The organism is Microbacterium proteolyticum (assembly GCF_014192415.1).
Taxonomy (GTDB): domain Bacteria; phylum Actinomycetota; class Actinomycetes; order Actinomycetales; family Microbacteriaceae; genus Microbacterium; species Microbacterium proteolyticum.
In genome coordinates, this window is the sequence record NZ_JACHXY010000003.1 from 520490 (window position 1) to 577306 (window position 56817).

At 68.6% G+C, this 56817-nt stretch carries 53 protein-coding genes and 1 tRNA gene (1 of these 54 running past the window's edge); 23 read left to right on the forward strand and 31 right to left on the reverse strand.

The window, feature by feature from the left end; genetic code table 11:
• Both FHS07_RS14570 and FHS07_RS14575 read left to right on the forward strand, forming a co-directional pair.
• Nucleotides 1–3339: the 3' portion of a DUF4365 domain-containing protein gene (locus tag FHS07_RS14570; RefSeq protein WP_183420610.1), read on the forward strand. The gene continues 321 nt to the left of window position 1, outside the view; the window shows 3339 of its 3660 coding nt (coding positions 322–3660); its start codon lies beyond the left edge, outside the window; its stop codon occupies nt 3337–3339.
• Between the two features lie 331 nt (nt 3340–3670).
• Complete coding sequence (locus FHS07_RS14575) at nt 3671–5875, forward strand: KAP family P-loop NTPase fold protein (RefSeq protein WP_183420611.1); 2205 nt, start codon at nt 3671–3673, stop codon at nt 5873–5875.
• Between the two features lie 306 nt (nt 5876–6181).
• Here the strand turns inward: FHS07_RS14575 and FHS07_RS14580 are convergent, their stop codons facing one another.
• The gene (locus FHS07_RS14580) at nt 6182–7237 is read right to left on the reverse strand and encodes a hypothetical protein (protein WP_183420612.1); all 1056 of its coding nucleotides are present in this window, start codon (nt 7235–7237) and stop codon (nt 6182–6184) included.
• Between the two features lie 93 nt (nt 7238–7330).
• Here FHS07_RS14580 and FHS07_RS16920 point away from each other — a divergent pair, with 93 nt between their 5' ends.
• The 3 genes from FHS07_RS16920 (at nt 7331) to FHS07_RS14595 (ending at nt 9773) form a co-directional block, all read left to right on the forward strand.
• Entirely contained in the window at nt 7331–7681 is a 351-nt protein-coding gene (locus tag FHS07_RS16920; RefSeq protein ID WP_183420613.1) for an Lsr2 family DNA-binding protein, read from the forward strand.
• Nucleotides 7682–7850: 169 nt separating this feature from the next.
• Nucleotides 7851–8210, forward strand: coding sequence for a 4-fold beta flower protein (locus tag FHS07_RS14590; RefSeq protein WP_183420614.1), 360 nt, complete (start codon nt 7851–7853; stop codon nt 8208–8210).
• Between the two features lie 849 nt (nt 8211–9059).
• Nucleotides 9060–9773 carry a hypothetical protein gene (locus FHS07_RS14595; protein WP_183420615.1) on the forward strand — a complete coding sequence of 238 codons (714 nt, stop codon included), beginning with the start codon at nt 9060–9062 and terminating at the stop codon, nt 9771–9773.
• 160 nt (nt 9774–9933) lie between these two features.
• On the opposite strand, the gene FHS07_RS14600 is transcribed toward FHS07_RS14595, so the two are convergent.
• Entirely contained in the window at nt 9934–10125 is a 192-nt protein-coding gene (locus FHS07_RS14600) for a hypothetical protein (RefSeq protein WP_183420616.1), read from the reverse strand.
• A gap of 85 nt (nt 10126–10210) precedes the next feature.
• Between FHS07_RS14600 and FHS07_RS14605 the strand changes: the two genes are divergently transcribed.
• Nucleotides 10211–12013, forward strand: coding sequence for an ATP-binding protein (locus tag FHS07_RS14605; RefSeq protein ID WP_183420617.1), 1803 nt, complete (start codon nt 10211–10213; stop codon nt 12011–12013).
• A gap of 312 nt (nt 12014–12325) precedes the next feature.
• Here FHS07_RS14605 and FHS07_RS14610 read toward each other — a convergent pair.
• Nucleotides 12326–12410 (reverse strand) — tRNA-Tyr (locus FHS07_RS14610).
• 96 nt (nt 12411–12506) lie between these two features.
• Nucleotides 12507–13007 carry an FBP domain-containing protein gene (locus FHS07_RS14615; protein ID WP_183420618.1) on the reverse strand — a complete coding sequence of 167 codons (501 nt, stop codon included), beginning with the start codon at nt 13005–13007 and terminating at the stop codon, nt 12507–12509.
• Nucleotides 13008–13045: 38 nt separating this feature from the next.
• On the opposite strand from FHS07_RS14615, the gene FHS07_RS14620 reads away from it, so the two are divergent.
• The 4 genes from FHS07_RS14620 to FHS07_RS14635 all read left to right on the forward strand — a co-directional run bounded on the left by FHS07_RS14620 (nt 13046) and on the right by FHS07_RS14635 (nt 14558).
• Nucleotides 13046–13606, forward strand: coding sequence for a GNAT family N-acetyltransferase (locus FHS07_RS14620; RefSeq protein WP_183420619.1), 561 nt, complete (start codon nt 13046–13048; stop codon nt 13604–13606).
• A gap of 64 nt (nt 13607–13670) precedes the next feature.
• Nucleotides 13671–14159 (forward strand): YajQ family cyclic di-GMP-binding protein, encoded by a 489-nt coding sequence (locus FHS07_RS14625; protein WP_055955863.1) that lies wholly within the window; start codon nt 13671–13673, stop codon nt 14157–14159.
• Between the two features lie 19 nt (nt 14160–14178).
• The gene (locus FHS07_RS14630) at nt 14179–14424 is read left to right on the forward strand and encodes a hypothetical protein (RefSeq protein ID WP_246383605.1); all 246 of its coding nucleotides are present in this window, start codon (nt 14179–14181) and stop codon (nt 14422–14424) included.
• Complete coding sequence (locus tag FHS07_RS14635) at nt 14421–14558, forward strand: hypothetical protein (RefSeq protein ID WP_183420620.1); 138 nt, start codon at nt 14421–14423, stop codon at nt 14556–14558. Before FHS07_RS14630 ends, FHS07_RS14635 begins: the two co-directional genes overlap by 4 nt.
• Before the next feature lie 57 nt (nt 14559–14615).
• Here the strand turns inward: FHS07_RS14635 and FHS07_RS14640 are convergent, their stop codons facing one another.
• Entirely contained in the window at nt 14616–16313 is a 1698-nt protein-coding gene (locus tag FHS07_RS14640; RefSeq protein WP_183420621.1) for an AMP-binding protein, read from the reverse strand.
• A 105-nt stretch (nt 16314–16418) separates the two neighbouring features.
• Nucleotides 16419–17438, reverse strand: coding sequence for a LacI family DNA-binding transcriptional regulator (locus tag FHS07_RS14645; RefSeq protein WP_183420622.1), 1020 nt, complete (start codon nt 17436–17438; stop codon nt 16419–16421).
• Between the two features lie 158 nt (nt 17439–17596).
• Between FHS07_RS14645 and FHS07_RS14650 the strand changes: the two genes are divergently transcribed.
• Together FHS07_RS14650 and FHS07_RS14655 are read left to right on the forward strand one after the other, a co-directional pair.
• Nucleotides 17597–18532: a dihydrodipicolinate synthase family protein gene (locus tag FHS07_RS14650; RefSeq protein ID WP_183420623.1), complete on the forward strand. Its 936-nt coding sequence runs from the start codon at nt 17597–17599 to the stop codon at nt 18530–18532.
• Between the two features lie 75 nt (nt 18533–18607).
• Nucleotides 18608–19924, forward strand: coding sequence for an Nramp family divalent metal transporter (locus tag FHS07_RS14655; RefSeq protein ID WP_183420624.1), 1317 nt, complete (start codon nt 18608–18610; stop codon nt 19922–19924).
• A 95-nt stretch (nt 19925–20019) separates the two neighbouring features.
• On the opposite strand, the gene FHS07_RS14660 is transcribed toward FHS07_RS14655, so the two are convergent.
• On the reverse strand, nt 20020–20724 hold the full coding sequence (locus FHS07_RS14660; RefSeq protein ID WP_055955798.1) for a FadR/GntR family transcriptional regulator: 705 nt from the start codon (nt 20722–20724) through the stop codon (nt 20020–20022).
• Nucleotides 20725–20874: 150 nt separating this feature from the next.
• On the opposite strand from FHS07_RS14660, the gene FHS07_RS14665 reads away from it, so the two are divergent.
• Nucleotides 20875–22218 (forward strand): dicarboxylate/amino acid:cation symporter, encoded by a 1344-nt coding sequence (locus FHS07_RS14665; protein WP_183420625.1) that lies wholly within the window; start codon nt 20875–20877, stop codon nt 22216–22218.
• 252 nt (nt 22219–22470) lie between these two features.
• On the opposite strand, the gene FHS07_RS14670 is transcribed toward FHS07_RS14665, so the two are convergent.
• From FHS07_RS14670 to FHS07_RS14685, 4 genes are all read right to left on the reverse strand, one after another.
• Nucleotides 22471–23844: an FAD-dependent oxidoreductase gene (locus FHS07_RS14670; protein WP_183420626.1), complete on the reverse strand. Its 1374-nt coding sequence runs from the start codon at nt 23842–23844 to the stop codon at nt 22471–22473.
• A 40-nt stretch (nt 23845–23884) separates the two neighbouring features.
• Nucleotides 23885–24946 (reverse strand): polyprenyl synthetase family protein, encoded by a 1062-nt coding sequence (locus FHS07_RS14675; protein WP_183420627.1) that lies wholly within the window; start codon nt 24944–24946, stop codon nt 23885–23887.
• 94 nt (nt 24947–25040) lie between these two features.
• The gene (locus tag FHS07_RS14680) at nt 25041–25760 is read right to left on the reverse strand and encodes a demethylmenaquinone methyltransferase (protein ID WP_183420628.1); all 720 of its coding nucleotides are present in this window, start codon (nt 25758–25760) and stop codon (nt 25041–25043) included.
• 9 nt (nt 25761–25769) lie between these two features.
• Nucleotides 25770–26333 carry a DUF402 domain-containing protein gene (locus tag FHS07_RS14685; protein ID WP_183420629.1) on the reverse strand — a complete coding sequence of 188 codons (564 nt, stop codon included), beginning with the start codon at nt 26331–26333 and terminating at the stop codon, nt 25770–25772.
• Nucleotides 26334–26953: 620 nt separating this feature from the next.
• On the opposite strand from FHS07_RS14685, the gene FHS07_RS14690 reads away from it, so the two are divergent.
• Nucleotides 26954–28168 (forward strand): isochorismate synthase, encoded by a 1215-nt coding sequence (locus FHS07_RS14690; protein ID WP_183420808.1) that lies wholly within the window; start codon nt 26954–26956, stop codon nt 28166–28168.
• Between the two features lie 24 nt (nt 28169–28192).
• On the opposite strand, the gene FHS07_RS14695 is transcribed toward FHS07_RS14690, so the two are convergent.
• The 3 genes from FHS07_RS14695 to FHS07_RS14705 are packed head-to-tail and all read right to left on the reverse strand — an operon-like array spanning nt 28193 to nt 31307.
• Nucleotides 28193–29047: a PPK2 family polyphosphate kinase gene (locus FHS07_RS14695; RefSeq protein WP_183420630.1), complete on the reverse strand. Its 855-nt coding sequence runs from the start codon at nt 29045–29047 to the stop codon at nt 28193–28195.
• Nucleotides 29048–29099: 52 nt separating this feature from the next.
• A complete protein-coding gene (gene menD, locus FHS07_RS14700; RefSeq protein ID WP_183420631.1) occupies nt 29100–30878 on the reverse strand; it encodes a 2-succinyl-5-enolpyruvyl-6-hydroxy-3-cyclohexene-1-carboxylic-acid synthase in 1779 nt (592 codons plus the stop codon).
• Between the two features lie 6 nt (nt 30879–30884).
• Nucleotides 30885–31307, reverse strand: a complete 423-nt coding sequence (locus FHS07_RS14705; protein ID WP_183420632.1) for a PLD nuclease N-terminal domain-containing protein — start codon at nt 31305–31307, stop codon at nt 30885–30887.
• A gap of 74 nt (nt 31308–31381) precedes the next feature.
• Here FHS07_RS14705 and FHS07_RS14710 point away from each other — a divergent pair, with 74 nt between their 5' ends.
• A complete protein-coding gene (locus FHS07_RS14710) occupies nt 31382–31702 on the forward strand; it encodes a DUF4229 domain-containing protein (protein WP_183420633.1) in 321 nt (106 codons plus the stop codon).
• Nucleotides 31703–31842: 140 nt separating this feature from the next.
• On the opposite strand, the gene FHS07_RS14715 is transcribed toward FHS07_RS14710, so the two are convergent.
• From FHS07_RS14715 to FHS07_RS14730, 4 genes are all read right to left on the reverse strand, one after another.
• A complete protein-coding gene (locus FHS07_RS14715) occupies nt 31843–32814 on the reverse strand; it encodes a 1,4-dihydroxy-2-naphthoate polyprenyltransferase (protein ID WP_183420634.1) in 972 nt (323 codons plus the stop codon).
• 11 nt (nt 32815–32825) lie between these two features.
• Nucleotides 32826–33977 (reverse strand): AMP-binding protein, encoded by a 1152-nt coding sequence (locus FHS07_RS14720; RefSeq protein ID WP_183420635.1) that lies wholly within the window; start codon nt 33975–33977, stop codon nt 32826–32828.
• A 49-nt stretch (nt 33978–34026) separates the two neighbouring features.
• Nucleotides 34027–34929: a 1,4-dihydroxy-2-naphthoyl-CoA synthase gene (locus FHS07_RS14725; RefSeq protein WP_183420636.1), complete on the reverse strand. Its 903-nt coding sequence runs from the start codon at nt 34927–34929 to the stop codon at nt 34027–34029.
• 119 nt (nt 34930–35048) lie between these two features.
• Nucleotides 35049–35846 carry an LLM class F420-dependent oxidoreductase gene (locus tag FHS07_RS14730; protein ID WP_183420637.1) on the reverse strand — a complete coding sequence of 266 codons (798 nt, stop codon included), beginning with the start codon at nt 35844–35846 and terminating at the stop codon, nt 35049–35051.
• A 47-nt stretch (nt 35847–35893) separates the two neighbouring features.
• On the opposite strand from FHS07_RS14730, the gene FHS07_RS14735 reads away from it, so the two are divergent.
• On the forward strand, nt 35894–36895 hold the full coding sequence (locus FHS07_RS14735; RefSeq protein WP_183420638.1) for an o-succinylbenzoate synthase: 1002 nt from the start codon (nt 35894–35896) through the stop codon (nt 36893–36895).
• Here the strand turns inward: FHS07_RS14735 and FHS07_RS14740 are convergent.
• Nucleotides 36882–37508, reverse strand: a complete 627-nt coding sequence (locus tag FHS07_RS14740; RefSeq protein ID WP_246383607.1) for a TetR/AcrR family transcriptional regulator — start codon at nt 37506–37508, stop codon at nt 36882–36884. The genes FHS07_RS14735 and FHS07_RS14740 overlap by 14 nt on opposite strands.
• Nucleotides 37509–37625: 117 nt before the next feature.
• Between FHS07_RS14740 and FHS07_RS14745 the strand changes: the two genes are divergently transcribed.
• The 3 genes from FHS07_RS14745 to FHS07_RS14755 all read left to right on the forward strand — a co-directional run bounded on the left by FHS07_RS14745 (nt 37626) and on the right by FHS07_RS14755 (nt 43999).
• Nucleotides 37626–40526, forward strand: coding sequence for an MMPL family transporter (locus tag FHS07_RS14745; RefSeq protein ID WP_183420640.1), 2901 nt, complete (start codon nt 37626–37628; stop codon nt 40524–40526).
• A complete protein-coding gene (locus tag FHS07_RS14750; protein WP_183420641.1) occupies nt 40523–42865 on the forward strand; it encodes a YhgE/Pip domain-containing protein in 2343 nt (780 codons plus the stop codon). The genes FHS07_RS14745 and FHS07_RS14750 overlap by 4 nt, the downstream gene beginning before the upstream one ends.
• Before the next feature lie 831 nt (nt 42866–43696).
• Nucleotides 43697–43999: an endonuclease domain-containing protein gene (locus FHS07_RS14755; protein ID WP_183420642.1), complete on the forward strand. Its 303-nt coding sequence runs from the start codon at nt 43697–43699 to the stop codon at nt 43997–43999.
• Between the two features lie 240 nt (nt 44000–44239).
• On the opposite strand, the gene ccsB is transcribed toward FHS07_RS14755, so the two are convergent.
• The 6 genes from ccsB to FHS07_RS14785 all read right to left on the reverse strand — a co-directional run bounded on the left by ccsB (nt 44240) and on the right by FHS07_RS14785 (nt 49867).
• Nucleotides 44240–45247, reverse strand: coding sequence for a c-type cytochrome biogenesis protein CcsB (ccsB, locus tag FHS07_RS14760; protein ID WP_183420643.1), 1008 nt, complete (start codon nt 45245–45247; stop codon nt 44240–44242).
• Nucleotides 45248–45251: 4 nt separating this feature from the next.
• Nucleotides 45252–47045, reverse strand: coding sequence for a cytochrome c biogenesis ResB family protein (resB, locus tag FHS07_RS14765; RefSeq protein WP_183420644.1), 1794 nt, complete (start codon nt 47043–47045; stop codon nt 45252–45254).
• Nucleotides 47026–47772, reverse strand: coding sequence for a cytochrome c biogenesis protein CcdA (locus FHS07_RS14770; RefSeq protein ID WP_183420645.1), 747 nt, complete (start codon nt 47770–47772; stop codon nt 47026–47028). The genes resB and FHS07_RS14770 overlap by 20 nt, the downstream gene beginning before the upstream one ends.
• A complete protein-coding gene (locus FHS07_RS14775; RefSeq protein WP_183420646.1) occupies nt 47769–48374 on the reverse strand; it encodes a TlpA family protein disulfide reductase in 606 nt (201 codons plus the stop codon). Before FHS07_RS14775 ends, FHS07_RS14770 begins: the two co-directional genes overlap by 4 nt.
• Nucleotides 48374–49018, reverse strand: a complete 645-nt coding sequence (locus FHS07_RS14780; RefSeq protein WP_183420647.1) for a histidine phosphatase family protein — start codon at nt 49016–49018, stop codon at nt 48374–48376. The genes FHS07_RS14775 and FHS07_RS14780 overlap by 1 nt, the downstream gene beginning before the upstream one ends.
• A gap of 141 nt (nt 49019–49159) precedes the next feature.
• Nucleotides 49160–49867, reverse strand: coding sequence for a DedA family protein (locus FHS07_RS14785; RefSeq protein ID WP_183420648.1), 708 nt, complete (start codon nt 49865–49867; stop codon nt 49160–49162).
• Between the two features lie 164 nt (nt 49868–50031).
• Between FHS07_RS14785 and aspS the strand changes: the two genes are divergently transcribed.
• Nucleotides 50032–51372: an aspartate--tRNA(Asn) ligase gene (gene aspS, locus FHS07_RS14790; protein WP_183420649.1), complete on the forward strand. Its 1341-nt coding sequence runs from the start codon at nt 50032–50034 to the stop codon at nt 51370–51372.
• A gap of 127 nt (nt 51373–51499) precedes the next feature.
• Complete coding sequence (locus FHS07_RS14795; protein WP_183420650.1) at nt 51500–52567, forward strand: ATP-binding cassette domain-containing protein; 1068 nt, start codon at nt 51500–51502, stop codon at nt 52565–52567.
• A 103-nt stretch (nt 52568–52670) separates the two neighbouring features.
• On the opposite strand, the gene FHS07_RS14800 is transcribed toward FHS07_RS14795, so the two are convergent.
• The 6 genes from FHS07_RS14800 to FHS07_RS14825 form a co-directional block, all read right to left on the reverse strand.
• Nucleotides 52671–52973, reverse strand: coding sequence for a Dabb family protein (locus FHS07_RS14800; RefSeq protein ID WP_183420651.1), 303 nt, complete (start codon nt 52971–52973; stop codon nt 52671–52673).
• Nucleotides 52970–53248 carry a glutaredoxin family protein gene (locus FHS07_RS14805; RefSeq protein WP_183420652.1) on the reverse strand — a complete coding sequence of 93 codons (279 nt, stop codon included), beginning with the start codon at nt 53246–53248 and terminating at the stop codon, nt 52970–52972. The genes FHS07_RS14800 and FHS07_RS14805 overlap by 4 nt, the downstream gene beginning before the upstream one ends.
• Nucleotides 53249–53276: 28 nt before the next feature.
• The gene (locus FHS07_RS14810) at nt 53277–53570 is read right to left on the reverse strand and encodes a rhodanese-like domain-containing protein (protein WP_183420653.1); all 294 of its coding nucleotides are present in this window, start codon (nt 53568–53570) and stop codon (nt 53277–53279) included.
• 114 nt (nt 53571–53684) lie between these two features.
• Nucleotides 53685–53783, reverse strand: coding sequence for a 30S ribosomal protein bS22 (locus FHS07_RS14815; RefSeq protein ID WP_003792170.1), 99 nt, complete (start codon nt 53781–53783; stop codon nt 53685–53687).
• Nucleotides 53784–53865: 82 nt separating this feature from the next.
• Entirely contained in the window at nt 53866–54057 is a 192-nt protein-coding gene (locus tag FHS07_RS14820) for a helix-turn-helix domain-containing protein (protein ID WP_183420654.1), read from the reverse strand.
• A gap of 153 nt (nt 54058–54210) precedes the next feature.
• Nucleotides 54211–54606 (reverse strand): ArsR/SmtB family transcription factor, encoded by a 396-nt coding sequence (locus FHS07_RS14825; protein WP_183420655.1) that lies wholly within the window; start codon nt 54604–54606, stop codon nt 54211–54213.
• Between the two features lie 68 nt (nt 54607–54674).
• Between FHS07_RS14825 and FHS07_RS14830 the strand changes: the two genes are divergently transcribed.
• Together FHS07_RS14830 and FHS07_RS14835 are read left to right on the forward strand one after the other, a co-directional pair.
• The gene (locus tag FHS07_RS14830) at nt 54675–56117 is read left to right on the forward strand and encodes a TrkH family potassium uptake protein (protein WP_183420656.1); all 1443 of its coding nucleotides are present in this window, start codon (nt 54675–54677) and stop codon (nt 56115–56117) included.
• Nucleotides 56110–56781, forward strand: coding sequence for a potassium channel family protein (locus FHS07_RS14835; protein ID WP_055955708.1), 672 nt, complete (start codon nt 56110–56112; stop codon nt 56779–56781). Before FHS07_RS14830 ends, FHS07_RS14835 begins: the two co-directional genes overlap by 8 nt.
• The last annotated feature ends 36 nt before the right edge of the window (nt 56782–56817 follow it).

Consider the following 56817-nt stretch of genomic DNA (forward strand, 5'->3'; position numbering starts at 1 on the left):
GGTGAGAAGTGCTACTGGCAGGTGATCTCCTCGTCGACGCTGCGCAAAACCGGCAAGAGTTTCACTGTGAACGTCCCCGCGCGCAACACCGTTCGCTCCGCGGCGCTCGACTGGTCGAAGTTGGCCGCCGCCCGCGCCGCGGACGTCGAGGCGGCGTACACCACGAACCTGGTTGGTGTTCCACCCGCTGCAGCTCAACATCTACGCAAGCTCTACGAAGGGCAACCCGCTGCGGCTTTCACCTTGGCGGCCGAGATGGCCGCGGGCCGCGAAGCGCCCTCAGCCATCGTGAAGGAGCTTTCCTCGACACATCTCGCATGGCTCGATGGGGTGGGCGTAGTCGCGTGGGACGCCATGGCGGCCTTCGCTAAAGAGCATTCCCTGCATGTCGACGCCGCCAACATCCTTGAACACCTGGCAACTATCCGACCGGCGTCACGTGCAGGGAGCCTTGCAGATGCGGCGATCCTACTGAGGGGCGTGGACGACCACCATTCGAAGAAGCTCCTCGAGCAAGCGCAGGTCGCCGACGCTGATGCTTCCGCCGTGTTGCTCGCGGGCGCCCTCATCGACTCTGCCAACGACACGCACGCCCGCACCCTGCTGCAGCGGCTTGACGTGCACGCGAACAGCTTTCGCGCTCATACCGCACTTCAGCGAGGCGACGACACCGCCGCCATCGACACGTACACCCAGATTGTTTCCGACTTCCCGGACGACAGCGCGATCATCATGTTGCTTGCGCGGATACATTTAAAGCGCGCGCTGTCCTCCCACGCACGCGCAACGGACGTCGATGACGGTCTGCGATGGGCGGAGCTCGCTCTACGAGGTCGCCGGAAGTGGACAGCCGACACGGCGGAGCCCCTATCCATCTACGCCCGCGCCCTTGGGATGCAGTCACGCTATAGCGAGGTGCTGCAAGCCACAACCATCCCGCCACTGGGCACCGCCTCATCCCGAGAGGTGCAGTCCATCCACGTCGCCGAATTTGCGGCAGATGCCGCCCGGGCGATGAATCGCCGGGACCAGTTCGAGTCCATCATTCGAGCCGTGCAGCCCGAGGACGATCAGCGTTATCTCGCGGCGAGCCTGCGGCTGGACCAGAATGCACCCGCGGCCGATCACATCGCTCACCATCGAGAGGCATTGACCCGCGCGATACGCCGGAACCTCATCTCTGATGCCTACGACGCCGCAGTCTTCCTCGCCCTACAAGGCGTTGACGAAAGCGACAAGTTGATATCAGCCGCTATCGAACCCCGACACCGCCAACTTGTTAGCGCCGTCGCCGCCGGTATAAACAATCCGCACGCGGCACTGCCGCTTCTACGCTCGTTGGCGTCGTCAGACGTGCTCGCTGCCGAGGTCGTCATTGACCTGCAATTCAGAAACGGTGACACCCCCGCCGCAGTCGAGGCGTGCGAGTACTACTACACGGTCTTCTCGCTCCCTTCTTTCCTTATCAGGAAGGTCGGGCTCTTGCTCCGTACCGAGCAGGCAGATGAGGCCGCGTCGACTTTAGAACGATTGCTGGCCAATCACGCACTTGTCGGTGATCCCTTCGTGAGCGCTCATGTCAGGCTCGGCGAGCACTACGGGTCTCATGGTGAGTGGGAGATCGCCGCAGGACACTTTACTGCAGCGGTCGAAGCATCCATAGAAGTCGACCGTGCGGTGTTCTGGAACCTCATCAACTGTCGGCTCAACCTGGACGACGTTCCCGCCGCGCACCGGCTTCTGAACGCGCACCAGGTAGAACCGCGAACGGAACATGAGATCCGTATGTGGGCACATGTGATGGCAGACGTAGGTTGGACCGACGCGACCGGCAGTGTGGCGGTAGCGCTAGCCCTTCGGCCTGACACGAGCGCAGAATTGGCCGCGGCCATGGTGGGGTCAATTGTTCTGAACACGCGTGGCGTCGACAGCGATGCGAAAGACGAAGGAACAGATCTGAGGCCGACGGTCTCCGGCAACCTGCACCGAGATGCGTTCTCAGCTATCAATGTCCTGATCGACATGCACGGCGATGCGTTCCCGTTACGCTCGCTCGATACCGACGCGGACGACTTTCTGCCCACGCTCCTCGATCTTCTCAGAGAGCACGACCCTCGCCCGCTGATGACCCTGGTGCGTCAAATCGAACTGGGTAACGCCCCGCTTGGCGTGCTGAGTGATGCGAGACACGTCCCCTATGCGCACACCCTCGCCCGTCGCGCGAACGCGGTACGAGCGGTTTCTCATGCGGACGCCGACGCGCATGCCATGGAAACGGACACGGCCCTTGAAGCCAGGAATGAGAGGGTGGTCGTGGACCTTTCCGCAATCGAAGTCGCGCATCACCTCGATGCATGGAACGAGTGCGTCGGTTCATTCAGTGCGGTAGAAATTACCTCATCTCAGCGGGCTGACAGCGTGAGAAGCGTGACCGCTGCGATCAACGCAACGGCCGAGCTGGGCGCAATGGGAGTCGATGGCGACGGAGACCTCGTCCTGAGTGAAAGCAACGCCAGTGAGCAACTCGAGATTCTTCGTCGATGTGAAGCTATAGAACGCGCAGCCCGCGGCTGTCGCGCAACGGACGTGGGGAATGAGTACACGGCGGCGCCAGCCCTCAGCCGTTTCAAAATGCGGACCTGGGCAGCGCCTATCGAATTGGCTGCCCGCACTGGGAGTGCGCTCTGGTCAGACGACGTCGCTCAGCGCAAGCTCGCCGCCGCTGTTGGAGTACGGGCGTTCGGCACAGTGAATCTGCTGGAGGGGCTGCGTTTTGCAGAGTGGGAAAGAGCCGGCCAGCCGAACCCGCTGGCTTTCCAGCAACAACAGCACCGGTTCGTTCTTGACCTACTCGCTAGGCGAGTCGTGGACCAGCCCATCACGGTAGAAGATGTGCTGCAAGACATCGCCGCGCACCCATCCCAACTGGCGCCCTCCACCGTGGCGGTGAGCCGCGCTGCTTGGTGGCGCAACGACTCACCCCTGGACGCTTGGTCGAAGGTCATGACCACCGTCGCGACACACGCACCCCAATTCGCGCGCGTGTGGCAAGCCGCGGGAATGACAGGCGCGGCCGAGGCCACCCCAGACGAGTACTCGCCGCGCGTGCTGGCCGTATTGGCTCTCATGGGCACGACGTCGGACCTGTCATCACCCGACATCGTGGACGGCCTTATGGCTGCCGACCATGTCTGTCGGCAGATCGGGCTAGCCCCTGCGTCCGAGCACATCGCCTGGGCTGTCGCCGTTACCGGCACAGCTGCAGACGGTCAGACGCCCGAGGATATGGCGCGTGATCTGTCCGACACATTGACAACGCAACGCGACCTGAGTGCCTGATACTCCTCCGTGTCCGCCGAATGTCGCGACGCCTCCGGGCCGGCAGCCAGGCTGTTGCCGCGTATCAAGGCATTCTCGAAAATCATTCGTTTTGTCGGCGCGACGTCCAGTCGAGCCTTGCCAACCGACACCCCGCCCTGCAGTCCAGCGGCCAAGCGGTGAGGCGCGTTGACATTCGATGGGCGCTGGGAGTGGGGAGGACGTCAGTCACGAGCGCGTGTGCGCGGGCGTGGCGTGGTTGATGCGGTTCCTTTCACCCACCCGTCGTGCGGTATGACCCAGCCTGACCCACAAGACCGGCGGGAAGGCCCGACGTGCGAGGATCGACGACATGGTGCGAAGTCTCGAGGACTCCTGGCTGAGCGATGACCCCCTGGAGCAGCTCGACGACGAGTTGTTCGGGCGGTCCCACCTTATCGACCGCGCTATAGACATCCTCGCGCGGGTGCGCAAGCAGAGCACCTCCACAACCGTGGGTCTCGTCGGCGCCTGGGGCTCGGGCAAATCCAGCGTGCTTAATGGACTGGCAAGCAGGCTTCGTGACCCTGATGCGACCACCGCGGGTGTCCTGGGCCATAGGTGGGAAGTCGCGGAGTTCAACCCATGGCTGTTTGCGGGGTCGACCGCGCTATACCGCGGGTTCTTCACCGCGATTCGAAATGCTCTCCCCAAAGACGATCAATGGAACGATACCAAACAAACGCTCGTCGATATCGGTTACAAACTCTCCCCGTTAGCGTCGGCGGCCGGCCTCGTCGGAATCGACGGGCAGGGTGCGGCGAATGCGGCGCTAGACTCCATCGCAGATGACGTCGTAAAGACGCGCGATAAGGTCTCGGCCGCGCTCAGCAAACTCAATCAGCCGATACTCGTCGTGCTTGACGATTTGGACCGTCTCACAGCTGAAGAATTACTCCTCGTATTCAAGTTGGTGCGCTTGGCTGGCCGGCTACCCAACGTGTACTACTTGCTGTCGTACGACGAACATACTCTTGTCGACCTGCTCAGCCACACCGACCTGGTCGCCACCGATGACCGTCGACGCGCGCTCGACTATCTCGAAAAAATTGTCCAGGTGCGCATAGACATGCCTCTGCTTCGCCAGTTCGAGGTGGACCGCGCCGTAGACCGCGCTATCCGGTACATGGCAGCAAAGTACGATGTGCGCCTCGCTCCAGGAGCGCTGCAGCAAATTATCGACCGATTCGACGCCGTGCTCTCCAAGCGATTGAAGTCACCCCGAGCCCTAAAAAGAGTCTTCGGACAGGTTGACGCCTTCCTCGGCTCCGTCGGCAACGAGGTCGACTTCGGCGACTATCTCGTGCTCACCTGGCTGCGCACGATGGAGCCCGGCGTCTACCTCCTCCTGCAGCAACGACGTTCGGAACTGCTCGGCGTCGGCGGGGCCACACTCCGCGACATGGATGCACCTTCACGCACCCCCGAGCAACGTCGCGACGACTGGTTGAAGGCCTTACGAAGCAGCCACGTCGCCGAAGACGACGCGGATGACATCCTCTGGCTTCTTGGGTCCCTATTCGACTCAATACATCGCGTTTACCGACTACAGGATCCCGAGAAGAGTTCAGGCGCCCGCCCGGCTCCGGCTAATGGCAGGATCGGGCACCCAGAATACTTCGACCGATTCTTCGCCTTCGGTGTACCCGCCGACGACCTCCCCGACGCCGTAACCGACACGGCGCTTGCGGATGTCGGCGCCGGGGACGCGGACTCAGATGCTGTACTGCGTGTCCTGCAAGTTTTCAACGAGCAACCACAGCTCGCTTTGTCGAAGCTCCACCGCAGCGTCGGCCTCATCGAACCCGCCTCGAAGGAAATGTTCTTTTGGCTTCGGATGCTATGGATGGTTGCGGACCGAAACGTCGCGCGCGGACGGGTGGAGAACCTCGCCGCACTTGTGGCCGCCAAGATGCCCGTGGAGCAGATGCAGGAGTCCGTTCGCGAGTTGATCACCGACGACAGCGGACTGAACTATGTCGCCGCCGTGGAGAATTCACTCTCCTCCGACGGATACGGTTCCCGGGAGGTAATCGAACAGCGCAATCGCCTCGGCGAACGGATTGCGCCCATACTGAACGCCGGCTACACGAAACGCTACGGTGAGCTCGCTCGCACAAACTCCAGCCCGCTTGACCTGAGCCAATACGCTTTCGACACCGTCTGGTATTGGCGGCACCAAGATCCCGATGGACTGCGCCAGTTCCTCGCCTCCGCGGCGAGCGGGTCGTGGCCCCTACTGGACAAGCTGGCGTGGCTGGTCCCGACTGCCTCATCCGATGGTGAGACATACTTCGTCTGGAAGGACAGCTCCTTCGGGCACTACCGCGAACTCTTCGATCTCGGTGTCGTCGCGCAGGGGTTGGACGAACAGATCCGAGAAGCGCAAGCAGTCGAAGACTTTCCCGAAATGGAAGCCACATCGGATGTCCGCCGCGCTTGGGCACTTGCGGCAGTCAAGCAGCTACTCGACCGTGATGCTGCGGCACGGGGCACGGAGGAGCAGACGCAGCCCTGATGGGTCGTCGTCGCTCCTGGCGTACACCGCGCACTTCAGGCACCGCTGCCGAGATGACGATGGCGCTGACGCCGACGCGGCCAGCTCGGAGGTCCGTACCTGCGCCCCGCACACCGGGCCAACCGAGCGCTGTCGTTTCGCGTCGTCGCCAATTAGCGGACGGGGTTGCCCGCGGAAGTGGCCACCACGGCATATGAAACGGCGTCGCGCACCCGTTCCGCACCCGGTCGTGGGACTCATCCAGACGTCCGCGAACGACCGGGCCGGATCTACACTTCACGGCCCGAGCGGTAGTCGCCGCAGGCCTCAATCCACTGGTGGCGTCGCTTGCAGTTCGGCGGCCGACACTTCTGCGAAGACGTCCCCGCCATGATCCTCGACGTAGGCGTCCCACAGTGGGTTGTTCAGGGCGAGGGCACGGAAGACGCGGGCCAGTTCGACCTGCTTTTCGAGCACGAGCCGGTCACGTTGGGTACCTGACCAACCGTCGTCGCTGTTGCGGTCGCTGATGATGAGCGGGATGTAGCGGTAGGCGAGCGCCTGGACAACCTCGAGACGTTTCGCGTCTGCTTCGAGGATCCGTCCTCGGAAGTGGCTGCTTCCTGTCAGGATCCGGTACTGAGAGTTGCGCCAGACGCGCGCGGCGACCTGGTCGAAGGTGTCGTCGTCGTTGGGAATCGCAAGGCTGATCGCCGCTGGCCCGAGTGTGGATTCTGTTGCGACGGCGGTCAGGAAGGGAATACGGGAGAGATCCACGGAGCCGGCGAGAGTTCCACTGCGGCGGGAGGTGCGCGAGCGGCCGCCGGTGTTCTCGCCGGTCGTCAGCGCCTCCACGGCGTTCACGAACACGCCGCCGGTGAGCGCTTCGCGCCGGTCGGCTTTGCTCGTCAGCCAGAGGTAGACGTCCTCCTCCTCTATTTCCAAAGGCGAGTCGTCGCTGAGTTGCGCGCGGGGAGCATCCTCCCCAGTGGCCAGGTGTTCGAGGGATGCCGACGCGCTGCCCTTTTGTGTGCCAATCAGGGTCGCGTCGTGTGAGGACCACAAAACGAGGTGGCCGCCGTCGATCTCACTGATGAGTACGCCCACCGCGTCGAGGAACCATCCCCGAGCGACACCGTCGTTGAGTTTCCGCTGCTCCCAGTAGTAGTAGCGCGCGGCCAGTCGCTGCGGGTAGAAGTCATCCGCGGCGAGGATGGTGGGCGCGTGAACGGGCGGGACCCCATTCTGGATGTTCAGGTTCGAGGCCTCATTGGCGCTTCCCCGCCAACCCGCGCGCCTGCCGTCAACGACCGGCGGACGGGAGGCGAGCACGTCTTTGAGCTCGTGCAAGGTGAGGGTGCTGGTGAGGGTCTGCGCGGTCACAGACACCTGGAAGCCAGTGAAAGTCGGCACTTGAATTGCTTGCGCGGGCTGTGGGAGCACTCGTCCGGAGCTAGCGGTCACTGTGCATTCACCGTGCGGACCGATTCAGGGCCACCGCAACTGGAAGCAGCGAGTCGTTCGGGCGGGGATGCGGTCGAGACCGTACCCGGATCGAAGAATGGCGCCCGCCTTGATTGCGCTCTCCATGCCACGGACGCGAGGAGCAGGTGGAACCGTTCGTGGAGGAGGTTGAGGGGGCGGAGGATCATTGATGCGGCTCGCCGCACTGCGTCATCGCCGACGGCAAGCTCACGTCGAGCGTCCGCATCAAGCGGCGTTGACCTCTCCGCTGTGCGTACCTGGGCCCGCGCCAACGGCCACACGGTAAGCGACCGTGGCCGCGTCCCGAACTTGGTCATCGCGGCTTTCAAAGACGCCTCCTGACCCGCTACCCGAAATTTCTCCTCGAACACGTCAGCAGTGCGGTCGTTCAAGGCCTCCACATCGAGTAGTGCCGTGAGGGTCACCCGCCCGATTGGGTTTCTTTGGGGCTTGTAGGCCCCAAGCCAGTCTCTGGGGTTTCACGCCCTCGCCGTCACGGTACTGTCGACCGATGACACCCATCGACGGCCCCCGCGGCGACGTCGTCGGTTGGTTAGAGGACGGCGAGTATTTACGCGACCTTCGCGGTGCAGTCATTGGATGGCTGTACGACGACGTTGTCCATGGCCGTCGCGGGCAACACGTGGGCTACTTCAACGACGGTCTTTTCCGCGATAACCGCGGAGCTGTCGTCGGCTGGATAGAAGGTGCATCAGGCGGGCCGGTGAAGCCTGTTTGCCACGTTCGACCGGTCACCCCGGTTCGCCAAGTCCGCCCGGTGCGCGCAGTTCGGCACGTCCGCCAAGTGCGTGCCGCGCGCCAGATTGCGTGGTCGACGACAAGCTTCGACGAATGGCTGCGGCTCTCCTGAGCTGCACGGAGGGTCCGTGCAGCCTTATGCACGCGCAGCGCATCGCGCCACCCGACGGCAAGTCCTCCCCCGCGTGCCGCGGTTCACGCCCCAGGCACGGGCATCAGAGGCAGCCAGCAGGCCCGCGCGCGGGGCGGCACCGCGGCGTTGCAGCGCGCCTGCACACCCCCGGTGTGGGGTGGTGACAGATTGCTCGTATGAGAGGGAAAGACGACCCGGTCGTTGTTGAGCAGAGCGAGGAAGACGTGCGACGGATCCAGGCGGTGCTGCGACGTATTGGAGGGCCGAGCGTATCGTGGGGCGCTGCAAACGTGCTGGAGGTATGGATTGTCGAGCAAAGAGCGATAGTCGACCGCTCGATGTCGAAACGGTTGCACTCCGCGTCCTGGGCTCTTGTGGGAGCGACCATCGGGCTTGTGATCTGCACGGCCGGCTTGATCTGGGCCACTCTCGCGGCCTGAGAGACGACGCCCAACAACTCCCGTAGACGGGAGGATCATCGCCTTCGCGCGACCGACACCCTGACGGTCGTACGACTCACCGTGGTGAGGCGGGAAGCGCGACCCACTCGTTGAGGGAGTTCAGCAACGCGTCCCCTCTCACCTGAATGTGTGCGCGATGAGCTTCTTCTTCTCTGTCGAAGGTGAGAACGACCGTGATTGCCTCCCCAGAGTCCATCGCCTGGAGGTGAGCCGTTGGCGGGCTCACGCCAGCCGCGGTCTCGATTCCGTCCACGGCAATGGTTGACGGCGTGGGAACCCCGGGAAGCCGGTAGATAAGCGGCACCTCGACGGTGACGTTCCGAAGCGCTGAACCCCGATTCCCGAGCACGGCGCGCACCCGCGGACCATGCCTGCGAACTCGCAGCAATATTTCCGTTTCCATCAATCGGAACACCTCGGCACCGCGCATTACCGCCCCCGATGGGGAGAGGACAATGCCGTGGCCGATGCGCTCGAGCAATACATTCCGGACCTAACGGAACACGATTGGGTTCGCGCCCGCGACATCGTCCTCGATGTCGTGCGAAAGGTCCGCCCGCAGCTGTCGTCCTATACAGACGCAGCCTTAGTCAATGCTGTCGCGCACCACGTGGACTGGTGTGTGTATGTCGCCGGTTTCGACCCCGATCCGTCCGTGCTGTTCCGCCGTGACGTGATCGGGGCAGCAGTGGCCGCAATGCCAACCTCCCGCACCTCAACAAAGGGGCGACGTCGCTCGATCCTGTTTCGAGTCGGAGAAATCCTTGGGCGCATCCCGATCCCGTCGCATCTACCGACGTTGGCGGGCGCAACACCGACGACGCCGTACTGGACGACGGAGATCGACCGGTACGTGCAAGCGAACCTTGCTGCGGCAGCATCGGCGGGGCACCGCAGTCGAACCGGCGCACCCAGGGGAACAGCTGGCCCAGCGCCTGCCGCAGCGGATGCACGCGTCGGCGAGATCCTGGACGCGCGGACGCTTCTCGAAGATCTCCGGACGACAGCGCCCACCCGAACAACTTCTCCCGACTTCCCGGGGTGCACGACGGTCTGCTCGTGCGCATCGTTAGGTCTCTGAACTCGCTCACCCGCGGCGCGCGTCTAGCTGCACGGCGCACCGCCTGCGTGTCAAGTGACGGCTGTAGTGTTCGCGCGGCGTAGCTCTGGCATCGGGGGGACTGCCCCACGCTGAGAGCACGACGAGGCGGCGGCGTGCCTGCTTGCACACACCGCTCGAGTCAGTACGCTCGGCCTCGGCTTCCAGCCGCTCGCGAAGCGAACCGGCCGAGCGTACTGACGCGGTAGCCCGCTGATTTGCTCAGAAGCTTGTTGACCAGCTCGTTGGCGAGCTTGTTGACCAGCTCGTTGGCGAGCTTGTTCACCAGCTTGTTGGCGAGCTTGTTCACGAACTTATTCGTCAACTTGTTCACGAACTTATTCAGAGCGCGAAAGCTGACACAGTTATCCACAGGCCGGCAGCGAGGGGGAGTCGTGGAAGCATCGGAAGTCGAGACCATGATCCGCACGCTGCGCGATCAGCGCGCAGACAACGCGGACGTGGAGGCCAAGGCTAGCCAGACAGAACTATCGAAGTCTGTCAAGGAGACACTGTCCGCCTTCGCGAACACCAAGGGCGGTGTGCTTCTGCTAGGCGTGGCAGAGACGGACGGCTTCGCCGTTGTCGGGGTCGACAACCCCGCGAAGGTGGCCAGCGACCTCGCTTCGACCTGCGCTGACGCCATGGAGCCGCCACTGCGCCCTCACATTGAGCAGATCCGCATCGAGGATAAGTGGGTCGTCGTCGCCGAGATCGAGGAACTCCCCACCGTCGAGAAACCCTGCTTCGTGAAAACGAAGGGCATGACAAAGGGCTCGTACGTGCGAGTGCACGACGGCGATCAACCACTGTCCACGTACGAGGTGCAGATGCTGATCGGCAACCGCACACAGCCGGTCTACGACACCGAAGTTGTCTCCGACGCCAACGTGGATGACGCTCTCGATGCGGACCTGACAAGCACATATGTCTCGCGGGTGCGAGCGCAACGCCCTACAGCCACCCGAGGTCTCACGGACGATCAAGTCCTCATCCAATCGCGGCTAGCTGCGCGGGATGAAGACGTACTACGCCCGACTCTCGCCGGCCTACTCGCTCTTGGGCGTTACCCACAGCAATACTTCCCGCAGGTCATGCTCACCCTGGTCGTCTATCCGACGACGGACGGCCAGGATCTGGAGACTGGTGTCCGGTTCGAAGACAACGTCGCACTAGAGGGCCCCATCCCAGTCATGGTTAGGGACGCACTCATCGCCCTCCGCCGGCATATGAGCCGACGAGCGGTCGTGAACGGGGTCGGCCGCTCAGACGTCTGGGATTACCCCGAAACCGCCCTCCGGGAAGCGGTAGTGAACGCACTCGTCCACCGCGACCTCTCCCCCGCCGCGCGCGGTACCCAGGTGCAGATTGAGATGTACCCAGACCGGCTCTCCATCCGCAATCCTGGCGGCCTCTACGGGCCCATCTCCGTGGACAAACTGTCGGAGGCGGGCACCTCGGACGCAGCCGGCATGTCCTCGTCCAGGAACGCGTTCCTGCAACGAGCGTTAGAGGACGTCCAACTGCCCGATGACAACAGAACGGTGTGCGAGAACCGCGGCTCGGGGATCCGAACGATGCTGGCGTCTCTCCGGGCCGCAGGTATGTCTCCCCCGAGATTCATAGACTCAATCTCGAGCTTTCATGTTGTCGTGCCCAAGCACGCGCTGCTGGATAACCCCACGATTAGGTGGATAGCAAGCCTAGGCGCGAACGGCCTCACAGACTCCCAGTGCATTGCGCTCGCCATGTTGAGGGCAGGAGACACCCTCGACAACGCTCGTTACCGCGCCGCGACGGGTCTGGACTCGAGGGTGGCGACCAACGAGTTGCAGGACCTCGTAGTCCGCGGCCTCGTCGACCAGCTCGGCACCCGGCGCTGGACCGAATACCGATTGGCCACCGACGATGACACCGAGGCAGCTGAACTGCCCACCCCCGCCAGCGCCCCGAATGTCGTCGACTTGATCAAGACTGCACTCCGAGAGCAAGACCGGTCACGTCAGGAGCTTCAGGCGATGACCGCCGCGCCGACGCAAAGCGTTGCACGCGCACTTCGAATGCTCCGCGAGGACGGCTTGGTCAGAATCGTCGGCAACATTCCGTCCCGCAGCCCGAAAGTGAGATATGAGCTCACGCCGGAGGCGTTCGGCCAAGAACAGCTCGACTTCGGATCCGACGAGACAATCGGTTCCGCTGCCCGCGGCGTTAGTGACGACTGAGTGCTCCGCGAGGCCGCGATCTTCCACCGAGAGTCCTGCGCCGTGACTGGCTCCGCCTCAGACCGAGATTGGTGTGGGCAGCTCGTCGGCTCGCGTGTCCGGGACTGCTGAGAGCGGCGACGCGGGACAGTTGCACGAGCCAGCGTTCCTGCGAGCGGTGCAGCGCCCGTTCGAGGCCGACTCCGCATCCCCGTTCCAGACGTGCTCACGGGTTCGTCCTTGAGAGAATGACTCAGGCCAGACCCAATTTCTGGGCCTGGCCTGGAGTAATGAGATACGGGGATGATTTCCGCGAGATACGGGGATACCCCATGGTGGCGAGTGAGGGATTCGAACCCCCGAATGCAATGCAGTCTGATTTACAGTCAGATCCCTTTGGCCGCTTGGGTAACTCGCCAGATGCGCACCCGCCCGGCTTTCGCAGTCGACCAGAGGCGCGAGAAACCACTCTACTATCCCCGCAGGGATGCGTCGAACCACGGTGGCGATCCGCTCACCGAGAGACTTCGGCGGTGTCCAGCACGCGCGCGACGAACTCCTCGGTGCGGCGCTTCGTGCCGTCGATCTTGCGGTCCACGCTGGCGCGGATCTCGCTCGGCGCGAGAGGTGCCGCCAGGCGCACCGTCTCGTGGCACGACATGTCGGCGCAGATGTACGTGCCGATGGTGTCGCCGTGCTCCCCGGCATCCCCGGCCCGGCGGGCGGTGAACAGCGACACCTGATCGCCCGGCTGCATCGTGTGGCACAGGTTGCACATTGCTGACCGCGCGCGGGACTGCCCCTCGGCGGCGCGCAGCACGACGCCGGTGGGTACGCCCTGATGCTCGGTCACGATGTAGCCGCGGCCACGGGTGCGAGGGTCGCGCCAAGCGAGGAAGTCGAGGTGGTCCCAGTCGGCCAGCACGAAGTCGTGCGGCAGGGCGATGATCCGCAGCTCGTCGGGGGTGGTGTTGACGAACGCGCCCCTGACCTCGTCTTCCGTGAGTGCTCGCATGGCATCCGAGTCTACGAGCGTCTGGGTAGGCTGCGGCAATGGAGCCCTTCGTCCTGCGCACCGCGCGATTGGTCCTCGATCAACCGACGCCCGCCGATGTCGATGACATCGCGCGCTACTGCTCCGACCCCATCTTCGAGCAATTCCTGACAACCCCCTGGCCATACAAGCGGGCGGATGCCGTGAGCTTCGTCGGCCAGTACGTCACCGCCGGGTGGGCCGAAGATCAAGAGTGGACGTGGGCCATCCGCGAGGGTGATGGTGCCGCGCTGCTCGGCGTCGTCGGTGTGCGGCTGGAGATGGCGATGCTGGGGTTCTGGCTCGGCGGCGAGCACCGCGGGCGCGGCATCATGCCCGAAGCCGTCGACGCGGTGGCCGAGGCATTCTTCGAGCGCACCAGCCACCCGACGCTGCACTGGGAGTGCCTCGTCGGCAACACCGGGTCGCTGCGGGTCGCACAGAAGTGCGGTTTCGGCTTCACCGGCACCGAGCCCGGTCGGGTGCTTGGTCGCAATGGCGAGCGGTCGGCATCCTGGACCGGGGTACTCCGCCGCGACGACGACCGCACCCCGATGGACGGCTGGCCCGTTCTCTTCTGACGGAGGGTGCGGAGCCCGCGCAGTCCGGGGCTGCGCGTCGGAGGCGCTCGAATAGAATCACTGCATGGCTGATTCTTCGTTCGACATCGTGTCCAAGATCGACCGGCAGGAAGCCGACAACGCGCTCAACCAGGCCCACAAAGAGGTCGAGCAGCGCTACGACTTCAAGGGGACCGACGCCTCCATTGCGTGGAGCGGCGAGTCGATCGTCATCAAGGCGAATTCCGAGGAGCGCGCCAACGCCGTGCTCGATGTCTTCCAGACCAAGCTGATCAAGCGCGGCATCTCGCTGAAGAGCCTCGACAGCGGCGAGCCGACGCAGAGCGGCAAGGAGTACCGCATCACCTCCACGTTGAAGGAGGGGATCTCCCAGGATGACGCGAAGAAGATCGGCAAGATCATCCGCGACGAGGGCCCCAAGGGCGTGAAGTCGCAGATCCAGGGCGACGAGCTGCGCGTGCAGTCCAAGTCGCGCGACGACCTGCAGGAGGTGCAGCGCCTTCTCAAGGCCGCCGACCTCGACGTCGACCTGCAGTTCACGAACTACCGCTGAGCGACGGCGGGACGATGCCATGGCTGTCCGCGTCGATCTGAACATCTCGCTCGACGGGGTGGCGATGCCCGCCGACCCCTCACCCGAGAACCCCATGGGCGAAGACTGGGGTCGTCTCGTCGCGGACTATATGGCGACCAGGACGTTCCGCGAGCGCGTCTTCGGCGACACCTCCGGCGCCGGCACCACCGGACTCGACACCCGCTTCACCGTCACCTCCGAGGTGGCGGAGAGCGGGGTCGTCCACCTCACGTTCGCGCGATGAGCACGTCGCTCGATCCGCTCACCTGCCCGACGTGCGGGGATCCCCTGCGCTTCGAGATCCTCGACGACGAACGCTTCCTCGTCGCCTGGTCATGCGTGAACTGCGGCCTGATCCGCACGACCGAGCCGGTCTGACGCCGGCGGTCGGTCCCCCCGATGACCGCTCAGCCCTCGAGGCCGCTGATCAACTGGTCACCCCCGCAGCGCGGCATCCGTCCACTCCACGCACGTGATCTCGCCGCGCGCGACGGCCTCTTCGCGCTGGCGCAGTTCGACGCGGCGGATCTTGCCCGAGATCGTCTTGGGCAGCTCGAAGAACTCGACGCGCCGCACCCTCTGATACGGAGCGAGTCGCTCGCGCGCGAAACGCAGGATGTCGAGCGCGACCTCTTCGCTCTCCCGGTGCCCTCCGGCCAGGACGATGTACGCCTTGGGGACGGCGAGCCGCAGCTCATCGGGTGCGGGAACGACCGCCGCCTCGACGACGGCGGGGTGCTCGATGAGGACGCTCTCGAGCTCGAAGGGGCTGATCTTGTAGTCCGACGCTTTGAAGACGTCGTCGGTGCGACCGATGTACGTGATGCTGCCGGTGTCGTCGCGCCGCGCCACGTCACCGGTGTGGAAGAGGCCGTCGGCGAACGCCTCGGCGTTGCGCTCGACGTCACCCACGTACCCCGTCATGAGATTGAGGGGACGGTCGGTGAGGTCGAGGCAGATCTCGCCCTCGTCGGCAGCTGCGCCGCTCACCGGGTCGATCAGTACCACCGGGCATCCCGGCAGGGGCCGCCCCATCGAGCCCGGCACGACCGGCGCGCCCGGGGTGTTCGCCACGACCGCGGTCATCTCGGTCTGCCCGTATCCGTCGCGGATGTCGAGACCCCAGGCGCGCTGCACCGAGGCGATCACCTCGGGGTTCAGCGGCTCCCCGGCCGAGACGACCTCGCGGAGCGCCCCGCGCCGTCCGGTCAGATCGGCCTGGATGAGCATGCGCCACACCGTCGGCGGGGCGCAGAACGTCGTCACGCGGTCGGCCTCGAGCTCGGCCAGCAGCCGATCGGCCGAGAAGCGCGTGTAGTTGAGGGCCAGCACCGTCGCCCCCGCGATCCACGGGGCGAAGAAAAGGCTCCACGCGTGCTTCGCCCACCCGGGCGAGCTGATCGCGAGGTGCACGTCGCCGGGCTCGAGTCCCAGCCAGTACATCGTGCTGAGGTGGCCGACGGGATACGAGGCGTGCGTGTGCTCGACGAGCTTCGGTTTCGACGTGGTGCCCGAGGTGAAGTAGAGGAGGAGGCGCTCGTCGGCGGTGGTTCCCGGATGCCGGGCCGGCTCGGCATCCACCAGGAAGGCGTCGTCGTACGTCGCCCAGCCCGGGTGCGTGCCCGCGACGACGATGCGGCCGAGACCTTCGGGCAGGTCGCCGAACTTGTCGGCATCCGCCGCGCCGACGATGACGTGCCGGATCTCAGCGCGATCGATGCGGTCGCCGAGGTCGGTGGTGCCGAGCGCGGTGGTGGTCGGGGCGATGACCCCGCCGAGCTTCATGATCGCCAGCATCGCATCCCAGAGCTCCACCTGGTTGTTCAGCATGAGCAGCACGGTCTCGCCGCGGCGCACACCCCGGGATGCCAGCCACGCGGCGACCTGGTCGGAGCGGCGGGCGAGTTCGTCGAAGGTGCGCTGGTGGTGAGTGCCGTCGTCGTCGACGACGATCAGCGCGGTCGCGTCGTTGCCGCGTGCCATCGGATCGAACCAGTCGATGGCCCAGTTGAACGGCCCCTCGAATCGCGGCCAGGCGAACGCGGCCGCCCGCTCGGGGTCGGTCCGCGCGGCGAGCAGTTCGTCACGCGCGGCCCGGTAGCGCTCGGTCGCGGACGCGTCGGTGGGGATCATGGGGCTCCTTCGATCGCCGGCACACTCGTGCGGACGAAACGACGCTACTCTTTCGGGTTTCGTCCGAAGCGCAGGGTCGCAGCCCAGTCCGGAGTCTTCCGGGCGTCAGCGCGCGAGCGGAGCCGTGGACGACCGCGGAATGAGGGTCGGCATGACCCTTTCGATCCTCGCCTCGGAGCCGTCGGCGAGCAGCAGGTCGAGAGCGACCTCCGCGATGCGGTCGAAGTGCGTGCGCACCGACGTCAGTGCCACGGGGAGTCGCGCCACGAGCGGAATGTCGTTGTACCCCACGATCGACAGGTCACGCCCGGCTTCCATCCCGAGGGACTGCGCGACGGTGGAGACACCGACGGCGAGGTTGTCGTTGGCGGCGAAGATCGCGGTGGGTCGGTCGGGGGCGTCGAGCAGCCGGCGCGCGGCCTCGATGCCGTGGTCAAGCCCGTAACCGACGGCCAGCACCCGTCGCTCGTCGAGCTCCACGCCTGCCTCGCGCAGCGCGCGCTCGGCGCCCGCGCGGCGGTCACGGCCGCTCGAGGTGAACCACGGCCCGGTCACGATGGCGATATCGCGGTGTCCGAGGTCGAGCAGATGCCGAACCGCGAGGTACCCGCCCGTCTCGTCGTCGCCGAGCGACGAGGGACTGACGTCGTCGGTTCGCAGGGCCAGTACGTGCGGGATGCCCCGCTCGCGCAGCGACACGGGGAGGGCGTCGTCCAGGCGCGCGGTCGCGAGCACCAGACCGTCGACGCCCCGGTCCAGCAGCGTCTCGGTGGCGCGGCGCTCCTCGTCGGCGTCGTCGCCGCACGTCGCGACGACAGCGAAGTAGCCACGCCGCCGCGATGCACGCTCGACCGCCTCGAACATCAGCGCCATCACGGCATCCGTCAGGCGCGGCACGAGGACGCCGATCGTCGCCGTCGCGCCGCGGCGCAGGCTCGAGGCCGACACGTTGCGCCGATAGCCGAGCTCGTCAGCGACGGCACGCACACGCTTCGCCGTGGCGGAGGAAGACGGCGGGGTGCGGTCGTCGAGCACGCGACTGACGGTGGAGATGCTGACCCCGGATGCCGACGCCACATCCTTCAACGTGACGACGTGGCGTTCACCGGCCGCGATGTCGACCATGGCACCTCCTCCGTGCTCACCCTACCCGCGTGACGAGAATCTTCCCGGGAACGTTTTCATCCCAACTCTTGACACTTCTCCGCTTCCCGAGCACACTTGCAATCGTTCCTGCAAACGTTCCCATCCGGGGAACGCTCGACGAAGAGAAGGAGACGACGATGGTCCTCGACCTCCGTGGCCTGAACCCCGCCCCCGTTACCCCGTTCACCCCCGACGGCGACGTCGACTACGACGCCATCCAGCGCCTGGGCTCATGGCTCGGCTCGATCGACGGCGTGAAGAGCCTCGTCGTGCTCGGCCACGCCGGCGAGGGCACGTTCCTCATCGAGAAGGAGCAGCTCGACGTCATCCGGGCGTTCCGCGACTCCGTCGACGACCGACTGCCGATCATCGCGGGCATCACCAAAGAGGGAAACCTCACCGCCGCCCTCGAAGCGAAGGATGCCGCCGCCGCCGGCGCCAAGGGCGCGCTGGTCTACCCGTCGCACGGGTGGCTGCGCTTCGGCTTCCAGCAGGGCGCTCCGCAGACCCGCTACCGCGCCATCTGGGAGGAGTCGGGTCTCGAAGAGATCCTGTTCCAGTACCCCGACAACACCAAGGCCTCGTACGACCTGGACACCCAGCTCGAGATCGCCGGCCAAGAGGGCGTGAACCACACCAAGAACGGTGTGCGCAACATGCGCCGCTGGTACACGGAGATCCCCGCCCTGCGCGCTGCCTATCCCGAACTGCAGGTGCTGTCGTGCCACGACGAGTACCTCCTGCCGACGATGTTCGACGTCGACGGCCTGCTCGTGGGATACGGCAACATCGCTCCCGAGCTGCTGGTCGATCTCATCGAAGCGGGCAAGGCGCGTGACTACGCCGCGGCCCACGCCATCCACGAGCGCCTGCTGCCGGTCACCAAGGCGGTGTACCACCGCGGTTCGCACATGGAAGGCACGGTCGCCCTGAAGTGGGGGCTGGTGAACCGTGGCATCCTGGACCACGCCACCGTGCGCGAGCCCCTGCTGCCCCTTCCGGCCGGAGCCGACGCCGAGATCGCCGCAGCGTTCGCCTCCGCCGACCTCGGCAGCGTGGTCGTCCCGGCGTAAGCCGCCCGGGGGCGGCCGGCGCGCCGGCCGCCCCTCATGAAACCCATCACGTCAACGACGACGGAAGGAACGACCATGAGCGATCGCACCAGCCAACGCCCCCCGGCGACCCCCGGCACCGGCCACGGACGCATCTCGACCGAGACGGTGCGCGGCATCGTCGACTCCCACCGCACGCGCCGCACGTTCTGGCGGCGCCTCACCCTCATCGGACCCGCGTTCGTCGCCGGCGCCTGGCAGTTCGGCCCCGGCAACCTCACCACGGCGATGAACGCCGGTGCGCTCTACGGCTACACCCTCATCTGGGTGATCATCGTCTCGACCATCCTCATGATCTTCCTCACCGATATGAGCGTGCGTCTCGGCATCCGTACACCCGTCTCGCTGATCTCCTCGATCAAGGACTCTCTCGGAACCTGGGCGGGCGTCGTCGCGGGCATCGGCGTCTTCCTCATCACCCTGTGCTTCTCGGTCGGCAACGCGGTCGGCTCGGGCGTGGGCTTGTCCATGCTGCTGCCGGGCACCTCTCCGGTGATGTGGACGGTCATCTGCACGGCGCTCGTCGGCACGATCCTGCTGTTGAAGAAGATCTACGGCGTCGTCGAGAAGATCCTCATCGCCATCGTCGCGCTGATGGCGTTCTGCTTCATCATCTCGGCCTTCGCCTCGAACCCCGACTGGGCAGCCGCCGGCGCGGGGCTCATCCCCGTCATCCCGGGCGGAGCGTGGCTGCTGATCATCGGCCTCGTCGGGACCAACTTCTCGATCAACGCCGCGTTCTTCGCCTCCTACGGCACTAAGGCACGCGAGCGCCGCGAAGACGAGTACCGCGACATCACGATCGTCGACACGATCCCCGGCATCGTCGCCCCCGGCATCATGACGGCGCTCGTCATCGTCGTCGCGGCATCCGTTCTCGGCCAGACCGGCGCCGACGCGCCGAGCGCGTTCGGCGGTCTCGCCCGCATCTTCGAACCGGTCGCGGGTCCCGTCGGCGCCTGGATCTTCGCGTTGGGGTTCTTCGGCGCTGCCTTCTCGTCGATGATCCCGAACTGCATCGCGGGCGGCACGATGCTCTCGGATGCCGTGGGCCGCGGCGCCTCCGCCGAGACCCTCACCGCGCGACTGGGAAGCGCCTTCATCCTCCTGTTCGGTATCGGCGTCACGCTGGTCTTCGCCGGCACCTCGCCCGTGGAGCTCATCGTGATCGCGCAAGCACTCACGGTGCTGTTCGCGCCGATCCTGGCCGCGCTGATCATCGTGATGGCCAACAACCGCACGCTGATGGGTTCACTGCGCAATCGCTGGTGGCAGAACCTCGCCGGGGCCATCGGCTTGATCGCGGTCGTCGCTCTGTCGATCCGACTGCTGGTGAGCCTGATCGGCGGCTGAACCCTGATCGACGGGGGCTCGATCTTCGGATCGGGCCCCCGTTCCGCGTGCGCGGCGAGCCGGCGCGCCCGCCCCACGGATCGGGCCTGCGCGGCTCAGTCGCGGAGGTGCTGCGCGAGGTCGGCGATCTCGTCGAGGTGCACGCGCATGGCCGCCTCCGCGGCATCCGGGTTCGCCGCCCGAAGAGCGCGGAGGATGCGGGCATGCCCCTCGTGCGAGAGGCGGCGACCGCCGGCGGCGACGTGCGAGAAGAGCCGGGCCTCGAGCGTCCACGACACCGTCAGCTCGCTGAGCGAGGCGAGGAGCGGGTTGCGCGTGGCCGAGGCGACCCCGGCGTGGAACGCGATGTCGAGCTGCACCGACCGCTCGCCGTCGAGGACGGTGCTCGACTCCGCAACGACCGCGGCGAGCGCGTCGAGCTCCGCGGCGTCGATGCGGGTCGCGGCGAGACGGGCGATCTGCGGCTCGACGACGGTTCGGAACTCGGATGCCGCAGCGATCGAGGTCGGATCGTCGTCCCGCCACGAGGCCAGCGCGGTGGAGATCGGTACCCGAGCGCTCACGCGGGTGCCGCTGCCCTGACGTCGTTCGACGAGGCCGGCCGACTCCAGTCGCAGCAGCGCCTCGCGGACCGCCGACCGGGAGACGATCAGTTGCTCGGCCAGCTCGCGTTCGGTCGCCAGCCTGTCCCCGGGTTTCAGCACTCCCGCCAGGATCAGGGCGCGCAGCCGCGCCACGATCTCCTCGTGCACCGATCCACCGTGCCGCTCCAGCGGCGCCAGTGTCGCGTGATCGCTCATCGACCCTCCTGCACTCATCCTCCCAGGCGAGTGCCGTCGCGGCATCCGGATTGGTCAGACCGTAACGGTCTGGAAACACGGGAAAGAGGTGCATGAAACGCCGGCATCCCACAATTGGACCGACCAAGGGCAATCTGCGGAGGAGCGGTCATGACGAACGACGACAGCACGAACGGTGGCCGCGGTCTCGCGACGACCTGGCGGGTGCTCCGCCACCCGGCGAGCCTGATCGCCCTCGCGGCGGTGCTGGGCATCGTCTTCGGCCTCGCCACCGGCGAGTGGGCCGCGAACCTCAAGTTCGTCGGCGACCTGTTCATCCGGCTCATCCAGATGGCGATCGTGCCGCTCGTCATGGCCTCGGTGATCGTGGCTACGGGCTCCATGACCGGGTCGGGGATGGGACGTCTGGCCGGACGCACCTTCGCGTGGATGATCGGCTTCTCGGTCGTCGCCGCGATCGTCGGCTGGGCTCTCGCGACGCTCGTCCAGCCCGGAACCGGCATCGACTACTCCGGCACGGTCGATCCCGCCCTGCAGGAAGCCGCCGAGCCCGCGGGCTGGCAGGAGACGGTGCTCGGGTTCGTCTCGACGAACATCTTCAGCGCGATGTCGACCGCGAGCATGCTGCCCATCATCGTCTTCTCGCTCCTGTTCGGACTCGCTCTCAACGGGTACGTCCACACGACCGGCAACAGGCTCGTCGTCACCCTGCTCGACCAGCTGCAGCAGATCATCCTCGGCATGATCCGCCTCGTCATGCGCATCGCGCCGATCGGCGTGTTCTGCCTTCTGGCCGCCCTCGCCGGCGACGTCGGTTTCGCCGTGGTTACCACGGCCCTGGCGTACCTGGGTTCGACCCTTGCCGGTGTACTCATCGTGACGGCGCTGTTCGTCGTCGTCGTCGCGGTGCGCACTCGCCTCAACCCGGCAGCCCTCCCCGGCAAGCTCGCCGAGCAGACGGTCATCGCCGTCACGACGACGAGTTCGGCCGTGACCTTCCCCACGGTGTTGAAGAACGCCGTCGAGAAGGTCGGGATCAGCCAGCGCGTGGCGAACTTCACCCTGTCGGTGGGCCTGACCATGGGCTCGTACGGCGCGGTGCTGAACTACACGATCGTCATCCTCTTCCTCGCTCAGGCCGGACGGGTGGAGCTGACGCCCGGGCAGATCATCCTCGGCATGGCGCTGGCGATCATGCTCAACATGGGCACCATCACCGTCCCGGGCGGCTTCGCCGTCGCCGCGACCTTCCTCGCGACCTCGCTCGGCCTGCCGCTCGAGGCGGTCGGACTCCTCATCGCCGTCGACTGGTTCACCGGCATCTTCCGCACCTTCCTCAACGTCAACGGCGACACGATGGTCGCCATGCTCGTCGCGAACGGCACCGACGAGATCGACCGCGACGTGTACGCGGGGCGCAAGAGCGTCACCGCCGCCCCGGCGGTCGATGAGGAGCTCTCGGAGAAGTTCGCGGCGGCCGACCGCGCCGACTGACCCGTCGACCGATGCGCTCGTCCTGCTCGAGAGCTCCCGGATCGTCTCGGGTCGGCGGGGCTACGACTACGCCGAACCGTTCCAGGACACTTTCATGATCGTCGGGATGTTGGCGGGACCGATCGTCGGCGTGTCGGCAGCGCTGGTGCGCTCAGACCCGGCGTTGCGCGCGAGGCGGCGATCACGGATCGCTCATCGCGGCGAACGACGAACCGCCCCGTCGATCGGACGGGGCGGTTCGAGGTCGGAGGGTCACTCGCCGCGCGAGATCGCGATCATCTCGTCGCGCGGCACGACCTTGACGCGGGCGCGCTCGTGCGGGGCGCCGAGGGCCACCTCGTGCTCGTCGAGGCGGTGCCAGCCGTCGAGGTCGGTCCAGCGCACTCCGCGCTCCGCGAGAAGGGCCGGGATGGCCTCCTCCTCGGGGTGGGCGGGACGCCACCACTCGCTCTGATCGTTGATGACGTGGCGCACGGTCTCCATGGCATCCGACTTGGTGTGTCCGATGAGGCCGACGGGTCCGCGCTTGATCCACCCGGTGGCATAGATGCCGGGCACGCGCGAGTTCGAGTCGGCCGAGAGCACCTGGCCCTCGTGGTTGGGGATGACGCCGTGGCGCTCGTCGAAGGGAACGTCCTTCAGCGGCGACCCGAAGTAACCGACCGCACGGTAGATCGCCTGGATCGGCACCTCGCGGATCTCACCCGTGCCGACGACGCCGCCCTCGGCGTCGGGCCGGGTGCGCTCGTAACGGAGGGCGGCGACCCGCCCCTCTGCGTCCTTCACGACCTCGAGCGGCTTGGCCCAGAAGTGCAGGTGCAGGCGGCGCGACGCGTCTCCTCCGGCGCCGTTCGCGCCCGGGCGCGTACGCCACTGCTGCAGGACGCGGTCGATGACCTTGACCTGCTTGTTCGTCTCGACGGCAGCCTTCGAGGCCTCGTCGTAGTCGAAGTCCTCGTCGTAGACGACCATGTCGACGTCACGCAGCTCGCCGAGTTCGCGGAGCTCGAGCGGGGTGAACTTGACGTGCGCGGGACCACGGCGACCGAACACGTGCACGTCGGTGACGGGCGAGGCCTTCAGACCCCGGTAGACGTTGTCGGGCACTTCGGTGGGCAGCAGGTCGTCGGCGTGCTTGGCGAGCATGCGCGTGATGTCGAGGGCGACGTTGCCGTTGCCGATGACGGCGACCGACTCGGCCTCGAGCGGCCATTCGCGCGGAACGTCGGGGTGACCGTCGAACCAGCTGACGAAGTCGGCGGCGCCGTACGAGCCGTGCGCGTCGATGCCGGGGATGTCGAGGTCGGCGTCGCGGATCGCACCGGTCGAGAAGATCACGGCGTTGTAGTGCTGCTTGAGATCGTCGAGGGTGATGTCTTCGCCGAATCGCACGTTGCCGAACAGGCGGATGTCGCCGCGGTCGAGCACCTCGCGCAGCGCCGTGACGACGCCCTTGATGCGGGGGTGGTCGGGGGCGACGCCGTAGCGCACGAGCCCGTAGGGCGCGGGCAGCTGCTCGAAGAGGTCGATCGAGACGTCGAATCGACGCTCGGCCTTCAGCAGGATGTCGGCGGCGTAGATGCCGGCGGGGCCGGCTCCGACGATGGCGAGGCGCAGCTTCGTCATGGGGTCCTCTCGATCGGGATCGGGGGGGGTGGAAATGTGGTCAGGCCGAGCGGTCGGCCACGGCACGGGCGAAGCGCGTCAGCGCCTCGCGCACGGCGCCGTCGGGCAGCGGTGCGAGCGCGTCTATCGCCTCTTGCGACCACTGATGCGCGAGACGCAGGGTCTCGTGGGTCGTCTCATGGTCGCGCAGCTCCGCGAGAGCCGCGTCGAGGATCGCGGGATCGGCACCGTCGGCGATGCGTTCCTGACCCTCGTCGATGCGGGCGCGGAGGTCTGCGGATGCCGCGTCCGATCGATGCCCGAGCAGCAGGTAGGGCATGGTCGGTACGCCCGCCCGCAGGTCGGTGCCGGGCACCTTCCCCGTCTCGGACGGATCGGGCGACAGGTCGATCACATCGTCGAGCAACTGGAAGGCGACTCCGGCCTTCTCACCGAAGACGACCATGGGCTGCTCGAACTCCTCGGGCGCACCCGAGTAGATGACGCCCGACTGAGCCGCGGCAGCGATGAGCGAGCCGGTCTTGTCGGCCAGGACCTTGAGGTAGAAATCGACGGGCTCATCGCCGTCCTGCGGACCCACGGTCTCGTGCATCTGGCCCAGCACGAGACGCTCGAAGGTGTCGGCCTGCAGCTGGATCGCACGCTCGCCGCGGCGGGCCATGAGCTGGCTCGCGCGAGCGAAGAGCAGGTCGCCGGTGAGGATGGCGATGTTGTTGCCCCACACCGTCTGCGCGCTCGGCACACCGCGGCGCTTGTCGGCACCGTCCATGACGTCGTCGTGGTAGAGCGAACCGAGGTGCGTGAGCTCCAGCGCCGTGGCGACCTCGACGACCTCGTGCGTCGTGCCCTGGCCGAGCTGCGCGGTGAGGATGGCCAGCATCGGACGCACCCGCTTGCCACCGGCCTCGTAGAGGTAGCGTGCGGTGACGTCGGCGAGCTTGTCGGCGCTGCGCACCTCTCCCTCGAGCTCGGTCTCGACGCGCGCGAGTCCCGCCTCGACGGTGGTGAGAAGGGTGCGCGAGCGGAGGCCTGCGAAGATGCGGTCACTCAGGCCCAGCTTGCCCGACAGGCGGGAGCCGGCCGCGGGCGGTCTCGGGGTCACGCTGTCAGCCTAGCCTGGCGCGCCGAAGGGCAGCCGCGGGTATCTCGACGGTTGACAGCGCTCCGCCGGGGAGGAGGGGCCGACGGGGCCGGAATCACTGCGCGGGACGGATGCCCCGGTGCAATGCCACGATGCCGAACGACAGGTTGCGGTACTCCACGTCATCCCAGCCCGAGTCGCGCATCCACCGGGCCAGCGTCGGCTGGTCGGGCCAGTCGCGGATCGACTCGTTGAGGTAGTCGTAGGCCTCGGCGTTGCTGCTCACGGCCTTCGCGACGATCGGCAGAACGCGGTCGTTGTAGAACCGGTAGAGGCCGTTGAAGACCCGGGACGGCGGATGCGAGAACTCGCACACCACGATGCGTCCGCCGGGGCGTGTGACGCGGCGGAGTTCGCGGAGCGCCCGGCGCGGATCGTTGACGTTGCGCAGGCCGAACGACATCGTCACCGCGTCGAACTCGCCGTCCTCGAAGGGGAGGTCGGTGGCATCCGCCTGCACGAATTCTAGGTTCGCCACGTTCCCGTGGCGACGGCGACCCTCGGCGATCATGCCGCGAGAGAAATCCGCGGCGACGACGTGGGCGCCGCTGGGCACGAACGCCATCGACGACGTGCCGGTACCCGCCGCGAGGTCGAGGATGCGCTCGCCGCGCTTCGGTGCCACGGCCCGCAGGGTGGCCGCCCGCCAGAGGCGGTCGTTGCCGAGGCTGAGCACCGAGTTGGTGCGGTCGTAGGCGGCGGCGACCTGGTCGAACATGCCGCTGACGCGCTGCGGGTCTTTGCCGAGGTCGGCGCGGTTGGGGTCGCTGCTCACCCGTCGAGTCTAGGCCGGGGCGACGGAGCGGTCGCCGGGGGTTGCGAGAGCGGCGAGCCGCTCCAGCCACGGCCCGGTGACCGCGTTGCAGAAGGGCGCGTCGTGAGCGCGCACCCGGTGCTCGAGGTCGGTGGCCGCGGCATCCAGGTGGTCGACGATGTCGAGCGGGTAGCCGTAGCGCACGCGGTGCTCGTCCCACTCGTCGCGGTCGTCGATCCACGTACCGCGCCCGTCGGTGCGGCGCACCACGTCGAGGTCCATGTCGATGCCGCGGGGCACGCCGTCGTCATGCCAGCGGACGTCCCATGCCAGGTCGATGTAGACGGCGACGGGGTGGGGAGCCGCGTTGTGCGTGAACGCCCAATCGCCGCTCGCCGGCACCAGCGTGACGTTGGGCTGGCGGCACACGAATCCCGCACCCGGTCGCGCGCTGCGCCAGCCGACCTGCTGCCCGAACCACTCGCCCCACTCGTCGGAGCCGAGGTAGACGCTGTCCTGCACCCAGTGCGGCGAGCCGTCCCATTTGCGCCACTCGAACAGCAGGCGGGTGCCGGGGGCGGGTCGGGGATCCATGATTCGGAGTCTAAGTCGCAGGATCGACCCCGGTCTCCGCAACCCGCCCCGCCCGCGGCCCTCCCGCCCGCCGCCGACCCTCCCGCCCGCCGCCCCGGACACAACGCGGCCCTCCCGCCCGCCGCCCCGGACACAACGCAGGACTCCCGGCCGGAACGGCCCCGGTCACCGCGCACCGACGCCGGTGGTGTGCCAGATCTCCTGCGTTGTGTTCTGTGATCCCCGCCGCCCGGCTCACCGGGACGTGCACCGGTTCTGCGGCCCTCCGCTGCACCCCCGGAACACAACACAGGACTCCCGCGGCCGACAGCCCGGAATCCCGCCGCGACCCGCCGCCCGAAGGCCGGAACTCCTGCGTTGTGTTCTGTGCTCCCCCGCCGCCCGGCTCACCGGGACGTGCACCGGTTCTTCGGCCCTCCGCTGCACCCCCGGAACACAACACAGGACTCCCGCGGCCGACCGCCCGGAATCCCGCCGCGACCCGCCGCCCGAAGACCGGAACTCCTGCGTTGTGTCCGCGGCGGCCGGGGCGCCGAGGGCGGGTCTACGCTGAAAACGTGCTCGAACCCGCGGATGACGTCGTGCCGCGCCTGCGCGTGGTCACGCGCGAACTGCCCCCGATGGACGACGTGCTGGCCTACACCACCTCGTACGACCCCCTGTTCTGGAGCCGTCGGGGAGAGTCGCTCGCCGCGTTCGGCGACCTGCTGACGCTGCGCTACACGGGCGAACGCCCGGGCGACGCCACGATCTCGGAGCGCTGGCGGGCGATCGCTGCGGCTGCCGAGGTCGACGACCCCGTGCAGCTGCCCGGGACCGGCCTCGTCGCTTTCGGGTCCTTCGTCTTCGACCCTCGGTCCGAGCGCGAGAACGTGTTGCGCGTCCCGGGGATGATCGTGGGCCGCCACGGCGGGCGGGCGTGGGTCACACGCCTCGCGTTCGACGACACCCCCGACGAGCCCGAGCCCGAGCTGCCGCCCCGCTCCCCCTTCGGACCGCACTGGTCGGCGACGCTGGGCCCCGGGCTGCAGACGGCCGAGAAGTACCAGGATGCCGTCCGCCAGGCCATCGAAGCCATCGGCGCCCGCGAGGTGGCGAAGGTGGTGCTGGCCCGCGACATCGTCGGCACCGTCCCCGCCGGCTCCGACCTGCGCCGCCTGGTGCGCTCGCTTCTCGAGGGGTATCCCGACTGCTGGGTGTTCGCCGTCGATGGCCTCATCGGCGCGAGCCCCGAGACGCTGGTGACGGTGTCGGGCGGCACGGTAACGGCGCGTGTGCTCGCGGGCACGGTGGCGCGCGGCGGTGACGCCGACGCCGACGTCGCGGCATCCGTCGGTCTGAGTCGCAGCACGAAAGACCAGGACGAGCACCGCTTCGCCGTGCAGAGCGTGCTGAAGGCCCTCGGCCCGCACACATCGTCGCTGGCCGCCGAAGACCAGCCGTTCACGCTCAAGCTCCCCAACGTCTGGCATCTCGCCACCGACGTCGAGGGCGTGTTGAGCGCCGACGCGTCGTCGCTGGATCTGCTGTCGGTGCTGCACCCGACGGCCGCCGTCGCCGGTACCCCGACGGCCGCCGCAATCGAGCTCATCCGCCGACTCGAGCCGTTCGACCGCGGCCGTTACGCCGGCGCCGTGGGGTGGACGAGCGCCTCGGGCGACGGCGAATGGGCCATCGCCCTGCGGTGCGCGCAGATCGACCGTGCCGCCCCGTCATCGCCGACGGCGCCGATCACGGCCTACGCGGGGGCCGGCATCGTGTCGGAGAGCGTCCCCGAATCGGAACTGCTCGAGACGCGCGTGAAATTCCGCCCCATCGTCGAGGCGCTCGCGTAGTCACGGCTCGATTCGAGCGCGAGATCAGGATGCCGCGAGGCGGAGCTTCTCCTCTTCGACGTCGTAGTCGGCCACCGGCCACTGCGGCTCGATGTGGGTGAGGGCGTCGATGAGCAGCCGCTGTACGGCGAGACGTGCGTACCACTTGCGGTCGGCGGGTACGACGTGCCAAGGAGCGACCGGGGTCGACGTGCGTTCGATGGCGATCTGGTAAGCATCCATGTAGTCGTCCCACAGCTGACGCTCGTCGACGTCGCCGGGGTTGTACTTCCAGTGCTTCTCGGGGCGGTCGAGGCGCTCGGCGAGACGCTCGCGCTGCTCGTCCTTGGAGATGTGCAGCATGACCTTGACGACGCGGATCCCCATCTCGGCCGCCTGCGCTTCGAAGGCCACGATGGCCCCGTACCGCCGTTCGATCTCGGGGGCCGGGGCGAGCGCACGCACGCGACCGATGAGCACGTCCTCGTAGTGAGAACGGTCGAAGACGCCGAGGCGCCCGGCATCCGGGAGGCGTTTCTCGATGCGCCAGAGGAAGTCGTGCGACAACTCCTCGGCGGTGGGCTTCTTGAACGAGGCGAGCTCGACGCCCTGCGGATCCACGGCACCCACGACGTGTCGCACGATACCGCCCTTGCCGGCGGTGTCCATCGCCTGCAGCACCAGCAGCACCGACCCCGTGGCCGTGCCCGCGACGCTCTGGGCGAAGAGACGCTCCTGCAGGCCCTCCAACGGCTCGCGGCCCGCGTCGAGGTCGGCCTTGCCGGCATCCTTGTCGCCGTCGTACCCGGGCGTCGATCGCGGGTCGATGTCAGCCAACCGGAAACCCGGCTCGACGCGCAGGGCGAGGCTCGCGGGCGTGGACCATCTGCTCGTACTCATCCCGATATCGTGCCGCGGCATCCGGGTGCGCGCCACCCGTTGACGGGCGGGATCAGCGCGGCAGGGGGACCTCGATGAGCTGTCGACCACCCGTCGGAGCCGTGAGCACCTGGTCGAGCGCGACCCGGGTGGTGCAGCGGTGGTACTCCCAGCCGAATGCGAGCGCGAGCTGCTCCAGCCGTGCGGTGTGCGGGGTGTACTGCACCCGCGCCATCGCGTCGGCGCCGGCGATCCCCGCCACCTCGAGCCCGTCGAAGATCGTGCCCCCGCCGTCGTTTCCAACGACGACCTGCAGCCGTGGCTCGGTCTCGCCGGGGGGAAGCAGGAGCGCACCCATGTCGTGGAGGAACGCCAGGTCACCCAGCAGCAGGCGCGTGACGCCCGGGCGCTCGTCGGCCTGGCTCGCCAGCGCCACCCCGGTCGCGGTGGCGATCGTGCCGTCGATGCCCGCCAGGCCGCGGTTGGCGTGCACGGCCACCTTCTTGCCGCCGAGCAGTTCGTCGGCGACGCGCACGAGACGCGACGAGCCGAAGACGAGGCGGTCGTGGGGCCAGGTGGCACGCCAGAGCGCATCGACGAGGGCGGGGCGGTCCAGCGGGGCGCGCATCACCTCGACCTCGGCGCTGATCGCCCCGAGCCGTTCGTGCGGAACGGCGGATGCCAGGCCCTCGGCGTCGGGAGCGCGCGGCGACAGGTCGACGGCCGCGTCACGCGAAGCGCGCATCCAATCCCCCAGCCACGTACGATCCGCCTCTCCCGTCACCCGCACGGCGTCGACCGCGATGGTGGCGCCGTTGAGGTTGACGGGTTCGCCGGGTCCGCGCACGGCGAGTACCTCGACATCCTCGCGTCCGAGCAGCAGGGCGACCTCGCGACTGAGCGTCGGACGCCCGAACAGCACGACCCGCTCGATGCGGCCGCCCAGCGCGGGCTCGCGCAGCAATGCGCGGTAGCCGTGCACGATCTGACGACCGAAGCGCGCGCCGCTGACGATTTCCGCGACGAGGGGGAACCCGCCCGCGTGGGCGAAATGTTCCGCCGCTGTCCCCGCATCCGCGCCCGCGACGACGATCGTGCGCGGGCCGGTCTCGATGCGATGCGCGGCCTCGGGATCGGGGGCGACATCGGCGATGCCGATCCCCCCTCCCCCCTGGTAGAGCGCGCCCGACGCGTCTTCGCTCGGATCGGGGGCCGTTTCGACGACACGGGATGCCGCCCGCTCGGCGAGCCACGCCGGCACGGCGCCCGCGAGGGGCTCGCGGAAGGGCACGTTGACGTGCACGGGCCCGGCGGCGCGCATGCCTTCGCCGAGCGACGCGGCGAGCGCCTCGCCCGCCACCGCATCGAGGGCGGTCGTCTGCTCGCCCACGCCGTCGACGTCGGTCGCCTCGGGAACGGCCAGGTCGGCCTCGAACCGCACCGCGGAGCGGAACAGCCCGGGCTGGCGGGTCGTCTGGTTGGCGCCGACGCCGCGGAGCTCGGGAGGACGATCGGCCGTGAGCAACAGCAGGGGTACGCCCGCGTGGTGGGCCTCGAGAGCGGCCGGCAGGAGATTCGCGACGGCGGTCCCCGACGTGCACACCACGACCGCCGGTGTGCCCGTCTCACGTCCGATGCCGAGGGCGGTGAACCCGGCGACGCGCTCGTCTATGCGTACATGGAGCTGAATGAGGCCCGCTCGCTCCAGTTCAGCGGCGACCAGTGCCAGTGCCTGCGACCGCGACCCGGGGCTGACCACGATGTGACGCACGCCCCGCGAGACGAACCCGGCGAGGAGTGCGGCGGCAGCGTCGGTCGCGGGCGCGCCCGAGCGATCGTTCAGCGGGGCCACGACGGCTCAGCCGACGGCGCCGCGCTGATCGCGGGTGTCGTCGTCGCCCTTTCCCGGAGGGTTGTCGGGATCGGTCGGCTCCTTCGGCGGCTGCGGGTCGTCGGCTTCGGAGTCGAGCTGCGCGAGCTCTTCCTCGAGACGGCGGATCCGCTCGTCCTGGTCGGCACGAGCCGACGCCGTCATGCGCCCGAGGAACTCGGGGTCGTCATCGGGCGCGCGCCGTGCGGCGGATGTCTTGCCCGCGGCGCGGCCCCGGCCGATCACGAACCAGAGGATGCCGCCGAGCACCGGCAGCAGGATGACGATCGCCATCCACGCGCCCTTGTTCACTCCGCGGTGACGAGAGGGAGCCTGCACGGCGCAGTCCACGATCGTGTAGACCCAGAAGACGGTCGCCACGAGCGCCAGGATGAGAAGCAACCGTGCCATGCAGTGAGTCTACGTGCGTCCGCTGTGCGACGGCCCGGAACCACGGGGGTCGCACTGCGCCGTAGACTGGGGAAATGCGTGCTCGTTCGGCTCTCGTCTACACGGTGCTGCGACTTCTCGCGTTCCTGGTCCCACTCGGCGTCCTGCTGCTGTTCCCCGTCTTCCAGGAATTGCCCTGGCTCGCGGCGATCTTCGCGGCTCTCATCGGCTTCAGCCTGTCGCTGCTGTTCCTGCGTCGCCCGCTCGAGAACGTCACCGGTGGCCTGGCCGAGCGCCGTGCGGAACGAGCCGCCACCGGCCGCCGCACGGGTGCCGAAACCGATGCGGACGCCGAAGATGCCGCCCTCGACGCCCCGCGGCGCGGCACCGACCCCGAGGCCGGCTCCGAGCGCTGAGGCCGGCTCCGAGCGCTGAGGCCGGCTCCGAGCGCTGAGGCCGCTCACGCAACCCGGCGCCCCGGCATCCCGTGCGGGTGCGACGCGACGTCGGCGGCCCGTGGAGAGAGGCGTGCACACCCCGGCGCAGCGGGGGCGGGTCAGCCCGCGAACGCCCAGAACAGCAGGGCTCCGTACGCGACGGAGGTGAAGCTGGTGACCTGCAGCGCGGTGATGAGTTCGCGCGGCGCGCGGTACGTCCACACGATGAGGATGGCGGCGAGCCCTCCGAGGAGCGCGATGAGCGTGAGCCACGCGATGGGATACACGAGCGCCAGGAACACGGCGATGCCGAACGGGACGAGCACGAAAACCGTGAAGAGCACCTGGGTGGCGCGTCGGCCGATCCGTACCGAGAGCGTGCGCTTGCCGGCGAGGCGGTCCTGATCGATGTCGCGCAGGTTGTTGGCGAGCAGCACCGCGCAGGCCAGCAGACCCGCGGCGACCGCGCCGAACCAGGCCTCCTGCGGCAGTGAGCGCACCTGCAGCCACGTCGTGCCGAGGGTGGCGACGAGGCCGAAGAACACGAAGACGAACAGCTCACCCATGGCGTTGTAGCCGTAGGGACGCTTGCCGCCGGTGTAGAACCACGCGGCGACGATGCACACCGCCCCCACGAGGAGGAGCCACCACTGCCCCGTGCGGATGACGAGCGCGAGGCCGATGACCGCGGCGAGCGCGAAGAACGCCAACGCCACGATCAGCACGGTGCGCGGCTTCGCCTTCCTGCCACCGGTCAGGCGTCCGGGTCCGACCCGCACGTCGTCGGTCCCGCGGATGCCGTCGGAGTAGTCGTTGGCGTAGTTCACGCCGATCTGCAGGGCGAAGGCGACGGCGAGGCACGCCAGGGCGATGACCCAATGGAGCTGTTCGTCCACGAGCGTCGCCGCCCCCGTGCCGATCAGGACGGGCGTGATCGCCAGGGGCAGCGTACGAAGACGGGCCGCCGCGATCCAGTCGCGTGCGGTGGCGGGCGCGACGGCTTGCGGCGCACCACCCTTCGGCTTCTGAGGATTGCCGCCGGGGCGACGCTTCTTGGCCGGGGTCGAACGCTTACGAGACGGAGCTGCCACGGATGGTCATCCTATGCCCGCGGGGTCTGCGCGAGCGTCGCGCGCAGGGCCGCTCGATCCGGCTTGCCCGATGACAGGGCGGGCAGTTCCTCGACGGCGACGACGCGCGCCGGTCGCGCGGGAGCCCCCACCGCATCGCCCACGACATCCCGCACCCGCGCGAGGACCGTCTCCTCCTCGGCGGCCGCGAGCCCCGGCACCACCACGGCCGACCCCTGCCCCCACTCGGCATCCGGGATCGGCACCACCACGGCCGACTCGAGCCCCGATATGCCGCGGACGGCGGCTTCGACGCGATCCAGCGATACGTTCACGCCGCCCGAGACGATGACGTTATCGAGACGGCCGGTGACGTGCAGCACCCCCTCGACGATCTCGCCCCCGTCGCCCGTGCGGTACCAGCGCGTGCCGGCGGCGTCGACCGGGAAGACGGATGCCGTCCGCGCGGGGTCGCGGAGGTATCCCTCGGCGAGCATCGGGCCCGACAGTCGCACCTCTCCGTCGACGATGCGCATGCCGACACCGTCGAGGGGGATGCCGTCGTAGACGCAGCCGCCGCTGGTCTCGCTCGAGCCGTAGGTGCGCACGATGCGCGCGCCGAGCGCCTCCGCACGCCGGCGGACCGCGGGCGCGAGCGCCTGCCCGCCGATGAGGATGGCCTCGAACGACCGCAGGGCCTGAGCGACGGTGGTGTCGTGCTCGGCGGCATCCAGGAGTCTCTGCAGCTGCGCCGGGACGAGGGAGGTGTAGCTCGGCACGCGCTCACCGTCGGCGTGCGACGCCATCCCGAGGGCCGCTGCGGCGAAGGGTTCGGGCCGGAAGGGACCGCTGACGACGGCGGGCTCGCGATCGGCGAGCAACGCCCGGACGATGACCTGCACTCCCGCGACGTAGGTCGCCGGCACGGCGAGCAACCAGGCGCCCTCACCGATGCGGGCGGCCGTCGAGTATGCGCTGCTGATGAGCGCGTTCCGACTGAGGACGACCGATTTCGGCACGCCCGTCGACCCCGACGTCGTCACGACGGCGGCGGTTCCCGGGGGGACGTCGCCGACGAGGCCCGCCCCTCCGAGGGCGATCGCCGGACCTGCGCCGAGCACGGCGGCGCGCAGCGCCCGCAGCACGTCACGGGGATCACCGGATGCCGGGGGCTCGAGCCTCACGCGCGGTCTCCGTCCGACGCGGTGCCCCTCACGCGCCGAACTCGTATGGTCAGTAATGCCACGGCACGCCCGACCAGTCGGGATCGCGCTTCTCGAGGAACGAATCGCGGCCCTCGGCTGCTTCGTCGGTGCCGTAGGCGAGACGGGTGGCCTCCCCGGCGAAGAGCTGCTGACCCACCAGACCGTCGTCGACGGCGTTGAACGCGTACTTCAACATCCTGATCGCCGTCGGGGACTTGGTGAGGATCGTCCGGGCCATCGCGAGGGCTTCGCGCTCGAGCTCGGCATGCGGCACGACGCGGTTGACCGCCCCCATCTCGTACGCCCGGTCGGCCGAGTACTCCTCCGCGAGGAAGAAGATCTCGCGCGCGAACTTCTGCCCGATCTGGCGCGCGAAGTACGCGGAGCCGTAGCCGGCGTCGAACGAGCCCACGTCGGCATCCGTCTGCTTGAAACGACCGTGCTCCCGGCTCGCGATCGACAGGTCGCACACGACGTTGAGGGAGTGTCCCCCGCCCGCGGCCCAGCCCGGGACGACGGCGATCACGACCTTCGGCATGAATCGGATGAGACGCTGCACCTCCAGGATGTGCAGGCGCCCCGCGCGACCCGGGTCGTGGACGGCCGTCTCGTCATGGGAGTACTTGTAGCCGTCGCGTCCGCGGATGCGCTGATCACCGCCCGAGCAGAAAGCCCAGCCGCCGTCCTTTGCGCTCGGTCCGTTGCCGGTCAGCAGCACCACGCCGATGCGGTGGTCCTGCCGGGCGACATCGAGGGCGCGGTACAGCTCGTCGACGGTGTGCGGGCGGAAGGCGTTGCGCACCTCGGGCCGGTCGAACGCGATGCGGGCGACGCGCCCGTCGTGGGTGACGTGGGCGGTGATGTCGGTGTAGTCCGCGGCGCCGGGCGCCAGGGTCCATTCCGCGGGATCGAAGAGCTCGGAGACGGTCACCCGATCAGCCTACGCGCGGCGATCCTGCACGGAACGGGACCGCCGGACGAGCGGGTGCAGATGCACCCCTGCCGGACTCACCCTTCGTGGCGTGGCAGCAGGCTAGCGCCCCGCCTGGTTCACGCGTTCTTCGCGTCGCGCCAGGTCAGCCAGCGCTCGATGAGGGAGTAGTCCCAGTCGGGGCCGGAGAAGCCGAGGGTGAACAGGCGCGTGCCGGCGTCGAAGAGCGCGTCCGCCACGGTCTCGTCGCGATCCTTGAGCTCGTTCGAGACGATCAGGCCCGACAGATCGCGCCCCTCGGTCTCGGCCCACTTCTCGATGACACCGAACTTATGGGGCAGGTCGTCGGGTGCGACGAAGCTGTGCCAGATGTCGGCGTGGCGGGCGACGATGCGCAGCGTCTTCTGTTCGCCCTTGCCGCCGATCATCACGGGGATGCCGCGGGTGGGCGCAGGGTTGAGCTTGCCCCAGCGCTCGACGACGCGGTCGAGGTCGGTGGCGAGCGCGTTCAAGCGCGAGCCCGCGGTGCCGAAGTCGTAGCCGTACTCGTCGTAGTCGCGCTGGAACCAGCCCGACCCGGTGCCGAAGATGAAGCGGCCGGTGTCGCCGCCCTTCTTGCTGATGTGGTCGATCGTGCGGGCCATGTCGGCCTGGAGGTCGGCGCCGCGGTAGCTGTTGCAGTTGACCAGCGCACCGAACTCGACGCGTTCGGTCTGCTCGGCCCAGGCCGCCAGCATCGTCCACGACTCGAAGTGCTCGCCGTCGGGGTCGCCGTAGAGCGGGAAGAAATGGTCCCAGTTGAAGAGGACGTCGACACCCATCTCCTCCAGCCGGAGGACGGCGTCGCGGATGTCGGAGTACTGCACGTGCTGCGGCTGGATCTGGACGCCGAGCCGGACCGGGGTGTCGAAGAGCATTCCGCCAGCCTATTCCGGGCCACCGGCACCGGGGCCAGGATGGGGACATGAGCACCACGCCCCTCCCCCCGCTCGCCGACGTCCTCGCCACCGCACGGGTGGTCGCTCTTCCGCTGGCCGCACCGTTCCGCGGCATCCGGACCCGTGAAGCCGTGGTGTTCGAGGGACCGCAGGGGTGGACCGAGTTCTCCCCCTTCACCGAGTACGCCGACGTCGAGGCGGCGACCTGGCTTGCCGGGGCCCTCGACTTCGGGTGGGAGCCTGCGCCGCCTGCGCGGCGCGATGCGATCCCGGTCAACGCCACGGTGCCCGCCGTCGCGGCATCCGATGTCCCTCGCATCCTCGCCCGATACGACGGATGCCGCACCGCGAAGGTCAAGGTGGCCGAGGCGGGGCAGACACTCGCCGACGACGTGGCGCGCGTCCGGGCGGTGCGCGAGGCCATGGGACCGGAGGGGCGCGTGCGCATCGACGCCAACGCCGCGTGGAACGTCGACGAGGCCGAGCGCGCCGTGCACGCTCTCTGCGAATTCGACCTGGAGTACGTCGAGCAGCCGTGCGCCGAGATCGACGAACTCGTGCAGCTGCGGGAGCGCATCGCCTACCTCGACATCCTGATCGCCGCGGATGAGAGCGTGCGCAAGGCCGCCGACCCGCTGCTCGTCGCCCGCGCCGGCGCCGCGGACCTGCTCGTGATCAAGGCACAACCGCTGGGAGGGGTGCACGCGGCGATCGACATCGTCGGGCGGGCGGGGCTGCCGGCGGTCGTCTCGAGCGCGCTCGACACCTCGATCGGGCTCTCGATGGGCGTCGCCCTCGCCGCAGCCCTGCCCCAGCTGGACTTCGACTGCGGGCTCGGCACCGCCTCACTGTTCATCGAAGACGTCGTGGCATCCCCCCTCGTCGCCCGGGGCGGCCTGATGTCGCTCGAACGCCCCCGCCCCTCGTCCGCCGACCTCGACCGCGTGGCCGCCGACGACGAGCGCCGCGACTGGTGGCTGGCGCGACTTCGTCGGTGCTACGACCTTCTCGAGGTCACTCGAGGATGAGCCCGACCACCTGCGCCAGCCGTTCGGCCAACCCCGCGCGCGACAGCGCCGGCGCTTGACGGGTGAGCAGGGCCGTCTCGGATGTGGAGATCCACACCGAAAGCAGCAGCTCGGTGGCGACGTCGGCGGGCACGCGCATCGCCAGACCGCGCGCCTCGGCGATGTCGCGCACGAGCTGCGTGACGCTCTCGCCGAGCCCCTGGTTCAGCGCGAGGTACGCCTGGGCGAATTCGGGATTCCGAAGGGCCTGCAACCTCGTCTCGGCCCCGAGCAGCACGTCGAGACGGTCCTCACCCGTCGCCTCGAGGACTTCGTGCACGAGTTGCCGGACGTCGCCGGCGGTCTCGAGACCGCGATCCTCGATGGAGGTGACCCGATCGCGGACGGCGGCGATGGTGATCTCGGCCGACCGCGCGCACAGCGCCAGGAACAGCTCCTCCTTCGAGGCGAAGTTCGAGTAGAACGCGCCACGGGTGAACCCGGCGCGTTCGCAGACGGCCTCGACGGATGCCGCGTCGATGCCGACCTCGGCGAACATCTCGGCCGCGGCGTCCATCAGACGGATGCGGGTGTTCTCGCGGCGCCGCGTCGTCGCGGGAGCGGAATCGGTCATCCGCGACCTCCTGTCCTCGGGTGACATCCAGGTTCGGCGCCACCATCTCGGACTACGATACATTGATGTATCCGATACGGTGATGTATCGACCCGTTCACCGATCGTGGGAGCCACCGTGTCGACATTCCTGTACACCCTGGGTCGCTGGTCGTTCCGCCACCCGTGGCGCGTGCTGACCGCCTGGTTGCTGGTGCTCGTCCTCGCCGGGGGCGGGGTCGCGCTCTTCGCCAAGGGCACCGACAACACCTTCACGATCCCCGGCACCGAGTCGCAGGCCGGTCTCGAGATGCTCGAGCGCACTTTCCCCCAGGTGAGCGGGGCCAGCGCCGAGATCATCGTCGTGGCTGCAGACGGCGCGAGCGTGCGAGACCAGGCATATCAAGACGCCATAGCGACGACGACCGCAGACATCGGCGGGCTCGACTTCGTCGAGGCCGTCAACGATCCCTACGACTCGCGCATCTCCGGCGGCGTCGCCGACGACGACCGCGCGGCCATCGTCCGCATCCAGTTCTCCGGCGAGGCCACGGCCGTCCCGCAGGCCACAGAAGACGGGCTGCGAGAAGCAGCGACCGCGCTCGGCTCCGCCCTGCCCGCGGGCTCGCAGGCCGTGCTCGGCGGCCAGCTGTTCGCCTCCGAGATCCCCGGAGCCTCCCTCACCGAGGCGCTCGGCGTGCTGATCGCCGCTCTCGTTCTGATGATGACGTTCCGCTCGTTCCTCGTGGCCGGCATGCCGCTGGCCACCGCGATCCTGGGCGTCGCCCTCTCGATCGGGCTCATCTTCATCGCGACCGGCTTCGCCACCGTGTCCGCGACGACGCCCCTGCTGGCGGTGATGCTGGGGCTGGCGGTGGGCATCGACTACGCCCTCTTCATCGTGTCGCGACATCAGGACCAGACCCGGGCGGGAATGGATCCCGAAGAGTCGACCGCGCGCGCCGTCGGCACTGCGGGATCGGCCGTCGTCTTCGCCGGCATCACCGTGCTCATCGCCCTCATCGGGCTGAGCTTCGCCGGCATCCCGTTCCTGACGACGATGGGCATCGCCGCATCGGTCGCGGTCGCGATCGCGGTGTGCGTCGGGCTGACTCTGACCCCGGCGCTGCTGGGCTTCGCCGGCCACCGGGTGATGGGCTGGGGGTACAAGCGACCCAAGAAGCGCGACCGGAGCGCCCCCGCCGACGAAGGCCCCGCCGAGGCCGCGCAGGCTGCCGCCGAGAGCGAGCAGAAGGCCGCGACCGCGGCCATCCGAGCGCAGCGCAACGGACCCGCGAAGCGCTGGGTGGGGCTGGTGACGCGGCGTCCCGTGGTCACCACCGTCGCCATCGTCGCACTCCTCGGCACCGCGGCGATCCCCGCCGCATCGCTCGCGCTCACGCTCCCCAACGCCGGACAACTGCCCGAGGGCGACGAGGCCCGCGTGGCCTACGAGCTGACCGACGAGTACTTCGGGCCGGGCGCCAACGGCCCGCTCATCATGACCGGCACCATCGTCACGAGCAACGACCCGCTGAACCTGATGACCGACATCGGCGACGAGATCGCCAAGATCCCCGGCGTCGCCGAAGTCGCCCTGGCGACGCCGAATGAGACCGCCGACACCGGCATCGTGCAGATCGTGCCCGAGACCGCGCCCGACGACCCGCGCACCGCAGACCTCGTCCGCGAGCTGCGCGCGCAAGAAGACCGCCTGTACGACGAGTTCGGCGTGCGCCTCCTGGTCACCGGATACACCGCCGTCACGATCGACATCTCCGACCAGCTCGGGGCGGCGCTGCTGCCGTTCGGCCTCTTCGTGGTCGGCCTGTCGCTCATCCTGCTGATGATCGTGTTCCGCTCGATCTGGGTACCCCTCACCGCGGCGGGCGGCTATCTGCTGTCGGTCGCCGCCGCCTTCGGCGTGGTCGCGGCGGTGTTCGAATGGGGGTGGTTCGCCGACGCGCTGCACGTGGCCAAGGTCGGCCCCATCATCAGCTTCATGCCGATCGTCGTGATGGGAGTGCTCTTCGGCCTCGCGATGGACTACCAGGTATTCCTCGTCTCGCGCATGCGAGAGGACTACGTGCACGCCGATCGCGAGGGACGCTCACCACGTGAGGTCGCGCTCGGCGCCGTCCGCAGCGGGTTCGCGGCGTCCGCCCGCGTGGTGGTCGCCGCCGCCGTCATCATGTTCGCCGTCTTCGTGGCGTTCGTCCCCGAGGGCGACTCCAGCCTCAAGCCCATCGCGCTCGGCCTCGCCGTCGGGGTCGCCGTCGACGCCTTCCTCGTGCGCATGACACTCGTGCCCGCCGTACTCGCCCTGCTGGGCGACAAGGCCTGGTGGATGCCGCGCTGGCTCGACCGACTGCTGCCCAAGTTCGACGTCGAGGGCGAGGCCGTCGAACGCGAAGTGCGACTCACCGACTGGCCCGCCGAACCGGCGATGGCCGTCGCCGCCGACGATCTGCGCACGGTCCCGGCCGCGGATGCCGAGGAGCCCGTGTTCCGCGACGTCTCTGTGCGTCTCGGGTACGGCGGGACCCTGCTGGTCACGGGCGAGACGCCCACCACCCGAACCCTGCTCCTCGCTGTGGCCGGGCGCCTGTCGAAGATCGAGGGCAAGCTGCGCGTCGACGGGTTGCTCGTGCCGGAGCGCGCGGGCGCCGTGCGGGCGCGCGTCGGCGTCGCCCTGCTCGACGATCCCGCGACCGCCGGTGCCGAGGTCGTCCAGGCGGTCAGCGGCGGGACGCGCATCGTCGTGTTGTCCGACATCGATCGCCTCGACGACGATGCCCGCGACGAGGTCGCCCAGGTGCTGCGTCGGGCCGCGACCGCGGCGCGCGAGCGATCCGATGACGCGTCGTCGCCCTTCACCCTCATCGCCTCGGCGCGCGACGAACGCCGAGCCCTCGCCCTGCTCGCCGAGGCGCAGCGGCCCGATGTGGCATCCCTCGCCCTCCCGACCCTGCGCCGTCACCGTCCGAGCGAACCGGCGCAGCCGGAATCCTTCGCCGATATCTCCGAGGTGTTCGCATGACTCTCTCCGTCGAGCGCTCCCGCTCACGCCGCCCCGTCACCTGGCTGACGCTGACCGGCGTCCTGCTCCTGCCTGCCGTCATCGGCGGCATCCTCGTCGGCGCGTTGTACGACCCCACCGACCGGCTCGACAACATCACGGCCGCGATCGTCAACGACGACAAGGCCGTCGAGCTCGACGGTCAGCTCGTTCCGCTCGGCCGTCAGCTCACGGGCGGACTGGTCCAGGGCGCCGATGATCAGCCGAGCAACATCGACTGGGTCATCTCCAACGACGAGGACGCCACGGCGGGTCTCGCCGACGGCACCTACACCGCCGTCGTCACCATCCCCGAGAACTTCACCGCCGCCTCGCTCTCCACCCGCCCCGGAGAAACCCCCGAGAAGGCCACGATCGACGTGCAGACGGCGCCCGACGCGCGCGTCGTCGACGGCGCGATCACCGCGCAGTTGGCATCCACCGCGTCCAGCGTCTACGGCAGCGAGCTGTCATCGCAGTATTTGAAGAACGTGTTCCTCGGCTTCACGACGCTCGGCGACCAGCTCGGTCAGGCAGCCGACGGTGCGCACCAGCTCGCCGACGGCGCCTCGCAGGCCGCCACCGGTGCAGACGGACTGCAGGACGGCGTCGGGCAACTCTCCGACGGCGCCGGCGCGCTCTCCAGCGGCGTCGGTCAATTGGCCACGGGGGCCGACCAGCTCTCGAGCGGCGTCGGCCAGCTCGCCACCGGTGCGGGGGCCCTCTCGAACGGTGCGGGCCAGCTCTCGGCCGGGGCGGGCCAGCTCTCCGGCGGTGCGAATCAGCTCTCGAGCGGCGCGACCGGACTGGCCGACGGCGCCGATCAGCTCGCCGGAGGTGCCACCCAGCTCGCCACCGGTACGCGTGACGCCGCGGCCGGAGTCGGAAGACTCGCCGGCGGCGCTGACGGCATCGCCGAAGGGAACCGCCAGCTCGCCGACCAGGTCGGACAGATCGCCGACGCCATCCCCCCGGGCTTCGAGCAGGCCGCGAACGACGTGGCCGCCGCCGCCCCGCAGGTCAACGACGCGCTCGTCGCCGCCGCGGCCGATCTGCAGCGCCTGGCGGACGCCTGCGATGCGAGCACCAGCCCAGAGCTGTGCGAGCAGTTGCGTGTCGCCTCCGACCGGGCCGACGCCGCGCTCCCCCGTGCCCAGCAGACCGTGACGGACATCGGGCAGATCGCCCGACAGGCGGCCCAGCTCCCCGCCGGCGTCCGCACCATCGCCGAAGCCAACGCGCAACTGGCAGACGGGGCCGCGAGCCTGGCCGTCGGCGCGCGCGACGCCGAGAGCGGTCTGAACACGATCGCCGGCGGCATCGACGGCGTGGCGACCGGCGCGACCGGCCTCGGCGACGGCGCGCGACAGCTGGGTACCGGTGCGAACGCGGTGAGCTCCGGAGCCTCGCAACTGGCCGGAGGACTCCTGCAGACGCGCGACGGTGCGGCGCAGCTCGCCACGGGGGCGCAAGGTGCGGCAGGCGGTGCCTCCCAACTCGCGACGGGCGCGCAGGGTGCCGCCGACGGAGCCTCCCAACTCGCGACCGGAGCGCAGGGCGCCGCCGACGGCGCCGGTCAACTCGCCGACGGCGTCGACCAGGTGGCATCCGGAACGACATCGCTCGCCGACGGCCTCGACACCGCGGTGTCGCAGGTGCCGACCTACACCGACGCTGAGGCGGCCACCCTCGCCGACGTCGTCGCCGACCCCGTCTCCGCGACCGGAGCGAGCGATTCCCTCTTCGGCCTTGCGGCGGTCCCCCTCCTGGCGATGGCGGTGCTGTGGTTCGGCGGACTGGCCTCGTTCGTGGCGTTCCAGGCGGTCTCGGCACGGGCGCTGACAAGTCGCCGCCCCTCCGCGCTCGTCGCACTGCGAGGGTTCCTGCCGGCGGCCGGCGTCGGCGCCGCGCAGGGCCTGCTGGTCGCTGCGGTGGTGCAGGTGGCATCCCGCTATGACTGGGGCGACTGGGCCCTCTTCGCCCTGATCTGCATCGCGGCGGGAATCGCCTTCGCAGCCGTGCACCAGGCGCTGGTAGCCGTGTTCGGCGGCGCCGGTCGCTGGGTGGCCGCCGTCATCGGCGCACTCGCGCTCGGAGCGACGATCGTCTCGACCGTGCCTCCCGCCCTCGCCGCGGCCGCCGCATTGATGCCCACCGCGCCGGTGTACGACGCGATGCTCGGTGCCCTGTCGTCATCGGGCGGGGTCGCCGCCGGAATCGCCGGGTTCGTCGTCTGGGCCGTGGTCTCGCTGATCGTCACGACGCTGATCGTGGTGCGTCGGCGCACCACGTCCGCCCGCGCCGCAGCACTCCCCGCCTGACCCGTTCGGTCCCTGCCGTCCCACGGCGCTGTCCGCGCCGTGGGACCGCAGCGCCGTGCCGCGCCGCGCCGTGCCGCGCCCTGTTGAGTGTCCAAGACTCGCCGCATCCGGCGAACTGCAGCGGCATGTCCTGGACACTCAACACCGGTGCGCCGCGTGGGCAGACCTCCTCCACAACACGCCCCTCCACAGGCAGGAGGAGTCAGCGGGCGCGTGCGTGGGCCGGTGGTGTCGGATGGCGCAATGAATCCTCGTCCTCTCCCTCCAGAGCTCGGAACGGTCTTCCACGTCCGCGACGCCGACAGACTCGGCGTGACCCGGAGGAGACTGTCCGCTCGTGACGTCTGCGCGCCGTTTCCCGGCGTGAGGACCATGAGAGAAGACGAACCCCTCGAGTCCGTTCGCGACCGCTGCCGTGCCTACCTGCCGAGAATGACCGGCGGGCAGTTCTTCAGCCATGAGACGGCGGCTGTGCTGTGGGGGATGCCGCTTCCGTTTCGGCACGGGCCGTCTCTCCACGTGAGCGCTTCCCCGCCTCTGCGTGAACCCCGCACTCGGAATGTCGTCGGGCACCGACTGGTCATGCCGCAGGACGGGGTGACGCTACTCGATGACCTGCCGGTTGCGACCCGGGTCGAGACCTGGGGGCAGCTGGGGGGCGCTCTGAGGTGGGAAGACCTGGTGGCAGCAGGCGACTGGCTTCTCGCCAGGGGTGACCCGTTATCCGATCTCTCCGAAGTGGCACTGAGGGCCAGGCGCCGCGGAGCGACCGCGCTCCGCCACGCAGTCGGGTCCGTTCGTCCCGGGGCGGAATCGCCTCGCGAAACCGCCGTGCGCCTGATCCTCGTGCAGGCCGGGTTGCCTGAGCCCGAGCTGAATTGGACACTGCGTACGGGCACCGGTGCGTTCGTGGCGCGACTCGACATGGCCTGGCCCCCGCACCGAGTGGCGATCGAGTACGACGGCCGACAACACGCCGATCCCGACCAGTTCCGTCGCGACGCGGACCGATGGAGGGCCATCAGCGCTGAGGGATGGACGCTCGTCCGGGTACTCGCCCACCACCTCGAGACGCCCCATCACGGCATCGTGACACCCGTTCGGCGCGCCCTGGACCAGGCTCGCATTCGTTGAGTGTCCGAGAAACGCCGGCAGCGCCCCGCGCACACGGCGTGTACTGGACGCTCAACCGGGGCGAGAGGGCGCGGGGAAGCAAGGCCGCGGGTTTCGTTGAGTGTCCAGGAAACGCCGCTCCCGATCCGACGGTGCGGCGTGTTTTGGACGGTCGACGAATGGATGCCCGCGCGAGCGCGAGCCGGCGCGCACCGCACATCCACCCGCGGCGCACGAGCGCGCGGACAACGTCGGTCGCGCTTACGTCGTCAGGCCGCTGTAGGCGTGCAGGCCCTTGAAGAAGACGTTGACGATCGTGAAGTTGAACAGCACCGCGGTGAAGCCGATGATCGACAGCCACGCCGAGCGGGTGCCGCGCCAGCCGCGGGTCGCGCGGGCGTGGATGTACCCGGCGTAGAGCACCCAGATGACGAACGTCCAGACCTCTTTGGTGTCGAAGCCCCAGAAGCGACCCCACGCGTCGTTCGCCCAGATAGAGCCGGCGATGAGCGTGAAGGTCCAGAAGATGAAGCCGACGATGGCGAAGCGATAGGCGAGCGACTCCAGGGCGTCGGCCGACGGCACGGTGCGCAGGAAGCTGCGCTTCGGCTCGGCATCCGCCGGCGCCTCCGCGAGCTTGCGCTCGCGCCGCGCCTGGATGAGTTGCACGACCGACAGGCCGAAGGCCAAGGCGAACAACGCCGTCGCAAGGCTCGCAACGAATACGTGGACGACGAGCCACACCGACTTCAACGGATCGGCCAGCGGCACGACCTCGACGTGGAAGGCGAGCGTCGCGCCACCGAGCAGGAGCACCGCGAGCCCCGTCATGAGCGAACCGAGGAAGCGCAGGTCGTAGCGAGTGAGCACGGCCAGGTAGACCGCGATGATGAGCAGCAGACCGGTCAGCGCGAACTCGTACATGTTCGACCACGGCACACGCTCGGCCGCGATGCCGCGCAGGACGGTCGCGACGAGGTGGAACACGAACCCGAGCGTCGTCAACACGGTGCCCAGCCGCGCCCACAGGTAGCGCGGCTTCGTCGCAGAGGCGGATGCCGACGACCCGCCGCCCGCGGAGATCACTCCCCCGCCGCCCGCGGTGACGAGCTCGCGCGCGACGACCTCGTCCTTCGCCTTCAGGGCGAGGTCGGAACGACGCGCGAGGTCGATGGCGTAGGCGATGAACGCCAGCACGTAGATGGCGACCGCCGTCCACACCAAGAGGAGGGAGATCTCGTCGAGGAGAATCGGATCGGTTCCGGTCATGGTCTCAGTCTACTTTTCCGGTGTCGGGCTGGCTCGGGGAAGGTGTGGGCGATCCGGCCTCGGGGCCGGTCGGTCGCGGGTCGGCGTCGGTATCGGGCCGGCTCTGCGAGGGCAGGGCCGTGCCGTGCTTCTCGACGAGCTGATCGACGGCCGCGGCAAGGGTCGGGTCCTCCCCGCGTGCGAGGCCCGCGTACTCGATCGACACCCCGTTCGCGGACGGGGTGGCCTTGACCCACATGCGTCGGCGCGGAACGAACAGCGCCGCGAGCAGTCCGAACAGCGCGAGCAGGGCGAACGCCAGCACCCAGGGTCCCGCCAGATCGCGATGGATCGACAGCGACGCGAAACGCTTGACCGACCCGTCGTAGCCGGACGCGCCGGCCGGGGCCTCGTTCTCGAACGTGATGGTGCCCAGGCCGTTAGGGAGGTCCGCCGTCTGACCGGGCATGAGCTGCAGAGCCGGATTGCCGCTGTCGCCACCGGCGATCTGGGTCATGCCCGAGGGGTCGAGGGTGTACACCGAGCGGGGCGTGCCGTCGTCGATGCCGAGGTCGCCCTCGTAGACACGCAATGTCAGCACCGGGTACTCGAGGTCGCCGTAGGTCGAGGTGAGCGCCCCCGAGGGCAGCACGTCCATCGTCGGATAGAAGAAGCCGAGCAGGCCGAGCTGTTCGGGCAGTCCGTCGGCGACCTTGATGACGCCGAGCGAGGTCATATTGGCATCCTGCGGGAGGAAGGCGACCGAATCGTGGAACACCTCTCGGCCGTCGGCGTCGCGGATCGTGACGGTGGGCGCGTACCCGTTTCCGAGGAGGTAGACGCGGTCTCCGCGCACGTCGAGCGGGTGGTTGACGCGCACCTCGCCGTCCTGCGGGTCGCCGCCCGGAGCCTGGGTGGTCACGTGCGCGACGAAGTCACCGGCTTGCCCTGAGCCGGGCTGTCCGGGAGGCACGTAGCTCACATCGAACTGATCGAGCGTCATCGAATACGGCGTGAGGGTGTCGCCGCTGACGAAGCGGCCCGGGTTGAACGAGGAGTAGTCGAGCAGGCTGTTCGCGAACGCCTGACCTTCCACGAGCACGCGCTGCCCGGTGTAGGTGAATCCGCCACCCACACCGACAGCGACGAGGACGCCCACGAGGGCCGCGTGGAAGACGAGGTTTCCCGTCTCCCGCAGGTAGCCGCGCTCGGCCGACACCGAGAACGTGCCGCGACCGTCGTAGCGCGCCACCCGGTAGCCGCTCTTTCGCAGCTGAGCTGCGGCGGTGTCGACGGCGGCGGATGCCGCGGCATCCGGGTCCCCGTCGACCGCGATCGTGCGGGTGCGGTGATCGTCGAGGCGCGACAGGCGCGCGGGGGTCCGCGGCGGCTGCGAGCGCAGGGCTTTCCAGTGATGCTTGGTGCGGGGCAGCACGCAGCCGATCAGCGAGATGAACAGCAGCAGGTAGATGGCCGAGAACCACGGCGAGGTGTAGACGTCGAAAAGGCTCAGGTTGTCGAGCACCGGCGCCAGATCGGGGTTGTCGGTGAAGTACTGCGTCACACCGTTGGGATCCGCGGTGCGCTGCGGCACGAGCGAGCCGGGTACGGCGGCGATCGCGAGCAGCAACAGCAGCACGAGGGCGGTGCGCATCGACGTGAGCTGACGCCAGCCCCAGCGCGCCCATCCCACGACACCGAGCTGCGGCTGGGTGATGTCGTCGGATTCGGATGCCGCGGCGGAGTCGGCGTGGTCGGACGGACGCAGAACGCCGTCCGTGGGCTCCCGACGCGACGGGTCAGAGGGGGAGCTGGACACCGCTCATCACCCCCTGCAGAGACGACATCCACGCGCCCCAGACACCGGTCACCATGGCGAGGCCGAGAACGATGAGCAACACTCCGCCGACGATGTTGACGGCGCGGATGTGCGTGCGCAGGAATGCGACGGACCGGGTCGCCCACCCGAAACCGAGGGCGAGGAGGAGGAACGGGACGCCGAGGCCCAGCGAGTACGCCAGCCCCAGCAGGGCGGCACGGCCGGGGTCTCCGAGGTTGTACGACACCGACAGGATGGCCGTCAACGTCGGTCCGATGCACGGCGTCCACCCGACGCCGAGGGCGATACCGAGCAGCGGCGCCCCGATGAGACCGAGGTTGCTCTTGGCCTGCATCTTCACCGACCGCTGCGCGATACCGAACAGGCCGATGAACACGAGCCCCATCAGGATGATCACCACGCCGAGGACGCGCGTGATCACGTCGCCGTAGCGGGTGAAGAACGCCCCCGCGGCACCACCGAGCACATTGAAGGCCATGAACACCACAGTGAACCCGGCGATGAACAGCAGGGTACCGCCCAGCAGGCGACCCCGGCCGGCGGATGCCGAGCCCCCGCGGGGAGCGACGGCACCGCCGATGTACCCCAGGTAGCCCGGTACGAGCGGCAGCACACAGGGCGAGAGGAACGAGATGAGGCCGGCCGCCAGGGCGATGGGCACGGCGATCCACAGAGCCCCGTCGAAGACGAGGGCTCCCGGATTCACGCGTCCTCCGCGACCAGGGTGCGCACGATCGCCTCGAGGATCGAGGCCTCGGGCAGTTCGCCGACGATGCGCGCCGCGACGCGCCCCTGCTTGTCGAGCACGAGGGTGGTCGGGGTGGCGTTCAGCGGCGTCTTGTCGTTGAACGCGAGCTTCAACTCGGCGTCGTTGACGGCCATCGCACTCGGGTAAGAGATGTCGTGGTCTCGCGCGAACGACTGCGCGGTCGAGGGCTGGTCGTAGGTGTTGATGCCGAGGAAGGCGACGTCCTGCCCCTCGAAGGCCTTGTACGCCTGTTCCAGGCGCGGCGCCTCGATGATGCACGGGCCGCACGTGGCGTACCAGAAGTTCACCACGAGCACCTTGCCGTCGTAGTCGGCGCTCGACACGGCGGACCCGTCGTCGAGCGTGCCGGCGAAGTCGACGGGCTCCCCGCGGCGGTCGGCCGGGATCTCAGCGGTCTGGAAACCGTTCGCAGCGATGTAGCCCTTGTTGTCACCGGCACGGTACTGGTCGGCGAGCGGGTCGGCGGTGCAGGACGCAAGGCCCATCACGAGGGCCGCAGCGGCGGCCACAGACCCCGCGGCGGTGAGGATTCGGCGCATCACACGGCTCCTACGTCGACGGCTCCGGCGGTGGATGCCGGCTCGGCGTACGCCACCTCGACCCAACGCGTCGAGCCGTCGGCGCCGTCTCGCCGCTCGAAACTCGTCACGCTCGACAGCGCGCACCGGCGCTTGCGAGGGTCGTGGCGGGTGGGTTGGTGGGAGAGGGCGAGGTGGGTCACCCAGATCGGCAGCTGGTGCGAGACGACGACGACGTCGCCCGAGGGCACCCGTTCCCAGGCGTCGGCCATGGCATCCGTCACCCGGGCGACGATGCGCTCGTAGGGCTCGCCCCAGCTGGGCACGGCAGGGCTACGGAGGTGACGCCAGTTGAGGGGGTTGGCGAGCGCCTGCTTCATGCGCCGTCCCTCAAAGACGTTGGTCGGCTCGATCACCCGGTCGTCGATGTACGCCTCGATGCCGAACATCTCGGTGAAGGGCTCCGCGGATTCGCGCGTGCGCTGCAACGGCGAGACCACCAGCGCGCTGACGGGCCGGTCGAGCGCGTGAACGTATTCGGCGGCCTGGCGGGCCATCTGCCGTCCGGCGACGCTGAGGCCGAATCCGGGGAGCCGACCATAGAGCACGCGACGGGGGTTGTGGACCTCTCCGTGGCGCACGAGATGCAGGCGATCGGCGGTCACGAGGCCAGTCTAGGCGCGGGTTCTGTGGTCTGACTGAGCGGGCGGGCCGGTTGCTTCGACGTGGAGATACCGTGCGACGCGGCCCCCTCGCAGAGTGAGGGAGAGGTACCCGAGCCCGTCGACGAGACCGTGTCCGCGCACTCAGGCGTCGGTACGCGAGGCCGACTCCTGACGCGATGCGAGCAGTGAGCGGATGCGCGCGTACAGGAACCACGTGACGCCGATGGCCACCGCGCCGATGACCACGTACTGCAGGATCGAGGCGTACTCCTCGACGATGTGCCAGTTCTCGCCCAGCAGGTACCCGGAGAGCACGAAGATCGTGTTCCAGATCAGGCTGCCGGCCCCCGTGAGCAGACCGAAGCGCCACATCGGCATCTTCGACACCCCCGCGGGGATGGAGATGAGGCTTCGGAAGATCGGGATCATGCGGCCGAAGAACACCGCCTTGCCACCGTGCCGCTCGAACCACGCCACCGTGCGATCGACGTCTTCGGGGTGCAGCAGCGGCATCTTGGCGGCGAAGGCGCGCAGACGCGCGGCTCCGAGCCATCGGCCGAGGCCGTAGAGCATGAACGCGCCGACGATCGATCCGATCGTCGTCCACAGCAGGGCCTCGAAGAGCGTGAACGAACCGCGGCTGGCGGTCAGCCCCGCCATCGGCAGAACGACTTCACTGGGCAGCGGCGGGAAGAGGTTCTCCAGCGCGATGGCGACGCCCGCGCCCACCGGGCCGATGATCTCCATGAGCGAGACGGTCCAGTCGGCCAGCGACGTCAGCCACGACTGCCCCTCGCCGGAGCCGGAACCGGCTCGAAGGGGAGACAGGGTGAGGGTGGTGTCGGTCATCGGGTGCCTTCGCGCTCGGTGATCGGCCGCCCGAACGGACGCCCCTTTCAGGCTAGAGCCCGTGCGCGCGCGAATCCTGGGGGTTGCCCCCGAGCGAGGCGATGCCGCGATGCCCGCGCCCGAGTCCCCGTGCGGCGCGACCGGCGCACGTAGGATGGTCGATCGTGAGCGAACGAGTCCTGGTCAACCAGCTGAAATCCCTTCCCGCCGGCGCCGTCGAGGTGTCGGGATGGGTCGAAACCGTGCGCGATCAGAAGAAGGTGCAGTTCGTCGTCCTCCGTGACGAGACCGGCGCCGTGCAGCTGGTGAACCCCGCGACGCGCCCCTCGGAAGAGGCGACCGAGCAGGATGCCGCCGCCCTGGCGCTGACCGAGACCGTCGGCGGCCTCGCCACCGGCACGTTCCTGACCGTGCGCGGCGAGCTGAAGCACGACGAGCGCGTCAAGCTCGGCGGGGTCGAGATCAAGGTCGGCGAGCTCGTGATCGCCGCCGCGGCCAACCCCGAGACCCCGATCGCCGCCGACAGCAGCCCCGATAAGCGCATGGACTGGCGCTTCCTCGACCTGCGTCAACGCCGCAACAACCTCATCTTCCGCGTGCAGACCACCCTCGAGCACGCCATGCGCACCTACTGGGTCGAGCGCGACTACATCGAGGTCCACTCCCCCAAGCTCATGGCGTCTCCCTCGGAGTCCAACGCCGAGCTGTTCGAGGTGCCGTACTTCGAAGACAAGACGGCCTATCTCGCGCAGAGCCCGCAGTTCTTCAAGCAGATGGCCCAGGTCGCCGGCTTCGGCAAGATCTTCGAGATCGCCCCCGCCTTCCGCGCCGACCCCTCTTTCACCAGCCGTCACGCGACCGAGTTCACCTCGATCGATGCAGAGATCAGCTGGATCGACTCGCACGAAGACGTCGCGCACATGCAGGAGGAACTGCTGCAGACGGCGTTCCAGGCCGTCGCCGACAAGCACGGCGCCGAGATCCAGGAGCTGTTCGGCGTCGAGGTCCAGGTTCCGTCGCTGCCCTTCCCGCGCATCCCCCTGGCCGAGGCCCGCGAGATCGTCGCAGCCCGCGGATACGACGTCCCCCGCACCGACGGCGATCTCGACCCCGAGGGCGAGCGTCAGATCGCGGCGCACGTGGCCGAGACGTACGGGCACCAGTTCGTTTTCATCACCGACTACCACCCCGAGATCCGCGCTTTCTACCACATGCGCGACGAGGAGACCGGGCTGACGAAGTCGTACGACCTGCTCTTCAACGGCGTCGAGATCACGACGGGCGCCCAGCGCGAGCACCGCGTCGACGTGCTCGTGGAGCAGGCGAAGGAGAAGGGGCTCGACCCCGAGCACCTCGACTTCTACCTCGATTTCTTCCGCTTCGGCGCCCCGCCGCACGGCGGTTTCGGCATGGGCCTCGCCCGTGTGCTCATGCTGCTGCTGGGCGAGTCGTCCATCCGCGAGGTCACCTACCTGTTCCGCGGACCGACCCGCCTGGCCCCGTAAAGCACCGAACGGTGGATGCCGGGGGTTCACCCCCTTCGAAGCACCGACGTCCACGATTCGACCGAGCGACGCCCGGGGTTCACTCCCCGGGCGTTGTCGCGTCATCGGCGACCCCTAACGTGGGCGCATGGTCGCCGTCACGCCCGTGGATCCCGCGGGAACCGGGCGTGCGCCACGCCCCCGGGGCTGGGCGATCGTCTTCCGCGGTGTCAGTCGTGATCGCGCCGGCGTCCGCGTGCTGCACGACATCGACCTCGAGATCGCGGCCGGTCGGATCACGGCGATCGTCGGCCCGTCGGGGTGCGGGGCTTCGACGCTGCTCAGACTCGCCACCGGCGCCGAGCGCTGCGACGCGGGAAGCGTGCAGGTGGAGGGACGCACGGGCGCCGCGGCCCCCCGCCTGCCCGTGGTGGCGGACCGCGCGTCGGTCCCGCGCTTCCGTCACGTGCGCGCGTCGATCGCCGCGGCGGCACGTCTCGCCGGCGTCGTCGATCCCGCTCTCGAGACGGAGCGTCTGTGCGAGCTCGTCGGGCTGGACGCACCGGATGCCACCGTGTCCCGGCTCGCACTCGGCGACCGCCAGCGCTGGGCGGTGGCGCGGGTCCTGGCAACCCGCCCGCGCGCCCTCGTTCTCGACGACGCCCTCGCAGCACTCCACACGACCGCCCGCGCGGAGACGCGGGACCGCCTCGTCCGCGAATTGCGCGAGCGTGGGGTGACGACCCTCTGGGCCACACGCGACACCGCCGAAGGCGCAGCCGTCGCCGACGAGCTCGTCGTGATGGACGAGGGAAGGATCATCGCCCAGGGCTCCCCGGCAGACGTCTACGGTCGCGTCGGAGATGCCGCCGTCGCGGAGGTCCTCGGACCGGTCAGCACGGTGCCGGGAATCGTCGAGGGCGCTCTCGTGGAGGTCTGGGGCCAACGCCTGCCCCTCGCCGGTGCGGCCCACGACGGGCACTGCGAGGTGGTGGTACGGCCCGAGAACGTGGTGCTGGTCGCTGCGGACGCGCCGGGGGTGGACGCCGTCGTCGAGGAGACGACGTTCCTGGGCAGCGTCCGCCGTTCGACCGTTCTGACCGCCGACGGCAGCCGCGTCGTGGTCGAACACCCCGCCGGGCGACTGCTGGACGACGACGCGCGCGTGCGCATCGCTCTCGCGCCCGTGCCGGCGAGCGTCCTCTCCCAGGATTGAGGTCGGCGGCTCACTCGGGCGCCGGAGCGGTGTCGCAGCGCACGGCGGATCCCCGCATCCACTCACGCGGCAGAAATCCCCACGTGCGCTCTCGGGGCAGGGGTCAGAACGGGTAGTCGACGCAGGAACGCTCGGCGACGACGGAGCGGACGAACGCCGCGACCTCTTGGTGGGCCGGGTGCACCTGATACCGCTCGAGGGCGGCGGCGTCGGCGAACTCGCTCACGAGCGCGACGTCCCAGTTCGACTGGGGATTGACGACGTTGCGCCCCACCTCGATGTGGTCGATCTCGGTCACGACCTCGCGGAGGGCGAGGAGCTTGTCAGCGATCTGCTCGGCGTGCAGGGCTCGGGTGTCTGCGTCGTCGGCCGCGAGCTTCCACAGGACGATGTGACGGATGCTCACGAGGAGGCTCCTTCGGAATCTGCCGCGATCAGGGCGGCTCGCAGGCGGTCGGCGGAGACCCGCCAGTGGGCGTGCAGTTCGCCGTCGATGAGCACGACGGGAATCTTCTCCCACCAGACGGCGTGCAGCGCAGCATCATCGGCGATCGAGGCCTGCTCGATCTCGACGCGCTCGGCGACGCTCGCGGGAAGGTCGGCGACGACCGTTTCGACGATCTGCTCGGCCACGTCGCACAGATGGCAATCGGGCTTGCCGATCAGCGTGAGGGTCGTCACACGTCCATCCTAGGAGGGTCGGACGCGGTCACGCCTCGACGGGGTACCCCGCTGCGACCCATTCACCCGTGCCACCCTCGACGTTCGTCACGTCGTGACCACGGGCGACGAGCGCCTCGGTCACGCGCGCCGACCGGCCGCCGACCTGGCAGATCACGTCGAACGGCTCTGCCGGCAGCTCGTCGAGGTGCTCACCCAGGGTCGACATCGGCAGGTTCACCGCGCCGGGCACGTGACCCGCGGCGAACTCGTGCTCTTCACGCACGTCGATCAGGGGACGCTCGCGTCCCGCGTGCAGGTCGTGGACCGTGATGGACTGCATGCTTCTCCTCCTGAAGGGGGGCGAGGCGACGACCAGGATGCCGAAGCGCCGCGAACCCGCGACGGATACACGAAGCGCCCGTCGCATCGGACAGGCGCTCGGTGTGTAGCCGCGTTACTTCTTGTTGCGGCGCTGGTGACGAGTCTTGCGAAGCAGCTTGCGGTGCTTCTTCTTCGCCATGCGCTTACGGCGCTTCTTGATGACAGAACCCACGGAAAACCTCACTAAGTCGGGGTCTGGGTGCCGATTTCGGCCCCCGGGAACAGCAGGCGATGGAAAAAAGCCTCGGATCAGTCTAGCCGACGTCGGACACCGGTCGCTGCACGACCTCGGCGACCGCCGATTCGGGCACACGGTAGCTGCGTCCGAATCGTACCGCGGGCAGCTCGCCGGCGTGCACGAGCCGGTAGACGGTCATCTTCGACACGCGCATGAGATCGGCGACCTCGGCGACCGTCAAGAACCGCACGTCCGGCAGCTCGGCCATCGCTCACCCCTCGTTCCGGGTGGACTCACCCTCTGATGCTGACCACACTCTAGGGTCTGGTCGTGACGGCTGTAAACCGGTGGGCCGGGCGTGACGTGTGTGCATTCCGGATGCCGCACCCGACGACATCCACGGTCGTCGCCCGGAGGCGGATCAACGCCCCGGGAGTTTGCGCAGCGCCGTCGAGAACGAGTGCTTGACCGACGCCGCAGCGCGGCCGACGACCTCGGCGGCATGCACGGCGGACTCCGGGAGAGCCGGCTCGTTCTCTTCATCGATCGAGAAGAACGGCACCAGCCAGTCGTCGACCTCGTCGAGAGGCGCGACCGCGAGGCTGTAGTAGCGGTGCTGGCCCATCTCGCGTACCGAGACCAGTTCGGCCTCCCGCAGCACCTTGAGGTGCTTGGAGACGGTGGGTTGACTGACCCCCAGCGCTGCGACGATCTGCGACACGCTGGTGCCGCGTTCGCCACCGGTCGCCCGGTCCAGGAGCAACTGAAGGATGTCGCGACGCGTGCCGTCAGCGATCACGTCGAAGATGTCCGCCATGGCATCAGATTAGCCAAGCCCTGGCCCGAGTACCATGATTCGGGTTCGGGCACCGAAGGGAGCGGCGCATGGCGGCGACGCCGAACGAGGTGCGATTGCCGGTGCGACTACGTCGCATCGCGTTCACGGCATGGGATCGTCTGCGCAATCTGACGACCGCTTCGCCCGCGCGTTTCGCGGTGTTGGTCTTCGTCACGCTCATCCTGGTGTTCACGGCGCTGTTCTCCCTTCCGGCGGCATCCGCCGACGGTCGGGCCACACCGTTGGCCGATGCGCTGTTCACCGCGGTGTCGACCATCTGCGTGACAGGGCTCTCGACGGTCGACATGTACTCGCACTGGTCACCGCTCGGTCACGCGATCACCTACGTCGGCGTCAACGTCGGCGCCCTGGGAGTGCTCACCCTGGCATCCATCCTCGGCCTGGTGATCTCCAAGCGGCTGGGGCTTCGGGCGAAGCTCATCGCCGCGGGCGACAGCAATCCGTTGCGCGCCCACGGCGGGCCGGTCAACGAGGGTCAGACCGTACGTCTCGGCGAGGTCGGTCAGCTGCTGCGCACGGTCGCGCTGTCGACCCTCGTCATCGAGGCGGGGTTGACCGTGCTCATCTACCCCGCACTCGTGGTCGGCGGAATCGACCCCCTGGTCGCCCTCTGGGAAGCGCCCTACTACGCGGCGATGGCGTTCACGAACACCGGATTCGTCCCGAACGCAGATGGGCTCACCCCCTTCGCGCAGGACTACTTCCTGCTGACGGTGCTGATGCTGGGCGTGTTCCTCGGTTCGATCGGCTTCCCCGTCATCTTCACCCTGTGGCGGCATCATTGGCGCTTCCGGCTGTGGTCGCTGCACACGAAGCTCACACTGATCACCACGGTCATCCTCTTCGTGCTCGGCGCGGGGTTCATCCTGCTCCTGGAATACGACAACCCCCTCACATTCGGGAGCATGGATGCGTGGGACACCACGTTCCAAGCGTTCTTCCTGTCGGCGATGACGAGGTCGGGCGGTTTCAGCGTCATCGACATCGGCGACCTGAACGGCGCGACCCTCATCGTCGGCTCCATGCTCATGTTCGTCGGCGGGGGCTCGGCCTCCACCGCCGGCGGTATCAAGGTCACGACCCTCGCCGTGTTGGCGCTGGCGGTGTTCTCCGAGGCGAAGGGACGCCCGTCCGTTCAGGCCTTCGGCCGGCGCATCCCGAGCGATGTCCAGCGGGTCGCCCTCTCGGTCGTGGCGTGGGGCGCCACGATCGTCGCGATCTCGACGGTCACCATCAGTCGCATCACCGACGCTCCCATCGAGTACGTGCTGTTCGACGTAATCTCCGGCTTCGCGACGGTGGGGCTCTCGACCGGGCTCACGGCGGAGCTGCCCGACCCCGCCGTGTACGTCATGTCGGCGACGATGTTCATGGGGCGCATTGGTACTGTGACTCTCGCCGCGGCGGTCGCCGCGGCCTCTCGCTCGCAGCTCTACGCGCTGCCCGTGGAAAGGCCGATCGTTGGTTGAACGGATTCGCAGCGACGCGCCCGTCCTCGTGATCGGTCTCGGCCGATTCGGCGCGGCGTGCGCGGGAGAGCTCGACCGACTCGACCGCGACGTGCTCGCCGTCGACGGCAATCTCGAGCTCGTGCAGAAGTGGTCGGAGCGCGTCACCCACGCCGTCCAGGCCGACGCCCGCAACATCGACGCGCTCCGCCAGATCGGCGCGCAGGACTTCCAGGTCGCCGTCGTGGCCGTCGGTTCGCTCATCGAAGCGTCGGTGCTCATCACGGCGAACCTCGTCGACCTGAAAGTGCCGCAGATCTGGGCGAAAGCGGTGTCGCAGTCGCACGGCAAGATCCTCGCCCGCGTGGGGGCGAACCACGTCATCTACCCCGAGGCCGAGGCCGGAGAGCGCGTCGCGCACCTCGTGAGCGGGCGGATGCTGGACTTCATCCGCTTCGACGACGACTTCGTGCTCGCCAAGATGTACCCGCCGAAGCTCGTGCGCGGGGTCGGACTGAACGAGTCCGGCGTGCGCTCGAAGTACAACGTCACCGTCGTGGGTGTGAAGAGCCCGGGTCGCCCGTTCCGGTACGCCGAGGCCAACACGGTCGTGACCAACCACGATCTCATCATCGTCTCGGGCACGAACTCCGACATCGAGCGTTTCGCGGCGCTCGACCGCTGACCCCGGCGCTCACCCGCCGCGCGACCGCGCCCGGCG

Bases quoted from the DNA above. Each gene is read 5' to 3' on its own strand.
- FHS07_RS14575 (WP_183420611.1), top strand. From the start codon at position 3,671: ATGGTGCGAAGTCTCGAGGACTCCTGGCTGAGCGATGACCCCCTGGAG.
- FHS07_RS14590 (WP_183420614.1), top strand. From the start codon at position 7,851: ATGACACCCATCGACGGCCCCCGCGGCGACGTCGTCGGTTGGTTAGAG.
- FHS07_RS14595 (WP_183420615.1), top strand. From the start codon at position 9,060: ATGCCTGCGAACTCGCAGCAATATTTCCGTTTCCATCAATCGGAACAC.
- FHS07_RS14605 (WP_183420617.1), top strand. From the start codon at position 10,211: ATGATCCGCACGCTGCGCGATCAGCGCGCAGACAACGCGGACGTGGAG.
- FHS07_RS14615 (WP_183420618.1), bottom strand. From the start codon at position 13,007: ATGCGAGCACTCACGGAAGACGAGGTCAGGGGCGCGTTCGTCAACACC.
- FHS07_RS14620 (WP_183420619.1), top strand. From the start codon at position 13,046: ATGGAGCCCTTCGTCCTGCGCACCGCGCGATTGGTCCTCGATCAACCG.
- FHS07_RS14625 (WP_055955863.1), top strand. From the start codon at position 13,671: ATGGCTGATTCTTCGTTCGACATCGTGTCCAAGATCGACCGGCAGGAA.
- FHS07_RS14630 (WP_246383605.1), top strand. From the start codon at position 14,179: ATGGCTGTCCGCGTCGATCTGAACATCTCGCTCGACGGGGTGGCGATG.
- FHS07_RS14635 (WP_183420620.1), top strand. From the start codon at position 14,421: ATGAGCACGTCGCTCGATCCGCTCACCTGCCCGACGTGCGGGGATCCC.
- FHS07_RS14640 (WP_183420621.1), bottom strand. From the start codon at position 16,313: ATGATCCCCACCGACGCGTCCGCGACCGAGCGCTACCGGGCCGCGCGT.
- FHS07_RS14645 (WP_183420622.1), bottom strand. From the start codon at position 17,438: ATGGTCGACATCGCGGCCGGTGAACGCCACGTCGTCACGTTGAAGGAT.
- FHS07_RS14650 (WP_183420623.1), top strand. From the start codon at position 17,597: ATGGTCCTCGACCTCCGTGGCCTGAACCCCGCCCCCGTTACCCCGTTC.
- FHS07_RS14655 (WP_183420624.1), top strand. From the start codon at position 18,608: ATGAGCGATCGCACCAGCCAACGCCCCCCGGCGACCCCCGGCACCGGC.
- FHS07_RS14660 (WP_055955798.1), bottom strand. From the start codon at position 20,724: ATGAGCGATCACGCGACACTGGCGCCGCTGGAGCGGCACGGTGGATCG.
- FHS07_RS14665 (WP_183420625.1), top strand. From the start codon at position 20,875: ATGACGAACGACGACAGCACGAACGGTGGCCGCGGTCTCGCGACGACC.
- FHS07_RS14670 (WP_183420626.1), bottom strand. From the start codon at position 23,844: ATGACGAAGCTGCGCCTCGCCATCGTCGGAGCCGGCCCCGCCGGCATC.
- FHS07_RS14685 (WP_183420629.1), bottom strand. From the start codon at position 26,333: ATGGATCCCCGACCCGCCCCCGGCACCCGCCTGCTGTTCGAGTGGCGC.
- FHS07_RS14690 (WP_183420808.1), top strand. From the start codon at position 26,954: ATGGACGACGTGCTGGCCTACACCACCTCGTACGACCCCCTGTTCTGG.
- FHS07_RS14695 (WP_183420630.1), bottom strand. From the start codon at position 29,047: ATGAGTACGAGCAGATGGTCCACGCCCGCGAGCCTCGCCCTGCGCGTC.
- FHS07_RS14705 (WP_183420632.1), bottom strand. From the start codon at position 31,307: ATGGCACGGTTGCTTCTCATCCTGGCGCTCGTGGCGACCGTCTTCTGG.
- FHS07_RS14710 (WP_183420633.1), top strand. From the start codon at position 31,382: ATGCGTGCTCGTTCGGCTCTCGTCTACACGGTGCTGCGACTTCTCGCG.
- FHS07_RS14730 (WP_183420637.1), bottom strand. From the start codon at position 35,846: ATGCTCTTCGACACCCCGGTCCGGCTCGGCGTCCAGATCCAGCCGCAG.
- FHS07_RS14735 (WP_183420638.1), top strand. From the start codon at position 35,894: ATGAGCACCACGCCCCTCCCCCCGCTCGCCGACGTCCTCGCCACCGCA.
- FHS07_RS14740 (WP_246383607.1), bottom strand. From the start codon at position 37,508: ATGACCGATTCCGCTCCCGCGACGACGCGGCGCCGCGAGAACACCCGC.
- FHS07_RS14750 (WP_183420641.1), top strand. From the start codon at position 40,523: ATGACTCTCTCCGTCGAGCGCTCCCGCTCACGCCGCCCCGTCACCTGG.
- ccsB (WP_183420643.1), bottom strand. From the start codon at position 45,247: ATGACCGGAACCGATCCGATTCTCCTCGACGAGATCTCCCTCCTCTTG.
- FHS07_RS14775 (WP_183420646.1), bottom strand. From the start codon at position 48,374: ATGCGCCGAATCCTCACCGCCGCGGGGTCTGTGGCCGCCGCTGCGGCC.
- FHS07_RS14785 (WP_183420648.1), bottom strand. From the start codon at position 49,867: ATGACCGACACCACCCTCACCCTGTCTCCCCTTCGAGCCGGTTCCGGC.
- FHS07_RS14795 (WP_183420650.1), top strand. From the start codon at position 51,500: ATGGTCGCCGTCACGCCCGTGGATCCCGCGGGAACCGGGCGTGCGCCA.
- FHS07_RS14810 (WP_183420653.1), bottom strand. From the start codon at position 53,570: ATGCAGTCCATCACGGTCCACGACCTGCACGCGGGACGCGAGCGTCCC.
- FHS07_RS14820 (WP_183420654.1), bottom strand. From the start codon at position 54,057: ATGGCCGAGCTGCCGGACGTGCGGTTCTTGACGGTCGCCGAGGTCGCC.
- FHS07_RS14825 (WP_183420655.1), bottom strand. From the start codon at position 54,606: ATGGCGGACATCTTCGACGTGATCGCTGACGGCACGCGTCGCGACATC.
- FHS07_RS14830 (WP_183420656.1), top strand. From the start codon at position 54,675: ATGGCGGCGACGCCGAACGAGGTGCGATTGCCGGTGCGACTACGTCGC.